Source organism: Bifidobacterium hominis, from assembly GCF_040095915.1.
GTDB classification, from domain to species: Bacteria; Actinomycetota; Actinomycetes; order Actinomycetales; family Bifidobacteriaceae; genus Bifidobacterium; species Bifidobacterium hominis.
Genome location: NZ_JBBMFR010000003.1, coordinates 230,686 through 272,946, shown reverse-complemented (window position 1 = coordinate 272,946; position 42,261 = coordinate 230,686). Strand labels below are relative to the sequence as shown.

31 protein-coding genes and 1 other RNA gene (1 of these 32 only partly in view) are annotated in these 42,261 nt (G+C 57.9%); 9 read left to right on the top strand and 23 right to left on the bottom strand.

Features of this window, described 5'->3' with window-relative positions; genetic code table 11:
* Window positions 1-190 precede the first annotated feature (190 nt).
* Both WMO36_RS03900 and WMO36_RS03895 read right to left on the bottom strand, forming a co-directional pair.
* Entirely contained in the window at window positions 191-1,228 is a 1,038-nt protein-coding gene (locus tag WMO36_RS03900) for a hypothetical protein (RefSeq protein WP_144090185.1), read from the bottom strand.
* A 175-nt stretch (window positions 1,229-1,403) separates the two neighbouring features.
* Entirely contained in the window at window positions 1,404-2,063 is a 660-nt protein-coding gene (locus WMO36_RS03895; RefSeq protein ID WP_250779522.1) for a histidine phosphatase family protein, read from the bottom strand.
* 452 nt (window positions 2,064-2,515) lie between these two features.
* Here WMO36_RS03895 and WMO36_RS03890 point away from each other — a divergent pair, with 452 nt between their 5' ends.
* Complete coding sequence (locus WMO36_RS03890) at window positions 2,516-3,940, top strand: MFS transporter (RefSeq protein ID WP_302146139.1); 1,425 nt, start codon at window positions 2,516-2,518, stop codon at window positions 3,938-3,940.
* Between the two features lie 179 nt (window positions 3,941-4,119).
* Here the strand turns inward: WMO36_RS03890 and WMO36_RS03885 are convergent, their stop codons facing one another.
* The gene (locus tag WMO36_RS03885; RefSeq protein ID WP_302146137.1) at window positions 4,120-4,656 is read right to left on the bottom strand and encodes a GtrA family protein; all 537 of its coding nucleotides are present in this window, start codon (window positions 4,654-4,656) and stop codon (window positions 4,120-4,122) included.
* Window positions 4,657-4,830: 174 nt separating this feature from the next.
* Between WMO36_RS03885 and WMO36_RS03880 the strand changes: the two genes are divergently transcribed.
* Entirely contained in the window at window positions 4,831-5,178 is a 348-nt protein-coding gene (locus tag WMO36_RS03880; protein ID WP_099571070.1) for a phenylpyruvate tautomerase MIF-related protein, read from the top strand.
* A gap of 255 nt (window positions 5,179-5,433) precedes the next feature.
* Here the strand turns inward: WMO36_RS03880 and WMO36_RS03875 are convergent, their stop codons facing one another.
* The 4 genes from WMO36_RS03875 to ptsP form a co-directional block, all read right to left on the bottom strand.
* Complete coding sequence (locus tag WMO36_RS03875; protein WP_294446826.1) at window positions 5,434-6,951, bottom strand: formate--tetrahydrofolate ligase; 1,518 nt, start codon at window positions 6,949-6,951, stop codon at window positions 5,434-5,436.
* A gap of 107 nt (window positions 6,952-7,058) precedes the next feature.
* Complete coding sequence (locus tag WMO36_RS03870; RefSeq protein WP_294446828.1) at window positions 7,059-8,651, bottom strand: C69 family dipeptidase; 1,593 nt, start codon at window positions 8,649-8,651, stop codon at window positions 7,059-7,061.
* An 84-nt stretch (window positions 8,652-8,735) separates the two neighbouring features.
* Window positions 8,736-9,293, bottom strand: a complete 558-nt coding sequence (locus tag WMO36_RS03865; RefSeq protein WP_003836313.1) for a YbhB/YbcL family Raf kinase inhibitor-like protein — start codon at window positions 9,291-9,293, stop codon at window positions 8,736-8,738.
* Window positions 9,294-9,475: 182 nt separating this feature from the next.
* The gene (ptsP, locus tag WMO36_RS03860; protein ID WP_250779518.1) at window positions 9,476-11,125 is read right to left on the bottom strand and encodes a phosphoenolpyruvate--protein phosphotransferase; all 1,650 of its coding nucleotides are present in this window, start codon (window positions 11,123-11,125) and stop codon (window positions 9,476-9,478) included.
* Window positions 11,126-11,452: 327 nt separating this feature from the next.
* Between ptsP and WMO36_RS03855 the strand changes: the two genes are divergently transcribed.
* Both WMO36_RS03855 and WMO36_RS03850 read left to right on the top strand, forming a co-directional pair.
* The gene (locus tag WMO36_RS03855) at window positions 11,453-11,713 is read left to right on the top strand and encodes an HPr family phosphocarrier protein (protein ID WP_144171192.1); all 261 of its coding nucleotides are present in this window, start codon (window positions 11,453-11,455) and stop codon (window positions 11,711-11,713) included.
* Between the two features lie 230 nt (window positions 11,714-11,943).
* Window positions 11,944-12,981 carry a LacI family DNA-binding transcriptional regulator gene (locus WMO36_RS03850; protein WP_302146130.1) on the top strand — a complete coding sequence of 346 codons (1,038 nt, stop codon included), beginning with the start codon at window positions 11,944-11,946 and terminating at the stop codon, window positions 12,979-12,981.
* 453 nt (window positions 12,982-13,434) lie between these two features.
* Here the strand turns inward: WMO36_RS03850 and WMO36_RS03845 are convergent, their stop codons facing one another.
* From WMO36_RS03845 to ffs, 5 genes are all read right to left on the bottom strand, one after another.
* The gene (locus tag WMO36_RS03845) at window positions 13,435-14,589 is read right to left on the bottom strand and encodes a DNA polymerase III subunit delta' (protein WP_065446837.1); all 1,155 of its coding nucleotides are present in this window, start codon (window positions 14,587-14,589) and stop codon (window positions 13,435-13,437) included.
* On the bottom strand, window positions 14,586-15,224 hold the full coding sequence (tmk, locus tag WMO36_RS03840) for a dTMP kinase (RefSeq protein ID WP_271724482.1): 639 nt from the start codon (window positions 15,222-15,224) through the stop codon (window positions 14,586-14,588). The genes WMO36_RS03845 and tmk overlap by 4 nt, the downstream gene beginning before the upstream one ends.
* A gap of 163 nt (window positions 15,225-15,387) precedes the next feature.
* On the bottom strand, window positions 15,388-18,429 hold the full coding sequence (gene topA / locus WMO36_RS03835; protein WP_349076862.1) for a type I DNA topoisomerase: 3,042 nt from the start codon (window positions 18,427-18,429) through the stop codon (window positions 15,388-15,390).
* A gap of 125 nt (window positions 18,430-18,554) precedes the next feature.
* Entirely contained in the window at window positions 18,555-19,793 is a 1,239-nt protein-coding gene (locus tag WMO36_RS03830) for a phosphatase PAP2 family protein (protein ID WP_144164523.1), read from the bottom strand.
* Between the two features lie 53 nt (window positions 19,794-19,846).
* An RNA gene (gene ffs / locus WMO36_RS03825) (signal recognition particle sRNA small type) lies at window positions 19,847-19,943 on the bottom strand.
* 200 nt (window positions 19,944-20,143) lie between these two features.
* On the opposite strand from ffs, the gene glf reads away from it, so the two are divergent.
* A complete protein-coding gene (glf, locus tag WMO36_RS03820) occupies window positions 20,144-21,322 on the top strand; it encodes a UDP-galactopyranose mutase (RefSeq protein WP_250779516.1) in 1,179 nt (392 codons plus the stop codon).
* A gap of 87 nt (window positions 21,323-21,409) precedes the next feature.
* Here the strand turns inward: glf and WMO36_RS03815 are convergent, their stop codons facing one another.
* Window positions 21,410-22,552 (bottom strand): inositol-3-phosphate synthase, encoded by a 1,143-nt coding sequence (locus tag WMO36_RS03815; RefSeq protein ID WP_144171115.1) that lies wholly within the window; start codon window positions 22,550-22,552, stop codon window positions 21,410-21,412.
* 235 nt (window positions 22,553-22,787) lie between these two features.
* Between WMO36_RS03815 and WMO36_RS03810 the strand changes: the two genes are divergently transcribed.
* Window positions 22,788-25,100 (top strand): transglycosylase domain-containing protein, encoded by a 2,313-nt coding sequence (locus WMO36_RS03810; protein WP_250779515.1) that lies wholly within the window; start codon window positions 22,788-22,790, stop codon window positions 25,098-25,100.
* Window positions 25,101-25,277: 177 nt separating this feature from the next.
* On the opposite strand, the gene WMO36_RS03805 is transcribed toward WMO36_RS03810, so the two are convergent.
* From WMO36_RS03805 to WMO36_RS03770, 8 genes are all read right to left on the bottom strand, one after another.
* On the bottom strand, window positions 25,278-26,333 hold the full coding sequence (locus WMO36_RS03805) for a glycoside hydrolase family 43 protein (protein WP_349076860.1): 1,056 nt from the start codon (window positions 26,331-26,333) through the stop codon (window positions 25,278-25,280).
* Window positions 26,334-26,462: 129 nt separating this feature from the next.
* The gene (locus WMO36_RS03800) at window positions 26,463-26,936 is read right to left on the bottom strand and encodes a hypothetical protein (protein ID WP_349076859.1); all 474 of its coding nucleotides are present in this window, start codon (window positions 26,934-26,936) and stop codon (window positions 26,463-26,465) included.
* Between the two features lie 118 nt (window positions 26,937-27,054).
* Window positions 27,055-27,951, bottom strand: coding sequence for a carbohydrate ABC transporter permease (locus tag WMO36_RS03795; RefSeq protein ID WP_003807524.1), 897 nt, complete (start codon window positions 27,949-27,951; stop codon window positions 27,055-27,057).
* A gap of 3 nt (window positions 27,952-27,954) precedes the next feature.
* Complete coding sequence (locus tag WMO36_RS03790; protein WP_349076857.1) at window positions 27,955-28,869, bottom strand: carbohydrate ABC transporter permease; 915 nt, start codon at window positions 28,867-28,869, stop codon at window positions 27,955-27,957.
* Window positions 28,869-30,140 carry an ABC transporter substrate-binding protein gene (locus WMO36_RS03785; RefSeq protein ID WP_349076855.1) on the bottom strand — a complete coding sequence of 424 codons (1,272 nt, stop codon included), beginning with the start codon at window positions 30,138-30,140 and terminating at the stop codon, window positions 28,869-28,871. Before WMO36_RS03785 ends, WMO36_RS03790 begins: the two co-directional genes overlap by 1 nt.
* A gap of 205 nt (window positions 30,141-30,345) precedes the next feature.
* Window positions 30,346-31,365, bottom strand: coding sequence for a glycoside hydrolase family 43 protein (locus WMO36_RS03780; RefSeq protein WP_349076854.1), 1,020 nt, complete (start codon window positions 31,363-31,365; stop codon window positions 30,346-30,348).
* Between the two features lie 267 nt (window positions 31,366-31,632).
* Window positions 31,633-32,709: a LacI family DNA-binding transcriptional regulator gene (locus WMO36_RS03775; protein ID WP_144165845.1), complete on the bottom strand. Its 1,077-nt coding sequence runs from the start codon at window positions 32,707-32,709 to the stop codon at window positions 31,633-31,635.
* Window positions 32,710-32,792: 83 nt separating this feature from the next.
* On the bottom strand, window positions 32,793-34,922 hold the full coding sequence (locus tag WMO36_RS03770; RefSeq protein WP_349076853.1) for a family 43 glycosylhydrolase: 2,130 nt from the start codon (window positions 34,920-34,922) through the stop codon (window positions 32,793-32,795).
* 100 nt (window positions 34,923-35,022) lie between these two features.
* Here WMO36_RS03770 and WMO36_RS03765 point away from each other — a divergent pair, with 100 nt between their 5' ends.
* On the top strand, window positions 35,023-36,618 hold the full coding sequence (locus WMO36_RS03765; protein ID WP_302146709.1) for a glycoside hydrolase family 43 protein: 1,596 nt from the start codon (window positions 35,023-35,025) through the stop codon (window positions 36,616-36,618).
* A complete protein-coding gene (locus WMO36_RS03760; RefSeq protein WP_349076850.1) occupies window positions 36,600-38,288 on the top strand; it encodes a glycoside hydrolase family 43 protein in 1,689 nt (562 codons plus the stop codon). The genes WMO36_RS03765 and WMO36_RS03760 overlap by 19 nt, the downstream gene beginning before the upstream one ends.
* Before the next feature lie 142 nt (window positions 38,289-38,430).
* On the opposite strand, the gene leuA is transcribed toward WMO36_RS03760, so the two are convergent.
* Window positions 38,431-40,341: a 2-isopropylmalate synthase gene (gene leuA / locus WMO36_RS03755; RefSeq protein ID WP_271724471.1), complete on the bottom strand. Its 1,911-nt coding sequence runs from the start codon at window positions 40,339-40,341 to the stop codon at window positions 38,431-38,433.
* A 197-nt stretch (window positions 40,342-40,538) separates the two neighbouring features.
* Between leuA and WMO36_RS03750 the strand changes: the two genes are divergently transcribed.
* Entirely contained in the window at window positions 40,539-42,134 is a 1,596-nt protein-coding gene (locus tag WMO36_RS03750; RefSeq protein WP_337509618.1) for a metallophosphoesterase family protein, read from the top strand.
* Window positions 42,135-42,234: 100 nt separating this feature from the next.
* Here the strand turns inward: WMO36_RS03750 and WMO36_RS03745 are convergent, their stop codons facing one another.
* Window positions 42,235-42,261 carry the final stretch of a DUF5701 family protein gene (locus WMO36_RS03745; RefSeq protein ID WP_039196760.1) on the bottom strand. 594 nt of this gene lie beyond the right edge of the window, so 27 of the gene's 621 nt are visible here — the last part of the coding sequence; the start codon falls outside the window, past its right edge; it ends in the stop codon at window positions 42,235-42,237.

The following is a 42,261-nucleotide window of genomic DNA, read 5'->3' as shown; positions in this document are numbered from 1 at the left end:
CCTCACGCATACGAAAGAACCGCACCTCCGATCATCGAATCTGAATTTCTTCAGTCCAACAATCGGGGTGCGGTTCACAGTCACAAGTGCCGGGATTTTTATATTGTCACGTCAATACCATCATTCGATGTCATGACAGGATTTCATATTCCAAATTTATTTTCAGAATACCCGTTTTGCAGTATTTTGATTATTGCGAATCGCGCTCCGAGGTGCCACCTTCCGTATCTTCGGCTTCCGCAGCATCCGAGGCTTCGCTCGAATCAGACGAATCATCCTTCTTCGACTTGAACTTTTCGGCAAGCGCCTCCCTGCTCTTACGCTCGTCTTCATCCTTGGCTTCCCGCTCGGCCTTCTTCGGATCCCAGCGCAGGCAATCCGCATGATACGACCATTCCAAGCCCGCCTGCGGAATCATCATGTTTGCGGTTATGAGGAAGGTCCGCTCGCAGAAGGAATTGACCTCGACCGGAACGATTCCATCCATGTGGCGTATGGAATCGCGCATCTCAACCAGTTGCAGCAGGGCCGCATCGCCCATGCAGGTCGGCGGAATGGCCATCTGCTCGCACAGCTCGTTGGCGTACAGCAATACCGGCAGCACACGTATGACCTGCTCGCCCAAATCGTCAATGCCGTCGCACATGAGATTCATCAGTCCGTCGCACACCGCAACAGATGCAAGGTAGCGGCCGGTGAGCTGCAACGGATCGACTGTGGTGGCGTAGCAGAAGCTGACGTTCTTCGACACTTCGCCGTCGAATTCGAATCCGGAGCTACCGCGAATGAGGTGAGTGACGCTTTTCATCACACTGCGGATGCTCTTTTCGACGTGGGCGTCGATGGAGATGCCCAGAATGTCGGCCGCTTTAAAGAACAGGTCGGCATTGTTGGTTTCGGAATAATCGCGCATCACATCATACGCCTGATTGGCTTTCTTCAGGGCCTGCACCACTGCTGGATCGCAGCCCGGAATCTCATCCATTCCCTCATATACGGCTTCCGCCACGGATATGTCGACTTCATCCGGCAAGCGCAGCAACGCCCTTGCCATCATGCAGGAAAACCCTACCTGCAGATCTTCCATATACTTGGCGTCGTTCTCCATCTCCTGCGCGGTTTGCAGCGGCCACAACTCCACCACTTTGACGCAATATTCGATAGCCAACTGCGTATGAGGCATATTGTAGAGCGGGTAAAGCGCTTCGTTGTTGATCTTAAAAGGCATTCGTGCTCCTTTGCAGCCTCGACGTCCATATCTTCGCTAAGCCCATCAGGAGACCCAGCCCTTCAATAATGACATGGAATCCCCTTCCTTTCAACAACCGACGCACGTTACCTGCCGCATATCAGCCATCACAACCATCCGCCGCGCGTTTCACGCGTTTCACGCGTTTCACGCATTATTCCACGCCGGCAGCGGGGTCGACATACGTGATCGACAAAACTTTTCGCGTATCGCAATCGTAGGTAATGGAGGTAATGGAGGCGAGCGCCGTGTGGCGTAGCAGCATATTATGTTCCGGGTGCCCGGTTTCCAGCATGTGCCTGTAGCTCCAGATGGGCGATTCGTGGCTGACTACAATGATTTGCTCACCCGGATGCTCCCCCACTTTTTCAAGGGCGAACGCTTGCACACGATGCGCGATCGACTGGTAGCTTTCGCCCCAGCTTGGCTTCCACAGGTTACGCACCAGTCTCCAATTGCCGTTTTTCCAGAGCGCGCCTTCGCCGTAGCCGATGCGCGTGCCGCGGAATTCGTTGCGTGCTTCGATGATGCGCTCGTCGGTGGTGAGTTCCAGCGGCTCCTCGCCACGGGCTTCGCGCACTTCGTTGAGTGCGGTGAGGATTTCGCCGGCCGTTTCGCGCGTGCGTTCCAGCGGCGACGAGTAGATGGCGGAAACAGTGTTGAGTTGCGGACTGACGGCAATGTAGTGCGCGGTCGCCTGCGCCATGCGCACACCCACTTCCGACAGGTGGAATCCGGGCAGTCGTTCGTAGAGCAAATGCCCCGGATTTTCGACTTTGCCGTGACGTACGAAATGGATGGTTGTTGCGGGCATCCCTACCGCCTTTCCGTAAGATGCTGCCGGACTGCTGACGTTGACTGATGGAACGAAAATCCTGCAATCGCAAGCTCTGGAAGCGTTGCGCAACCATTTTGCGACAACCGTCTTTCGCCCGCCGAACATCTTTTCGTCCACCAAATGAACGTGTAGTGAGTACTTACAAAATAACCAATCGAATTATGTCTGCCAACCTCAATGTACCGCGTGTTGCGACAGCACCTCCGCATAAAGTTGTCTAAGTCAAGAAAATGACACACAACCAATCTCCACCCCCCTATGCAACACGCCGAAGCGTCAATCGATTGACGTTCAAGCAAGGTTGAAGAGAGAGACTAGGGCTGGAAAGAAAAACAGTCAAGGCAGAACAAGGGTATATCAAGCGGTCTGAGGCAACGCAAAGCGGCGGACGCAAGCACCAACCGTGAGCAGAAAGGAGCAGCAAAAACATGACCAATTCAGTCCTCGCCGGCGCCAAAAGCATCGGCCAACGTCTTTTCGGAGGGTATGCGGAGCTTCTTCGCATACCGCACACCGCCCGATTTTCGGTCGGCTCAGTAATCGCATGCATGCCGTTCCCGATGGTCGGTATGACAATCACGATTTCCGTGCAGCATTATTACGGCAATTACTCGCTGGCAGGCGCACTGACGGCCGTGCAGGCGATCGCGCTGGCCGTTGCAAGCCCAGTGCTCGGCAAGTTGGTTGATAAGTTCGGCCAGCGCCAGGTGTCGATTCCGACGATCATTGTGTGGATGATCGCAGCGACCGCGCTGGTTTCCTGCATCACCGCGCGAGTGCCCTCATGGATTCTGTTCTGCATTGTGCCGTTCATGGCGGCGATTCCGCCGTGGGGCGCGATGAGCCGTCAGCGTTGGACGACACTGCTTAAAGGCGATACGGAGAAAACGAACCGTGCGCTTTCGCTTTCCGGCGTGTTCGACGAATGCATGTGGGTGATCGGCAATCCGCTCGCCTCCACGCTGGCCGTGATTTCCGGCCTGTTGGCGTTCTCGTTCACCGGCGTGTGCGTGGTGGTCGGCGCGCTCATGTTCCTCACTGAGCTTTCCACCGAGCCGAAATCGCAGACGCAACTGGCTCGCGAAGCGGGCATGACCCGCAAGGAATACCGCGAGCGCGAAGCTGCCCGTTCCAAGGCGTTACAGGCTGAATCGGCAATCGAATACGCTCGCGATCGCGCACGTTCCGAAGGCAAAACGGCTGCGGAAGTGCAGGCCGCTATGGATCAGGCCGCCGCGGATGTGAATGCCGGGCGCAAGGAGTCGATCTGGGGGCCGGGACTGATTGCCGTGTGCGTGACATGGTTTGGCTTGGGTGCGTTCCAGTCGGCTGCCGGCATTTCAATCGTCGCGTTCGCTACGGAAGCGAATATGAAGCAGTACACGGGTTTCGTGTTCGCCTGCTTCTCGTTCAGCTCGCTGATTGGCGCACTCGTGTATGGTGCGAAGAATTGGACGATTCCGCTGTGGAAGCGTTTCTACTTCTGCCTTGCCGTGGTCGATCTGGGCATCGGCTCGTTCATGTTCGCCAAACATCTGTGGGTGATCATGATCATTTACCTGTTCATCGGCGTGTGCCAGGCACCAACGTGGGTGAACGGCAACCAGCTGATGCTGCACTTGGTGCCGCCCACACGCTTCACCGAAGGCATGGCCTGGATGGGTGCGATGAATTCGATCGGCGGTTCCGTCGGTTCGGCGATTGCCGGCCAGTTCATCGACCGTATGGGATCGCACGGTGGTTTCATTGTGGTGACGGCTTTGGCGCTCACCTCGCTGGTGATCGCCCTGTTCGGCTTCAAGCAGATCAAGGATTCCACCGAGCAGCCCATGCTCACCACTGTAAGCGTGTGACCTTTCGCGCTTAAAGCATGCAAAGCATATGAAAAGGCGGTGTCTCATACCTTTGTATAGGTGTGAGGCACCGCCTTTTCATATTCAGGACTGCCCGGACGTCTGCACAATTCGGAAATCGGGGCAGATTTATCAGGGTAGATTTCCGGGTTGTGCAGACAGATTTTTCGAATTCAGGACTACTTTGGCCAGCCGTTGGGAGTGTGCTCCAGCGACCATATACCAAGCTTGTGCGAGAAGCTGTTCTGCCACTTGGCTTCCAACTCCTCCGGAGTCAGACGGTTGTCGGCTTTGCGTAGACGGTTCATGGCGTTGGTATGCGTATCGTCGAGCAGCCATTTGCGCGTCAGGAAGTTCCACACCATCACTACGGCGGTTGCGATGAGCTTGCCGACGTTGGTGCGGATCAGATATTCCGTGCTCTGTGACACGTATGCATCATGGTTCATGCCATACGTGGAGATCCAAATAATGGCGTCGTTCATGAACAGTCCGATCAGCGCGCCAACCACGAAAATAAGGATTTCCATCCAGCGAGCCATGTCGTCACGGTGCTTGAACACCAGTTTCATGCTGGCGACATAGTTGAAAATCAGGGAAATAATGAACGAGATGGTTGCGGCGAGCACGTTGTGCATGCGGAATACGCCGACGAGAAGATTCAGAATGCCCCAGTCGATAATGAAGGCGATTACACCAACGAGGCCAAATTTCATAAGCTGTTCAATCAGTTTTCTCACAAAGAATATTTAACACGCGCACGCAGACCACCTTGGAAGCCATTCAGACAAAGCCCAAAATTTCTCACGCAGCCACCCCGACTGCGCCGTTCGACGCCTAGACTGGAGGTGAACCGCAAAGGCTGATTTCAACAATTCAAGGAGAGCATCATGCCAGTCATTCATACCCATGTTTCCGTGTCCACCACCGCCGAACAGCGCGAGGCGCTGAAGTCCGCATACGGCAAGGCGATCACCGCCGTTCCCGGCAAGTCCGAAGGCTGGCTGATGTGCCCATTTGAAGATAATATGCCGATTTATTTCGGCGGCGACGATTCCAAGCCAGCCGCATACGTCGAAGTGAACGTGTTCGGTCGTTCCGTGCCCGGTTCCGCCTGGGAGAAGCTGACCGAGCAGATCATGGCCGCGTTGGAGAAGGAACTGGGCATTCCGTCCGACCGCACGTACATCCGTTACACCGCCACCACCGACTGGGGCTGGAACGGTGGCAACTTCTGACGAAGTTACCACCGTTCCTGCGAGGTTCGCCCATATTGCGAACCTCTCACCTCACCTACGGGAAACACACCGTGTTTCCCGCCTCACGGTTCGGGGCGACAACTTCTGACGAAGTTACCACCGTTCCTGCGAGGTCATGGCGTTGCGACGTTCGCTAGAAACCGCCAAAAATATGATGCAAAAAGGGCGGCCACCTACGCATATACGTAAGTGGCCGCCCTAAAACGTTGCGATCAGAACGATACGACTCGTTTATCACACGATCTTCGGCATCGGCGTGGTCAGGGACGTGGTGAGGTTCACGTGCACCAGGCCGGCACCGGAATGCACTTCGACCTTCTTTAGCGTCACCGTACGCTCGGCTTCCGGAGCGCGGTCATTGTCGGTCATGGTGGCCGGGGACTTCACAGCGACCAAAGCAAGCGAACCGAAATCGATGCCCGCGCTGGCGCATAGGTTCTGAGCGGCGGCCAGCGATTCGGCGAAACCGTCCTTCAAAATCACGCGGTCAGATGGAACGCCATACGCGTTCTCGGCGACCCAACGCACGTTCTCCACCAGAGCCATGCCCTTGTGGCTGTGCGGTTCGGCCGGCATGGAACCGTTCGTCACGGCATCGACGAACGCATCGAGCTGCGGGGCGAGCGCGTCGCCACCGTCGCGGTACAGGTTGCCGATGATCGGGTCGCGGAATTCCAGTTCCTTGGCAGTGTCCTTGAGCGCCGGAATCTGATCATCCTCGCCATCCCACAGGTTGATAAGCGGGAAGGTAGGAATATCAAGACCTTCGAGGCGCTGGACGTGGAACGGGTAGCGCCATGCCAGATCCGGATCGTCGCGCCATGTGGAAGCGCGGGTCACGACGATGGCTGCGGACGGCCACTGCGCGCCGTATTCGCGGCAGGCTATGTCAAGCCACTTCTGCGCGCCTGCGTCGGTACCATAACCGGCTTCGACGATGACCACGTCATGCAATGCGCAGGCCATTTCCACGGAAACCAGCGTCGGAATGCCGATGGACACGTTGGCGAACGGGCCGCCGTGCACGTACACCGGAGAGCCGTTCACGGTCTCTGTCTTGGCTGGCTTCACGGCGTCACCGAGGATGCCGGTGATACGCCACAGATCAACGAATTCACCGAAGGTCACGGCCTTTCCATCCTTCGTGCCGGCGACCATCTTGGCAACGCGCTCGGAAATCTCATCCATGGAACGCGACAGCACAACGATCTGCATAAGCTCGCAGGTCGGAGTGAGCACCACGCGCTCAGCCACGTCGCCCTTGCCACGGTCCACTGCGATCTGGCGCAGGGAACGGGACGGCACTTCGGAGACGCGCGGCACGAGAATGGTGTCCAGCTTGCCGTCGTCAACAGCCTTTTCTGCAAAGGAGACCAACAGGTTCTGGGCAGCCTCGATGGCTCCCATTTCACCGCACAGGCCCCAGTCGATCAGCTCAGGGTGAGTCAGGGAAGCCTTGCCGCCACCCGAAGCACCACCCTTGGAACCGGCAGCGGTAATGCCCATGCTCGGCTGACGCAGCACAGCGGCCGCATCGATGCCACGCTCACGCAGCGCATCGATCAACGCGATCGTAGTGGTGGTCTTGCCCTCGCCGCGAGACGCCTTCAGCGGAGTATCGGCGGTGACGAGCACGACCTTGCCATGCTTGCGTGGAGCATCCGGATTATTCTTCAAATAATCGAGATAGCCAAACGCATCAATCTTCTGCACCAAGCCGTACTGGCTGGTGAAATCCTCAATGCTGGTCACTGGGGTTTTCCTTTCTTCGATTTGGAATGACGTCATTCTAACGATGTTGTATTGCAGGAAAAAAATCGGCTCCCGCAACGTGGTCATAGGAGCCGAATAGTGAGATATTAGAAGTCCGACATGTGGAAGCCGTTCTTCATGTTCATGCTGGCGGTATACAGCACGGAATCAAGAAGCTTGTCGGTTTCCTCCTTGAGTTGCGCGGCCATGTTCTCGTTGGCTGCGGCAAGGATTTCGCGGGCGTCGTCGTTGCGCACGGCTTCGATGATTTCATCCGGTTCCATCGGCTGCACATCGCCGATTTCGTCTTCCGCATCGAATTCGTCGGTAACGTCACCCACCAAGCGTTCAATCTGCTCGTCGGTAGTGGCAACCATGCGGTGGCCCATCGCACCGGTCTTCTCCTGATAGCGTTCCACAGCGTTGGCGGTGTCGGCGAAGCTGGAATCGCACAGGGCCGCAATAATGCGGTTCTCCCAATAGAAGTTTTCGGACGTGACGCGCGTGGTGGTGTCTTCCAAATACTTCGGCGTGGAGTTGACGTTCGGGAAGAACGGCACGAGTGTGTTGAACGGGTTGGAACCGTAGGCGATCCACTGGATCGCGCGGCTCACCTGCGGGCGGTACGGGCGGATCTGCATTACCGCAAGCTGGCTCTGACGGTTGATGCCGATCGGGCGGAACATATGGCGGGTGCGCTGGTCGCCAAGCTTTCCATACGGATCGTACGGGGTGCCCTGATAGTGGGAGCTCAGCACATACTTCACATCTTCGATGGTAATTTTGCGTTCTGGTTGGCGAGCCCACGGAATATCGTCGGAAACCGGCCTGTGGTCGGCATCCTGACCATCCCACTGCTCGTCGTACGGGTTGAGGAAACGCTGCATGTACCAAGCACGAGGAGTGTTGTACACGTGATCGGAATCGGAGTGGGAGCCAAACGCGTCACGCGGGTTGAACGGCGTGGTGCTCTCCACCGACAGGTCAAGATGGTTGCGTTCGATGAACTCGGCCAGATCGGCGGAGCACATGTGGCCCTCCTGCTCGCCAAACGCATCTTCAAGATCAAATTCGTCAATGCCCAGCTGGTTCGGCATGGTCACATACGCTTCGTCCGGCACACGCTTGGCGATCCAATGATGGCCGCCAACGGTTTCCAGCCACCAAATCTCGTCAACGTCGGAGAAGGCAACGCCGTTCATCTCATAGGTGCCAAATTCCTCAAGCAGCGCGCCCAAACGTTCCACACCCTCGCGGGCGGTGGTGACGTACGGAAGCACAAGGGTGAGGAAATCCTCTTCGCCAATACCACCGGCGACTTCCGGCTCAAAGCCTTCTTCGCCTTCCTTGCCCTTGGCAGGCTTGAGTTCCACGAACGGATCGGCGCCAAGCACACGCTCGTTGGTGGTGAGCGTTTCGGTGGCACTCATGGCAACGTTCGCCTCGTTCACACCAGCTTCGCCCCAAATGCCTTCCTTCAGATCGGCATTCGGCACAGCCGTATACTGCAGCGGATTGTCAGGAAGGTCGATTTCAACATGCGAAAGCACGCTCTTGTACTTGCGCGGCTGATCTTCAGGCTTGACTACGATGAAGCGCTTCGGGCAAAATTCACCATTTGCACTATCTTCATTACGGGCGATGATGGTCGATCCGTCATAACTTGCGTCTTTGCCAACCAAAATCGTGGTACACGCCATAATTATTCAGCAATCCTTTCAATTATTGTCAATACGTTTTCGTCGGGTATATTTCTGATCTTACTTCAGATTGTCTTTCAAAAATCAGGCTTTTCCAGTGAGGAAAATAGCGCCCTGATCAACGATTGTGCCGGAAGTACGCAGCGCACGTTCCATTTCGTTGAGCCAGAATCCCTGATTGAGGCCGGCGAGCGGAGCCGTGGTGCCCCACACATGCAGGTAGTAGTCGTGATCCTGATCCGGCGGATATGGACCGTTGTAACGCATCGTCACTGCGGGATCGTTGCTGCGGCCTTGCAGCAACGGCGAGGCGGCGGACGTGCGTCCCTGAATCGTTTCAGGAATCATCGCGGAAACCGTGCGCGAGAAATCAGCCGGAATCGCGAGCGCGTGAGAATCGTTGAAATCGTACATCAGCGCGTCCACGGGCAGGTTCGCCAGAGACCAATGATTCCACTGGAAACCGCATACCGGAATCGAATCCGGATCAACGAATTCCCAATGCAGGAACTGCACTGCGGGATCAAGCGCATCAATGTAGAAGGGGAAGGAAACAATCGGTGTACCGTCGATGCAGTTCTCAGGCGGCGCCGCCTTGGCAAACGCGTCGGGAATGACGGTGAAATCTGCGGAAATCTTCATGCACCCAGTATCCCTCAAGCGCCTGACTCATACAAGGTTTCAATTGACGGCATAACGAAACGACCCCTGCGAGCGAGTCATGGAGGCACGCGGGCAGGGGTCGTTCCGGGAAACAGGGCCTATCAGACCTCACATCACTTGAAAAACAGGACGTTACAGGCAATAGGCACAGCTAGTACGGCTCAGTTGGCCGGGTGGTAGAAGTCGCCGTTAAGGGCGGCTTCGGCACGGGCCTGAGCCTCTTCGAAAGTGACTTCGGCAAGGGAGGCACGCACGTCGTCGAGTGCCACCGGAGTCATGGACAGAGAGTTCACGCCAAGACCGGCCAGCACTACGGCCAAGTCCGGATCGGCAGCGGCCTCGCCGCACACGCCCACCGGCATGCCCTTGGCGTTGCCCGCGTCGCAAATCATCTTGATGGCACGCAGCACCGCCGGATGCCAGGCGGTCTGATAGTTGGCAACGGAACCGAGCGTACGGTCGGCGGCCAGAGTGTACTGGGTCAGATCATTGGTGCCGATCGACACGAAGTCAGCCACGTCAGCCACCTTGTCAGCCATAAGCGCAATCGACGGCACTTCGGCCATCGCACCCACGAACTTCAGACCGAAGCTCTTGCCAAGCTTCACGAAATAGTCAGCCTCATGCTGGTCGGCAACCATCGGAGCCATAACCCACAGGTTCGCATCGGTGGCGGCATCGGCTGCGGCGAGCGCCTTGAGCTGGCCTTCGAGCACGTCCATGTGGGCGCGCAGGGTGCGCAGACCGCGCAGGCCGAGGGCCGGATTCGGCTCGTCTTCCGGAGTGAGGAACGGCAGCGGCTTGTCGGCGCCGGCGTCGAGCATACGAATCACGACCTTCTTGCCTGGGAACTGGCTCAGCAACTCGGTGTAAGCGCGGGTCTGCTCTTCGACGGTCGGCGGCTCGGAGTTGCCGATGAACAGGAATTCGGTACGGAACAGGCCAACGCCTTCAGCGCCATATTCCAGCGCCTTGGCCGCATCGGCCGGCTTGCCCACGTTGGCGAGCAGCGGAATCAGATGACCATCCTTGGTGGAGCCCGGATTGCCGCGCAGTTCCTTGGCTGCGGCCGCGCGGGACTTGGCGGCTTCGGCAACGGCGATCTCCTCTTCGGTCGGGTCAACGACAAGTTCACCCTTGGCCGCGTTCACGACCACGGTAGTGCCGTCGGTCAGGTTTTCGGCTTCGGCTGCGGAAACAACCGCCACAATGCCACGAGCGCGAGCCAGAATGGCGGTGTGCGAGGTCGGGCCGCCCTGCGAGGTGACAATGGCGAGGGTCTTGCTCATGTCGAGCGCCGCGGTATCAGCGGGGGAAAGATCTTCGGCGACGAGCACGAACGGGGTTTCGCTCTGCGGCAAGCCCGGAGCGGGAGCGCCCATAAGGTCGGCGATCACGCGCTGTCCGACATCATGCAGATCGGCGGCACGCTCAGCCTGATAGCCACCGATGGCACGGAACATGTCTTCCACTGCGGCGAAGCCTTCGAGCACCGCACGTTCGGCGGTCTTACCCTGCTGAATCAGACCCTTGATGGATTCAGCCAGCGACGGATCGGAAGCGAACATGGAGATGGCCTGCAGAATCGGAGCGGCCTGCTTGGCACCTTCGTCACCATTGGCGGCCTCTTCGGCACGACGGTTCAGGTCGGCGTTCACCAGTGCGAGGGACTTGTCAACGCGGGCGATTTCGCTTTCGGCAGCAATGCCTTCCGCACGCGGAGCGTCCGACGGTTCCGGCAGTGGCTGCGCCATACGGATGACCGGGCCGACTGCAACACCGCGACCAATGCCAACACCTTTGATAATCATGTGAACTCCTTTGACCTGTTTCCTTGTTTTGTTGTTTGCCCGCGAAAGGAACGCGAACCGAACGTTTGTTGTTGTGATTTCCGCGCTTGCTTTGCGCGTCGAGTTACTGCATGATTCCCACCGTCTTTGCCGGTAAATCATTTTCAGCCTGCACACAGTATACACACTTTAAGCCGCAACACACAAACGGTAAACGTTTTCTGCGTTTCGTGAAAAAAGGTGCTATAGTAATTATTAGCGGCGCACCGAGGCATTTCGCTCGGCAAGCAGCACGACTTTCAAATAACACAACCAAAAATCAACACACGACTCAAAGGAGTGTCCATCATGGCAACCCGCACCACCGTCATCAACGATCCCGTCGGCATCCACGCCCGTCCGGCCGCACAGTTCACCCAGGCCGTCACCGCCTCCGGCTGCACCGTCACCATCGCCAAGGAAGGCGGCAACCCGGTTTCGGCTAACTCCATCCTGTCCGTCATGGGCCTGGGCATCAAGCAGGGCGAGTCCGTGGTCATCGACGTGCAGGGCGCCGATGACGAAACCGTGGCAGACAACCTGCTGAACATCCTCGTCAACGCCGAGTGATCTTCCTTTTGCTGAAGATTTCAGAATTTCGCACGATATTCAACAATCTTCAGTTATTGCATCGCAATTATGAAGTCGCAATGCAACATGCATGATTGCGATACTTGCTTCCAGCCACCTGCCGCTTTCGACGGGTGGCTGTTTTATTCTTGAATACGCGATTGAGATACGGCAGTAATTCGAATAATCCGAGTTTTTCGAGCATTTCGAATATTTGTGGTGAGGAGAGCATGGCACGTACAACCGACAACGCTTCGGCTTCGGCAACTTCGGCGAACAGTTCGATCACGAACGTCGCAGCGCTAGCCAACGTCTCCATCGCCACCGTCTCCCGCGTCCTCTCCGGCAAACGCACCAAAGACGACGACATCGCACGCCGCGTGCGAGCGGCCGCGGCACACCTCAACTATTCGGTCAATTATGCGGCGAGCGCGTTGCGCAGCACCGTCACCAACACCATCGGCCTGGTGATTCCGACCGCCAACGACCCGTTCTGTGCGCAGCTGCTTGACGAAATCGAACCCGTCATCGACGTGGATTCGCAGCAACTGCTGCTGGGCATCGGCGGTGATCAGGCCACGCAGATTCAACGCATCGAGTCGTTGGTAGACCGCCATGTTGACGGTCTGATCGTGCTGCCCGCCTGGGAGGCCTACCTTTCCGCGGAGCTTGAACATTACGCCTCCACACTGCCGATCGTGCAGGTGGGCGGCCGCCAATGCTCGTTCCGCACATCCATGGTGAGCGTCGACGAAAACGCAGCCATGGAAATCGTGATCGGGCATTTGGCTGAACGTGGCATCGCATCCGTGGCATACATGGCCGGCAAGGAAATCTCCTTCGAATCGGCGGAACTATTCACCATGTTCCACACTCAGATGCGAGCGCACCATCTTGCCACCGAAACCGAATGGAACAGGTTCGGAGACCGTAGCGTGCAGCGCGGATTCAACTGCGCCATGCGACTGTTTTCCGAGCCGCTCGTGCAACCGGAGGCCGTGGTGTGTGCCGACGATGCGATCGCGTTCGGCGTGATGGTGGCGTTGCACTCGCTTGGGCTTCGCGTGCCTGAAGATGTGCTGGTGGTTGGCTACAACGATTCGCCAATCGCACGCACCACCATGCCGCCGCTGACCAGTGTGCGCCCGCCGTTCAAACAAATCGTCTCCGAAGCGCTACGCCTACTCAACGACGGCCCCGACAGCCCCGCACATATCTCACTTGCACCACAACTGATCGTGCGCGAATCCACCAACTACCAGCGCTGAATCGCAATTTTTGCAATTTTGTCGGCAGTTATCGCACGATAGCAAGTTTCTGATCGCACGGTTCGAAATAATCGCGAAAAAACGAAATTACGCGGCAGCAAGCCAAAATCATGCAGCCAAACAACCATTTCCCCCACTCACTGGAGGAATCAGGACCCTAAAAGCCCCACCAGCGGGAGAATTGTTCCAGTGAGTGGAGGAAAACGGACCTTCAGAGGCCAATCAGCGGGAAGATTCATCCAGTGAGTGGAAGAAATAGGACGCTAAGAAACCAATCAGCGGGGCAATTCCTCCACTCACTGGAAGAATACGGACGCCAAAAGCCCTGTCAGCGGCAAGATTCCTCCAGTAACTGGAAGAATTAGGACGCTAAGACGCCCACTAGCGGGGCAATACCTCCAGCGACTGGAAGAATCTGCCCTCGGAAAACAGTATGTGCCAACGCCGCTAGCCCTAGCTGGCGATGAGGGAGCAGAAGAGAGCTTCAAAGACCAGTACGGGATTGCCATTGCCGGCCAGACGGCGACGCGCAACGGCAATATCCTCCAGCCGCCGCACCGCTCCCCCACGCGTAAGCCGCACCGACAGTTCGGTGATCGACGAACGATTCTCCAAATTAATCAGCCCCACCGAATCCTCGGCATTGTTCTGCAACACAGCCACATCACGGTAAATACTGGCAATCGAGTTCAACGCACGGTCAAGCACATCACGCGTAAGTCGCGTAGTCTGGCGCTTCAGCTCGTCTTTTTTGGCAATCGCATTGTACGCGCCACGCAGCTTCGGAGGAATACGATCCTTTGCCCCAAGCCCATTGACTCTGCGAAAATCAGCTTCCGCCTCTGCCGCTTTGACCTTCACCTCCGCTTCGGCCTGCGCCTTCGCATTGTCGATAAGATTGCCGGCAAGCAGCACCGCATCCGACGCGCGACGCAATCCAAGCACGCCCACAATCAGCTCGTCGCGGTCAGACATCACCTGCTCATTCTTCGCATACAAGCGCGCGATGCCGATATGCCCTTCCGCAAGACGTGCGGCACGCACCGCGATTTTCGGCTCGAATCCGCCATTTTGCTCCAGAAATGCAGCCACCGCCTGCGTGGAGGGCACGGCAAGATTGACGATGCGAGTGCGCGAGCGAATCGTCGGCAACACGTCCTGCGCACTCGGCGCACACAAGAGCCAAATCGTATGCTCACTCGGCTCCTCAATCTCCTTGAGCAACACGTTGGTGGTGCGTTCCAGCATGCGATCGACATCTTCGATAATGATGATGCGCCACGGCGCAGTGCTTGGCATCTGCTCGGAAGTGGTGATGATGTTTCGCACCTCGTCGATGCCGATGGTCACTTTGTTGGTGGCCAGCACGGTCACGTCGGGGTGAGTGCCGGCAAGCACCTGCTGCGCGGCTTTGGTCGGCTCGTCGCCAAGACCATGATCGGGGCTCTCCAACGCCGCAGCAAACGCGCGCGCCACATTGGAACGACCCGATCCCGGAGGACCGCAAATTAACCAGGATTGCGCAATGGCTTTCGGATCGCCACTTGCGATGGCTTTGAGTTGTTCGACAACCTGCTGCTGGCCGACAATCGAATCCCACACGCTCACTGGGCGGCCTCCAATTGGTCGATTCCCGCAAAATCGGATTGGATATGAGCCCATACTTCTTCAATGGATTGGCTGGCATCAATCACGCGGAAACGTTGCGATTCCGCCTTTGCCAAGTCAAGAAACGCCTGTCGTGTACGACGTTGGAAATCGTTTCCTGCAGATTCCATGCGATCTTCATCATGCTGCAGTCGTGCATGCGATTGCACAGGGTCAAGATCCAGCAGATATGTGCGATTCGGCAACAAACCGTTGGTTGCCCACATACTTAAGTTACGGATTTCATCTGCCGTCAATTCGCGGCCGCCAGCTTGGTATGCAAGAGAAGAATCAAGGTACCGATCGGTAATCACCACGGCACCGCGTTCCAGTGCAGGGCGAATCACCTCGGCAACATGCTGGGCACGATCAGCGGCGAACAGCAACGCCTCAGCACGCGGAGCAATATCCACGTCGGAACCTTCCACGCCGCCAAGCAGCAGCTTACGAATCGCCACGCCAAGCACGGTACCGCCTGGCTCGCGCGTGACCACGCATTCGCGCCCCTGCGCCTCAACATACGCACGCAACCGTTCGACCTGCGTGGTTTTGCCGACACCGTCGATGCCTTCAAAGGAGATGAATATGCCTTGCATATTCATCACTGTACCCTGCGGCGTTCGCAACGCTATCGCTGCTCACTGCTACGAACAGCCCACCGGCATCGTTCATGCGACGCTCGTCAGCTATCGCTACTCGCTGCTACGTACAGTCCACAGGACTGTACGTCAAAGGAGATGAATATACCTTGCATATTCATCACCGGGCGGGAACTACGGCGGGACGGGCATATCCTTCGTTGGCGGCAAGCCATTCCACATCGGCCTTCACCGTGGTCGGCGTGGAACCGATCTCCTTGGCGATACGGGTGTTGGCCCAACCCTTATCAGCTAACTCGCGCACCTTGGCACGGCGATCGGCACGAACTTGATCAGCAGAAGCCTTAGCACCCTTAGCAGCAGTCTTCTTAGCAGCACCCTTGCGACCGCGCCTCTTCGACGGACCCTGCGCACGCTTCTCCGCCAACAGACGGAACGCCTCAGCCGGCTCGATCGACTCGGGAGCATACTGCTTCGGCAACGTACGGTTCGTTTCACCATCGGTGATATACGCGCCGTAGAAACCTTCCTTGATGGTCACCTGCTTCTGCGTTTCCGGATCGACGCCCAGTTCACGCAGCGGCGGCTTGGCAGCGCCACGACCGCGCCCACGACCATACTTCGGCTGGGCGAACAGTTCCTTCGCCTTGTCCAAATCAACCGTGAAAATCTCATCTTCCGAAGCGAGCGAGCGCGTATCCGACTTGCCATCGGCACCGGTCTTCGTCAAATACGGGCCGTAACGACCATTATTGGCTTGCACAGCAACCGTTTGCACTTCACCGGTCTGAGAGTCCGCTTCCTCATAAGAACCAACTTCACGAGGCAAACTCAGCAAACGCAACGCATCATCCAACGTCAACGATTCCGGGCTCATCGTCTTGAACAACGACGCCATCTTCGGGCGATCGGCAGCCTTCTTAGCGCTCTTGCCCTTCTTCGGCTTGCCATCACCAGCCACGTCACCGTCAGCACCAGCATCCGCAGAAGGCATCACCAACGCAACATACGGGCCAAAACGACCATTACGCACTTCAACAGTGCCCCCGGAAACCGGATCAACACCAAGTGCACGCGGACCGCCGGAATGATTCTCAATCAAATCATGACCGACTTCCACCGTCAGCTCATCCGGAGCGAGAGTATCCGGCAGCGACGCACGCTTCGGATTGCCTTCATCATCCAGATGGTTCACATCCTCCAAATACGGGCCATACCTGCCGACGCGCACATGCAAACCGTCGCCGATCTCAATCGTATTGATCTCGCGAGCGTCGATTTCACCCAGCTGCGCGACCTGCTGCTGCAAACCGGCATGCGCCTCGTCCGCGGATTGCGCAGCACCCTCACCGGAACCGAAATAGAAGCGGGTCAGCCAATTCCTACCGGTCTCCTGACCGCTCGCGATCTGGTCAAGACCGCTTTCCATATCAGCCGTGAACTCGTAATCCACGTACCGCGGAAACTTCGTTTCCAGCAATTTGACCACGGAGAACGCGAGCCACGACGGAATCAACGCACGACCACGCTCATACACGTACCCACGATCGATAATCGTGGAAATAATGCTCGCATACGTGGACGGGCGGCCGATTTCCTTCTGTTCCAACGTTTTCACGAGCGACGCTTCGGTGTAACGCGCCGGAGGCTGAGTTTCGTGTCCGTCGGCGTCAACCGCCACCGCGGCGAGCGCATCGCCCGGATTCATCGGCGGCAGCGACACATTGTCATCCGACTTCTTATTCGCTTTGCTGGATTTGCCGGATTGCGCAGCCTGTTCAACGCTTTCAGCAGCATCACTCTTCTTCGATTCGGCGGACGCGCGGCGGCCTTCACCGGTCGCCTTCATAAAGCCGGGGAATTCGATGACAGTGCCGGAAGCCTGGAACATGGCTTCCCCATTCGATTCGGTCGGCGCAGACAGTCGCACGGTCGCCGTGGAACCGGTTGCGTCGGCCATCTGGCAGGCAAGCGTGCGCTGCCAGATCAGCGTGTACAGCTTGAGCTGGTCGGCCGGCACTTTGCTTGCGATTTCCGCAGGGTCACGGAATTTCGCACCCGCTGGCCTAATGCATTCGTGGGCTTCCTGCGCACCCGCGGTTTTTGTGGCATATTGTTTCGGCGCATCCGACAGATAGTTTTCGCCGAAATGCTTGACGACCGCTTCACGCGCAGCTGCGATCGCTTCCTGCGACAGCGTCACCGAATCGGTACGCATGTAGGTAATATAACCGTTTTCATACAATCCTTGCGCCGCACGCATGGTCTGACGTGAGCTCATGCCGAGACGATTGCCGGCGGTCTGCTGCAATGTAGACGTAGTAAACGGTGGAACCGGACGGCGACGGTACGGCTTCGTTTCCATCGACGCGACGGTAAACGTTGCAAATTCCAACGCCTGCGCAATCGCGGAAGCCTGCGCCTCATCCAACTGCGTGACCTGATCCTTCGCATCGGTCGCAGTCAGCTTGCCATCGGCGCCGAAATCCTTGGAACCCGCCAAACGACGCCCACCAAGCGACACCATACGAGAATCAAACGCAACATTGTTGCCATCGGCATCCGGCGCTTCCAACGTTGCGGTGACATCCCAATACGAAGCACGCACGAACGCCATACGCTCGCGTTCGCGCTCCACGATCAAACGCGTGGCAACGGACTGCACACGCCCCGCGGAAAGACCCGGACCAACCTTGCGCCACAGCACCGGAGAAAGCTCATAGCCGTACAGGCGGTCCAAAATACGGCGGGTTTCCTGAGCGTCGACCATGTCGTCGTCAACGTCGCGAGTATTGTCAAGCGACGCTTTGATGGCTTCCTTCGTGATTTCGTGGAACACCATGCGCTTGACCGGCACTTTCGGCTTGAGCGTCTGTACCAAATGCCAGGCGATGGCCTCCCCCTCGCGATCCTCATCGGTTGCGAGGTACAGGGTGTCGGCTTTTTTCAACGCGCTTTTCAGCTCGGACACGGTTTTCTTCTTGTTGCCGTCGACGATGTAGTACGGCTTGAATCCGTCTTCCACGTCAACTCCGAACTTGCCGAATTTGGTTTTGTCGGCGGCTGGCACCTGGCTTGGCTGCGCAAGATCTCGAATATGGCCGACCGAGGCCATCACCGTATATTCGGAGCCCAAATACCCACCGATTTTCTTGGCCTTGGTGGGAGACTCCACAATCACGAGCTTGCTGCCGGTAGCCATAGCCACTCCTTATTACTAGCGTTTGCAACGCAATAATACTCACTGATCGTATGCAGTTGGCAAACCGCCCGTGTGGCGCGAGCGGCCTTCACCGTAAAATTTCGGTGCACTCGCAGGTATGGACGTCAGCGTTTCGGCGGTGCCGGAGGAGCCCCCACCAGCCCAAGTTTCGTCAGTGGCGAGGCGGTTAGCTGACGCATAGCCAGCACCAGGCCGAACACCAGCGACGCGATGGAAGCAGTCAAAATCACCGTGGAAAGATGCGCACCGGAATTCGTCCATTCCGCACTCATCGCAAGTCCCGGCTGAATCTGCCAAATAATGTACGCGCCATACAGGGTTCCAAGCACGCCGAACGTCAGCAACACGCTGCCGACAATCTGCACGGAAGGCGACGACGCACGCGATCCGGGCTCATCCATACCGTTCGCAAACGTTGCGGCGAGCATGAGCATGCCCACTCCGCCGACGATCAGCAGTGCCATGATCACGTCAGTCGGGCGGTGCCACTGCCCCGCGATCACAGACAATCCGACAAGCACCGCGTACGCCCAACCAATCACCGCAACCAATGCACGGCACATGCGAGGCACGGCGCACAACAGGATCGCCCCCGCCGTCGCAGCGAGTATGACATGCCCGGAAGGCGCGGAATTATTGGGATTTGATTCCAGATTAATCAGGTACGGACGTGGCAGCAGCGGCTTCAGCAACTCCGCCGCGGCAAAGCAGATTCCGCCGAATGCCGCCAGTTGCGCGATCAACAGCCATCGTTTTCTTACGATGAGCACGACGAGGGCGATTATCGACATAATCACGCTTGTTGCGACTACAACGGTGGAAATGGTGAAGACATGCACGACCGGTTCCAGCCATCCCGGCAGGGCCGCGTCGAATTTCGACCAGACCATATCCTCATAGCTTTGGCCTTCCATCGTGCGCACGCCCAACCACCAGACGCCCGCTGCGGCGGCAAGCAGCAGCAGACCGAACGCCACGCTGAGCACGATGCTCGATACGCGCGGGCGACGGGTCAGCGGATCGACTTTGGCGAGTCCTGCGTTCACTTCACGTGGGGAAAGCACCTGTTCGATCGGATCGACTTGGCCGGCTTGCGCAATCGGCGAGACCGGTGCGGCTGATGCAACCTGCGCAGTGTCGGAAAATTCCAGTTTTTGCCAAGACTGCGAGGATTGTTGATCCGACGCGGGTTGCGCGGGAATCGGCGCGGACTGCGGCGATGATTGTTGGGAAGCTGTCTGCGACGATGGCGGCTGCGGTGCAGGAACGGGCGCGACCGGCTGCTCCAACATATTCGCGGACTTATGCGGGTCTCGGATGATTGGCTTGAATTCGTCGGTCATAATCATTGAGAATACGACATCGGCTCTACGGTATGCAGGAATGGCAAGAAGATATAAGAAAACCTCCACGCACCCGGAAGAGGCCACTTACCCTTGCTGCATTCCTGCCCTGGGGGAGTTGGGTGACGTACCGCCACGCGGAGGCAAAGACCAGTGTACACCATGCCCGGACCGAACCGCGCCGGAAACCCACGTAGGCCATGCCACAGGTCGCCATGCAGGCATCGCCATACGAAAAAATCGAACGTCAAAAATGCTGCACCCCATGTTGAGGAGGATGGACGGGTATGCTTGATGAGGAATCGCACACGAATATTGTGTGTTTGTTTTAAGTTCGGAAGGTTGTTCTTATGACTGAAGCGGTGGAGTATCCCGATCTGGTGGTCGTGGGCGCGGGCCTGTTCGGCCTGACCGTGGCCCAGCAGGCCGTGGAAAGGCTCGGCGTGCGCGTGGAGATCATCGACGTGCGCGACCACATCGGCGGCAACGCGTACAGCTACATGGACGAGGAGACCGGCGCGGAGATCCACAAGTACGGCGCCCACCTGTTCCACACGTCCAATCAGCGCGTGTGGGACTATGTGAACAGGTTCACCTCGTTCACCGACTACGTGCACCGCGTGTATGCCACGCACGACGGCGAGGTCTACCCCCTGCCGATCAACCTGGGCACCATCAACCAGTTCTTCCGCGCGCACTACACGCCCGCCGAAGCCAAGGCGCTCGTGGCCGAGCAGGCCGGCGAGCTGGCCGGCAAGGACCCTCAGAACCTCAACGACAAGGGCATCTCGCTGATCGGCCGCCCCCTGTACGAGGCGTTCATCAAGAACTACACGGGCAAGCAGTGGCAGACCGACCCGAAGGACCTGCCCGCGGGCATCATCAACCGCCTGCCGGTGCGCTTCAACTACGACAACCGCTATTTCAAGGACACGTGGGAGGGCCTGCCGGCCGACGGCTACACCGCCTGGATGGAGCGCATGATCGACGATCCGCGCATCCACGTGACCCTGGAGACCGATTTCTTCGACGAGTCCCAGCCGTACAACAAGAAGGCTTTGGCCGCGGCCGGCGTGCCGGTGGTGTACACGGGTCCGGTCGACCGCTACTTCGACTACTCGCTGGGCGAGCTCAAGTGGCGCACGGTCGACTTCAAGGAGGTCCGCTACGACGAGGGCGACCATTTCGGCTGCCCGGTGATGAACTTCTCCGACGCGGACGTGCCGTACACGCGCGCGATCGAGTTCAAGAACTTCAATCCGGAACGCGCCGCCTCGCAGAATCCCGACAGGACCGTGGTGTGGGAGGAATACAGCCGTTTCGCCGAGCGCGGCGACGAGCCGTACTATCCGATCAACACCGAGGCCGACAAGGCGCTGTACGCGAGGTACGAGGAGCTCGCGAAGGCCGAGCCGAAGACGGTGTTCGGCGGCCGTTTGGGCACGTACAAGTACTACGACATGCACAACGTGATCGACACCGCGTTGACCGCGTACGAGGAACAGGTCGAACCACTCCTCAAGAAGTGACAATACGCATCGTTTCCAAATCGTAATTAAAAATCCCCAATCCACCGACGGTAGATTGGGGATTCCTCATATCAGGCGAACCAAAAATCAGGCACGCCACACATCCTTACCAGCTGCCTTGGCGGCGGCGACATCGGCGTCAAGCTGCTCTTCGCTGCCTTCAACCTCGCCCTTGATGAACTCCTCCACCAAGCGGCGGGCCTCGCCATCCTCATGCTGCACGGCCGGCGACTTCATGAAATAGGAGCTCGGAGCCAGAATCGGGCCGGCCAGATGACGGTCGAGCGCGATCTTGGCGGCACGCACGGCATCGATCACAATACCGGCGGAATTCGGGGAATCCCACACCTGCAGCTTGTATTCCAAGCTCAGAGGCACATCGCCGAACGTGGTACCCTCAAGACGCACGAACGCGAACTTGCGGTCGTCCAGCCATGCCACGTAATCGGACGGACCGATATGCACATTGTGCGGGTCCATATCGTGCGGCACCACGGAAGTGACGGCGCGAGTCTTGGAAATCTTCTTGGATTCCAGGCGCGAACGCTGCAGCATGTTCATGAAGTCCATGTTGCCGCCCACATTAAGCTGGTACGTGCGGTCCAGGCGCACGCCACGATCTTCGAACAGGCGGGCGAGCACGCGATGCGTGATCGTGGCGCCGACCTGGGACTTGATGTCGTCACCGACGATCGGCACGCCGGCATCACGGAACTTCTGAGCCCACTCCGGATCGGAGGCGATGAACACCGGCAGACAGTTCACGAACGCGCATCCGGCATCCATGGCGGCCTGGGCGTACGCCTTGTCGGCCCGCTCGGAACCGACCGGCAAGTAAGAAACAAGCACATCTACCTTCTTGTCGCGCAGCACCTGGGCCACGTCAACCGGCTCGGCGTCAGACTCTTCGATCATCTGACGGTAGTACTCGCCCAAACCATCGTTGGTCGGGCCGCGCAGCACCTCAACGCCTAGGTTCGGCACGTCGGCAAACTTGATCGTGTTGTTCTGCGACGCCTCGATGGCTTCGGACAAGTCCTTGCCGACCTTCAGCGCATCCACGTCGAACGCGGTGACGAATTCAATGTCACGCACGCGGTATCCGCCGAAATTGTTGTGCATCAGACCGGGAATCTTATCCTCGTCCTTCGTGTCTTTGTAGTATTCAACGCCCTGCACCAGCGACGAAGCGCAATTGCCAACGCCGGCGATAGCCACACGAATGCTCATCTGTAAACGACTCCTCTGTATATGTGTATGCGTTACAGGTACCAATTCTCAAGCATACCTGCGAAACAGCGAAAAGGCACCTGAAAAACTGACAAAACCCTGAAAATCAGCCGATATTGAGGCAACATCCTGCAAACTGTCGATTTGTAAAAGAGCTGCGCAAAAAATGCCCCCGCCAAGGCAAACGCACCTATTTCCACCTGATTTCTCAAGTCAATCAGCTACGGTGGAAGCTATGGTTTCACACACACGAAGCGTAAGCTCACGCTCAAGAAGCGCCCGCAACGGCGGCGCCAGCAGCAATCGCAGCAACGCATTCCATAGCGCGCCCAAGCCGCAGAACCATGGATCGCACCGCGCCAACGGACCTAAGAAAAAGCAGAACAAACGCAAGCATCTCGTACTGAAGTGGGTACTCGGCATCTTCGCGGCACTGCTCGCGGCAGGAATCGGCCTGTTCGCCTACATGTATATCACCACGGAAATCCCCGAACCGGAGAAGTTTGCCCTCGCCGAAAAAACAACCGTCTACTATGCCGACGGCACTACGGAAATCGGCAGCTACGCGGAGCAAAACCGCGAAATCATCGACTGCGCGGTACTGCCTGATTACGTGGGCAACGCGATCGTCGCATCGGAAGACCGATCCTTCTACACCAACAAGGGCATCGACCTGTATGGCATCGCGCGAGCACTGTATACGAACTTGACCACCGGCAGCAGGCAAGGTGGTTCGACCATCACCCAACAGTATGCGGAACGCTACTATTTGGGCGAGACCACGTCGTATTCCGGCAAGCTGAGAGAAGCGTTCCTGGCCATCAAGATCGCGCAGGCACAAGATAAAAGCCAGGTGCTGTGCAATTACATGAACACGATTTACCTTGGTCGTGGCGCGTATGGCATTCAGGCGGCGGCGAAGGCGTATTTCAACAAGAACGCCAGCGATCTGACCTTGTCGGAATCCGCCATGTTGGCCGGTATCATTCCGGCGCCGAGCTCATGGGATCCGGCCGTCAACCCTAAGCAGGCTGAAAAACGATATGACCGCGTGCTCAACATCATGAAGGAAGATGGCTACATCACCGCCAAGGAAAAGACGGAAGCGCAGTTCCCCGCCGTGTCGGAAATCCAGCAGAACAACCAGATGGCGGGCGCCAATGGGTATCTGCTGACCACAGTGAAGAACGAACTGGTCAATTCCAAAGCGTTCACCGCCGATGATTTGGAAACCGGCGGCTACAAGATTGTCACCACGCTTGACAAGGGCATGCAGGACGAGATCCAACAGGTCGGCGACACCCGGCCGGAAGGCATGCCGGAAAGCATCCAGGTGGGCGGCATTGCGGTCGATCCGAAAACCGGTTCCGTCAAGGCCATGTATGCAGGCAACGATTACCTCACCAAGCAGCTCAACAACGCCACACAGGCCACATTCGAGCCGGGTTCCACGATGAAGCCGTTCGGTTTGCTGGGAGCCGCTCAGGAGGGTGTGAATTTCAACACGTTGTTCAACGGTAATTCCGGCCTGACGTTTGAGACGACTCCGGGAACCACCGCGCAGGTGCCGAACGCACTGAACACCAACTGGGGGTATATCAACCTCTATCAGGCGACCGCGAATTCGGTGAACACCGTGTTCATGGATGTCAACAGGCATCTCGGCGCCGCGAATCTCGCCAAAATAGCGCATCAGGCGGGCATTGAGGGAGACATTGCCGAAGACACCACCTACAACATTCTGGGCATCAACGGCATTACCGTATGGGATCTGGCTCAGGGCCACTCCACCATTGCCAACGATGGTGTGAAAAACACGTTGCACATCGTCGACAAGGTGCTCACGTCCGACGGTTCGAAGGAACTGTACAAGACGACGCAGGAGAACCAGCAGGTATTCGACGCAAACGATTGCCACTTGGTGCAGAAGGCCATGCAGGGCACCACCACGTACGGCACCGCGGCCGGTGTTTCGGCACGTCTCGGACGCCAGGTGGCCGGCAAGTCCGGCACCGCAAACGATGAGAAGGCCGCCTCATTCGTAGGCTATACGCCGCAACTGCTCAATGTGTGGGCCATTTGGAATCCTGCGGAAGACGGCAGCGCGCAGGAAGTGCCACCGTTCGCAGGCTATGGCGTTTCCTCCACCGGCTATCCGTCGCATCTGTTCGAGGAGTTCATGTCACTCGCCCTGCAGAATCAGGAGGTGATGACCTTCACCGAGCCAACCGACAACGGCAAAATCGGCGGCCCGGACGGCACATGGGGCACCGGCGCGCAGAAGACCGAGACACGGCAGAATCAGGAGACGCCGAAGGTCGAGGAGAACACCGAGCAGACCACGCCTGATCCGACGCAGAACAGCGATCAGAACAGCGGCGGTAACGGAGACGGAGACAATTCCGGAACCGGCGGAACCGTCAGCAACGGCAGCAACAGCGGAGACGGTAGCGGAGACAATTCCGGCGGAGCCGGCGGCGATACTAGCGGCGGAGGCTCCACCAGCGAATCCAACGGCCAGACCGGAACCAACGGAAATACGCAGTAGATTTCGGCTGAGTTCCGAGTCCCAGTCCTAAAGTCTGAAAACCGTAATCCCCGTACTGCTATTCCATTTTCGTGGCCCGAAAAAGGGCGAAAATGGAAGCAGTACGGGGATTGCGTGTCTAGGGACCATCAAGCGTTAAAACCGCGTGGTTTTAACGAATTAGAGGGGCTTTACGAATCAGAGAACTTGGATGAGACGCTCGTATTCCTCGCGAGTCAGCGAGGCGACGCCGCCATGCTTGGTGTGCGGCGAGAGGAAATAATCCGCGGCGTTTAGCGGATGCCAGCCGGCGTCAAGATCCTTCGTGCTCATGGGCTTGTAGCCGATTGACGGTATGACGTCCACGAACAGATACCATTCGTCGTCCGGCCCACCGTTGTTGTGATGGTTAGCGAATACCGCGGGACCTTCCACACCGCCGGGATTGCCGTCTTCCACATAATTCGCACCGATATGACGTTGCATGACATGCCATTGCGTGTCGGATTCCCACCAGCGCCGCGCATCGGTGTAGTCCATCCAAATGCCGTTGCCGAAGGAATTGTCTTTGGTGATGCGATACGTGCGCAGTCCGCCGTCCGGCAATGGACGCTGCACCATGGTGGTGTCGATGGAATCGCCACCGGTGTCGATCAGCACGCCGCCGAATTCGAACGTATCCTGTGTGAAGTCGGTGGTCGCGCCCCACAGCACGGAACTGGTCACAGAATTATCATCATGCGCCGTATCCGCATCGTCGAATACGGTGCTGGACCAGTACATTACGAATGCGCCGCAATCGCCTTCATATTCCTCCGGATAATAGTCCGGCACCCACAGGCATTCGCAGGCCCATGCCATGCCAAGTTGCATATGCGTGCCGTCGGCGCGCTGGGAGACGTCCAGCATGCGAGGGCCTTCCCAATGCAGCAGATCTGGCGATTGCCAGACGATCAGATTCGTGCTCGCATGATGAGACCATTCGTACCATCCGCCGTTGTCACCACCGAATACGCGCAAATCGGTCGCGATGATATACCACATGCCGGTTTGCGGATTGCGGATGATATGCGGATCGCGCACACCGGTAGTACCGATATCCGATGTCAGTACCGGTCGCCCGCCGTTGAGCGGAATCCAACGATGGGGATTGTCGCCGTCGGATATATCCATGTAAATCTTCTCAGCATAGCCGTCCGAATCCTCGATGAAGTGGACGAGCAGGTAGCCGTAGTCGTCGGTTGAGTCGGTCATGGTCTCACCTTGTGGTTGTGGATGAATGGATTGGATGAGTGATTGTGTTCGATGATGTGCCGCGTCAGGATGCGCGGATACGAAAAAGCCGCCGCCACGAGAGCGACAGCTTTGTTCGGGAAGGAGGAATCAGCCCTGATGCGTGCGGGCCCATGCGCGGATCGCATCCTGTTGCGCCGCGATAGCCTTGTTGCGGGCCAGATAGATGACCAGGGTGATGGAGTACAGCGCGAGTCCGATGAGGTCCATCGTGCCCAGGGAGAAGACCACCACGATCGCCAGCCAGATGATCACCCACCGGCTGGTGGTGCCAGGAGCGAAGCACCGCATGGACATGATGAAACTGACGATGCCGACGATCAGCACCAACAGCGCATAAATGCCTACCACCGTCGAGGCGTTGTCCACCGCGGAATAGTCCGTTTTCAGCAGGCCGTTACGTTCCAGCAGATCGTAGGCCTGGCCTTTGAACCAGCTGGTGAACATGAACAGCGTGATGGACGCCATGATCACGTTATAGGCGGCGGCAATGGTCATCAGCACCCGTTCCGCCTTGCGAGCCAGTGGTGCCGGCGACTGCATGGTGTTGCTTTGCGGATTCATATCGGTCCTTTCCGTGGTGTGGCCTCATCCAATGCGCGATACGTAGCTCGGGAAAGATAAGGATCAAAGACCCGCCCCATTGCGGGACGGGCCTTTGAATTATCTCATTCAGCCGGTATCAGCCCTTAAGGCCGGAGGTGATGTTCAGGGACTGCAGGAAGTACTTCTGCGCGAACAGGAAGAGCAGCAGGGTCGGAATGATGGCCATGCAGGTGGCCGCCATCAGAGAGCCCATCTGGTTGTACTGGCCCATCTGGTTGCTCAGCAGCTGCAGACCAGCGGTGACCGGCATCTTATTGATGTCGTTGAACACCAAGGTCGGCCACAGGAAGTCGTTCCAAGCGCCGGTGAAGCTGAACAGGAAGATGACGATCAGAATCGGGCGGATGGCCGGCAGCATGATGCGGGTGAAGATCTGGAAATCGGTGGCACCATCGATTTCGGCAGCCTCATCCAGTTCCTTCGGAATGCCCTTCATGAAGTTGCGCACCAGGAAGATGTTCGCCACGTTGCCCAAGCCAGGGATAATGCAGGCCCAGTAGGTATTGACCCAGCCCAGCGAGGCAATGATGCGGTACTGCGGGATCATGTTGACCACGGCAGGGAACATCGAGATGAGCAGCAGAACGAAGAACAGCGTATCGCGGTACTTGAAGTTCAGACGGGAATAGCCGAAGCCTGCAAGCGCGACGATGCACACGGACAGCACCGCGAACACGGTCGAGATGATCAGCGAGTTGCCCAGCCAGTTCAGGACCGGGTAGCTGGCGGATGCCTCGATCAGCGTCATGTAGTTGTCAAGCACCCACTTCGCGGGCAGGAAGTTGAACGCGTTGGAGGTGAATTCGGCCACCGACTTGAACGAGGTCGTCACGGTGTAGATCACAGGGAGCAGCCAGACGACCGCCAGCACGACGAGCACCACGTAGACGGCGATCAGCGATGGGGAGACCTTCTTGGTTTTGTTTTCAGGAATTGCCGCGCTTGCGACATTGACTGTAGTTGCAGCGGACATCTTTTAGTCCTCCTTATTCATGAAGATCAGCTGGATTGCGGCGATGGCCATCAGGATGATGCCCAGCAGCAATGCCATTGCGGAAGCCATGCCGGCAGCCGCAGGGCCGGCGGGGAACGCGAGGTTCCTGATATCCATCAGCAGTACCTGGGTCTGGTAGTTCGGTCCGCCGTTGGTCAGCATGACCGGCTGGCCCCACACGTTGAAGGCGCCCGTGGTGGTCATGATGGTGGTGTAGAACAACGGCAGCTTGATTTCCGGCAGGGTAATGGAGAAGAAGATCCTGACCGGACCGGCTCCGTCGACCTTCGCGGCTTCGTAGAGACTTTCATCCACGCCGGAAAGCGCGGAACGGTAGATGACGAGGTTGCCGCCGATGCCGGCCCATAGCACGAGCACGAAGATGGTGATCCATGCGTACGGATTCTTGCCAAGCCAGTTGATGTCGGTGTGGAAGGTGGTGTTCAGCAGACCGAACTGGGAGTTGAAGACCATGCGCCAAACAAGTGCGCCGGCGGCGATGGAGATCAGGCCCGGGATGTAGAAGATCGCCTGGAACAGGCCGGCGCCCTTGAGTCCCTTCTTGCTGAGTGCCACGGCGAGCAGCAGCGGCACGATGATGGTCAGCGGAACGCTGATCACCACGAAGAGCAGGGTGTGGCCGAGGTCGCGCCAGAAGATCGAGTAGAAGTAGGTGCTGGGGTCGAAGATCTTCGCGAAGTTCTGCAGACCGACGAACTTCGGCGAACCGACCATGTTCCAGCGGGTGAACGCCAGTCCGATGCCAAAAACAATCGGGATGATGCCGAAGACGGCGAAGATGATGAAATGCGGAGCGATGTACGGCAGTGCGTGCCAGATGGAGTTTCTGCGCTTCATGGATGATTTTGCGGATCCGATCGTAGATGTCTTGCTCATCACGATTCCTCCTGAATCTCGATTTGGCCTTGGGCCATGAGGTCGAGGGTCTTCAGACCTTCTTCAAGACCAACATTGCCGTAGACGATGTCGTTGTATGTGCCCCAACCAGCGGTCGCGTAGCCTCCGTAGAGGTAGTTGGAGGTCTTGATGTAGTCGCGTTCCTTCTTGCTGTTGGTGAAGGACGCCTGGATCAGCTTCTGGTACTTCGGATTGTTCAGGTCACGGTACGCCGGCGAGATGGAGCCAACTTCCGACCAATCCATCCAGTGCTCGTACACGTACTTGACGAAATCGGCGGCCGCCGCGGACTTCGCCGCGGAGCGGTGCGGATCCTTCAACTGCATCCAGTTGCACTGATAGAAGAAGTTCACCGGATTGTCGGCGCTGTACTGCAAAGTGTTGGCTTCCGCGATCTTGTCGGCGCCCAAGGTGTTGGACATGTTACCCTGCGCCCAAGTGCCGAGCTGTGCGAACACGGCCTTGCCGGAACCGAATGCCTGCTCGCCGTCGACATCCATCGGGGCGATCACACCGGCGTCGTACGCTTCCTTGAGCTTCTCCATGGGCTTGCGCCACACGTCCTTGGTCAGGTCGTCCATATCGTTCTCAAGCGTGCCGCCCGCGCCGTACAGCAGAGACATGAAGGCCCACGGAAGGTTGCCGTAGGTCAGGGCGTAGGTGCCTTCAGGCAGCTTGCCTTTGAGGTCCTTGATCTCGTCGATGGTGACGAATCCATCGTCGAGGATGTACTGCAGGTTGCACTTCTTGACCAAATCCTTGTTGTAGTAGATGGCCATCTGGTACAGGTACAGCGGGATGCCATAGGCCTTGCCATTGACGGTGACGCCCTTCCAAGTGGCGGGCAGGAAGCTGCTCTCCTTGAGGTCCGGAGCGACCTTCTGCCAATCGTCCATGGTGTTGAGCAGACCTTGGGACTGCAGGACGGCAGTCTGGAACTGATCGCCGATAATGATGTCGGGGATGTTCTTGCCGGTCTGCATCACAGAATAGATCTTCGTGGTCAGATCGCCGCCGTTCATCGGCTGGAAGACGACCTTGTAATCGCTCTGTGCGTTGTATTCCTTGACGATGCGCTGCATCGCAGGACCGTCATCTCCCACCAGGTTGTTCCAGAAGTAAATGGTCTTGCTTTCGCCCGAAGAGGCACCGCAGCCTCCGGCGGCAAGCACAAGTCCAAGTGACGCACACACGGCTACGGCAGCCTTAGCGAAGCGCCGCAACCCGGTAAGATGCCTGGATATAGACATTGTGTTTCCTTCCTTTTCCTCAACAGCCCATCACTGGACCGCTCCTCGTTGCAATTCGAATGGGAAGAATCCTTCTCGATTGAGCCTCCCTGCTCATTTGCAACGTTGTGATTTTGATTATATATCTTTTTCCATCGTTGTACAAACGATAACACGCCAACGAAGGCGGCATGCCTACGTTGGAGCCACCCCTCCGACCGCTCTTTCAGCGGGTCGCGGCCGGGGTTCCCGCAAGAGCGCCGCCATCGGCCGGCAACACGTCCGTGGTGGTCGGGGTCCACAGATTGTCGGGTTCCGGCACGCCGAAGTCGGGACCGTTCTCCGTCCACTTGACCACGCCGACGCGGGCGTGACGATTCGGGTCGAACAGCGGATCGCCCTTGATTTTCGTATAGTTGCGGCAATGGTAGATCATCAGATCCTCAGAATCGTCCTCAGACTTGGTGAACGAGTTGTGGCCGGGGCCATACTGACCGTTTTCGGCGCAGGTCTTGAACACCGGTACCGGGCTCTTGGTCCAGGAATCCTTGTTCAGCAGGTCGCTGCCGCGCTCGGCGGTGAGCAGGCCAACGGCATACGGCACACCGGTTCCGGAGGCGGAATACGTGATGTAGATCTTGTTCTCGTGGAACAGGAAGGCCGGGCCTTCGTTGACGAGGAAGTCGATGCATTCCCAGTCGTATTCCGGCTTGGTGAGCATGACCGGCTCGCTTTCCAGCGTCCACGGGTTGGCCATCTTGGCGATATACAGGTTGGAATTGCCTTCGATCGCGGGATCTTTCTGAGCCCACACCAGGTACTGCACGCCGTCGATCACCTCGGTGGTGGCGTCGAGCGCGAAGGAGTCGATCGGAGTGACGATCTGGCCCTTCTCCACCCAGTTGTCGGTGGTGGGGTCGTCATCGGTGTTCTCCAGCACAAACATACGATGCGTCGGCAGTCCGGAAGCCTCGAAATCCGTTGCGGCGCCTGCGAAGTAGATGTACCAAGCGCCGTTGATGCGGTGCAGTTCCGGAGCCCAGATGTAGATGCTCGCAGGGCCGGATTCATGCTTGCGCCACACCACCGTTTCAGGGGCCTTCTGCAGGTCGTTGATATTCGATGCGTGACGAATGGCGATGCAGTTGTATTCCGGGTCGGAGCCAGTGAAGTAGTACTCGCCGTCAACTTTGAGGACCCAAGGATCTGCGCGCTGAAGCACGATCGGATTGTTGTAAACAGCCATGTCTAGTCCTTTTCAATCCGTTGTTCCAGTAATTTACAACGTTGAATATATCACTATTACAACGTTGTAACAAATCGGAGGAACGCACCGCGTGTTTCTCGCATCCGACTCCTCGGAAGAATCGAATCGCAGTACCCGGCAACAGGCAATCGTCAGAAAGGGAAAACAAAAACCTCGGCACCGGCAATCCGTAAAAAACTGGACGCAAGCGCCGAGGCACCAATCACTTCCTTCCTTCCAAAAGAAGAAGAAAAGAAGGAAGAAAAATCACACCACCAAGGAATTCGTAGGCAGCTTGGTGGACTGACGCACCACCAACGACGACGAAACCTTGCGGAACACCTTCTGCTCCGGCTTGAGATCCTTCGACGGCGAAACCCCGTCGATACGATCCTTCAGCAATTTCACCGACAGACGCGCCACCGCCTCAAGACCGGGAGCAATCGACGTCAACGCAGGAGACAAATACTGCGAATCGTCGGAATTATCGAAACCGATCACCGAAATATCTTCGGGAATGCGCAGATTGTGCATCTGGATCGCATGCATCACACCGGAGGCGAGCATGTCGTTCAGCGCGACGACGCCGTCGGGAACCACGCCGGAATCGAGCAGCGCGTTCATCACGCGCACACCATCGCTACGATGCCACATGCCCGATTCGACCACCAGACGCTCGTCGAACTCGACGCCGGCCTCTTCCAACGCCTCAAGATAACCCTGATAACGCAGCGCGGCGGAACCGACCTTCTCGCCCGGATGCACGCCGACCACGGCCACGCGCTTGCAGCCGGTCTGCAGCAGATACGACGTGGCACGCTTGGCGCCCTCCACGTTTTCCGTGGCAATATGGTCCACCTTGTCGGTGAAGATGCGTTCGCCCACAAGCACCAGCGGGTAGTCCACGTCCAGCTGGTCGACGTCGTCCTGGTCAAGCTCCAGCGGGCTGTAGATCAGTCCGTCGATCATCGTCTGCTGGGAGCCGTGCAGCGCCTCGATCTCACCTTCGCGCGAGTATTGCGTCGGCTCCACGATCACACGCATGCCCAGCTTCTTGGCCTCTTCGATGACCAGCGACGAAAGCTGTGCGAAATATGGCATCTGCAGATCGGGAATAGCGAGGCCGATGATGCCAGTCTGCCCCCTGCGCAGATTGCGCGCGGACACGTTCAACGTGTAGCCAAGCTCGTCGATGGCCTTGTTGACCTTGTCTCGCGTGGCCTGCGACACGAACTCGTAGTCGTTGACCACATTGGACACCGTTTTGATCGATACGCCGGCCGCCTTCGCGACCTCGCGCATGGTCACCACGTGCTCGCCGTTGGCGCCATTCTGCTTCGGCATGTCAACCCCTTTTCACCAAAAACGTCTCATACATTCGGCCCCAACACCGGCTTTCGCCCCTTGCGGCGCTGAAGCCAACGAAGTCAGCCTTCATTGCCGGAAACCACGATTTTCATCGTTATATCAGCATAGTCCGGATTGAGCTCTTCCGCCGCCTGCATGTCCAGTATCGGCATACCCTCCTTGGACCAGTGCACGCGGCGCACCTGGGCGTCGCGGCCGCCATACCGTCCATTCTCGTATTCCGCATTGTGAAATACATAGATGAGATTGCCGTCCTCGTCGTTGGACCACATGCCATGGCCGGTGCCGAGCTGCCATTGCCCGTTGTATACTCCGGATTTCTGCAGCGGATAGTCGAGCTTCGTCCACACGTTCGGATCGGTCAGATCGGCGTCCTGCCCGGCCGGAGCGGTGACCAGACCGGTGGTGTAGTCAATACCGACCAGCGAGCCGGAATAAATCAGGTAGATCGTGCCATCATGCACGATGGCGTTCGGACCTTCGGCGATCATATTGTCCCACGCGAATTCCGGCACAACGACCTGCTTCGGCTCGCAGGTAAGCCGTTCCGGACGGGCCGGATCGAAGCTGGCGATCCAAATGCTGCCGACCTGCTGCCAAGCGTAATACCAGCGGCCGGAATCGCTGATGACGGTCATGTCGAGCGAGATACGTTGGATGGGATTGAGCACGCCGCCGGTCAGTGTGAGAATCGGCTTCGGCACCGTCCAGTTTTCGGGTTCGCGCGGATCGAAATCCGTGCCGTCGGAATGCTGCTTGAGCTGCATGATATGGCAGCTGCCCGTCCACATGTCTGGCTTGCCCGCGCGATCGTTGGGCGTGCCGTCTGGATTGGTGGCCGGCCCATCGAAGCATGGCATGAAGAGCACCGACAGTTTTCCATCGATGACATGCAGTTCCGGCGCCCAGAAGCAGCCGGTCATGGCGCGTCCTTCAGCGTTGTAATCACCGCATTTGAGCAGATCGATTTCCTTGGCACGGCCGCCCGCCGCGTCGGAAAGCGCTTCGATGGAGTCGGCGATGCGCAACGGCATATGCGTGGCGCCATCGTTCGGATCGACGCAGTTGCCGTCGGTATCGTCGGTGGCGATGAACATGAACATCGGCTTGCCGTTGAAATTCCAAGCGAACACCGACGGGTCCGCACGCTCCACGGCAAATGGCACCGGGTATACGGTTTGGCGGATGCGGCCGCTCACCGTGCGCGTGTCGCCCGGCTGGAGCTTGCCTTCGGCGGCGTCCTGCGCAATCGCCTCAAGTTCGTCTTTGTTCCAATCCACGACACGGGTGGCGCCGGAACCGTCGCTGTAGACGAGATCGGCGCGGACCTTGGCGAGTGCCTGCACGGCTTCACGGGCCGCTTCCCTACTTGCCGCCATGTCGATATGCTGCGTCGCCACCGATGTTTCAACGTTGTAAATACGACCGAATCGTTCGATCAGTTTCGACGCTTCTTCTTCAGTGACGGCAATCACGTTGCCAGGAACGGCATTGGGAATATTGCAATCGCAGGAAAGGTTGCCAGAATGACAGGATTTCGCCGATACCGCAGCTTCCACAACATCGATCGGCTCGCCGGACTCGGCCGCGGCGACAATATCGACAACGCTTGCGGAACGCGCATCGCCATCATCCGAAATCCAGGAAATCACATAACGGGAGGCATCCGCGTCGAATGCGACAGACGGACGATTGACGCCGCCGCCGGTACGCAGCATCACCAATCCAAGCTGCGCGAAAGCCGTCAGATCGTCGCTGAGCGCCAACAGAAACGCCGACCGCTCGGACCCGTCCGGCGCTCCCCCACGCGCGGTACGGGTGGCCGCGAGAGCGAATCGTCCGTCCGCGAGGCGGAACAGATACGGATCCTTCAAGGATTTGAGCGTGATGTCGATTCCCGGCATCACAGCGCCGTACGCGACGGCATCGGTGGCCGGACGGGCCTCGTCGAACGGATCGGCGACGAAATGCGCCGCGGCGACGCAGGCGCGGCGAGATTCGGCGGATGCGGCCTGGATAGGCACACCGGCGGCGAAGAAAACGCCGTAATTCTCGTTGAGCGGCTCCCACTCGGTGGCCCCGTCGGCACGCAACGCAAGGTGCATGCTGTAGGCAATATCCTCGTTATTCGCCTCTTCGCGACCGGTGGCTTCGCGCGTGTAGCACAGCAATTCGTAGGAACTCGACATCGAGAAACCCCTTATGATTCGACTTTTCTTTACAACGTTGTACACTATACAAGAAATTACATCGTTGTACAAATCGCATCATCCGCAAGGAGGGGGAAAAATGAAACTCCGTACAACTGTGAAACAGGTCGCAGCAGGCCTGATCGCAGCAGCCGTGCTCGTCGGAACGCTAGCAGGCTGCTCCAGCACATCATCCGACCAATCATCGGCGTCATCAAAGTCCGAAACCAGCGAAACCAGCACCGCCAGCATCAAGCGCGGCGAATCCCACGACCCCTCCATCGTCAAGGCCAACGGCAAATACTATATTTTCGGCTCGCACCGCGCCTGGCTCAAAAGCGACGATCTGATCAACTGGAGCACCTTCACCAACAATCTGAGCACCGACTACGAGAAGGTCTTCAAAGACATTTGGGAAGGCTGGGCGAAGCAGTCCACGAATCCGGACGTCAAAGGCAATATGTGGGCCCCCGACGTGGTCTGGAACGAAACGATGGGCAAGTGGTGCATGTACATGTCCATCAACGGCGATAATTACCGCTCCGTAATCGTGCTGCTCACCGCCGACGACATCGAAGGCGATTGGACGTACGTTGGCCCGGTGGTCTATTCCGGCTTCGAACGCGTGAACGTGAAGAAGACCGACGTGCCGCAGGTGCTTGGCGAGGATGCCGACATCACCCGTTACACCTCGCAGACCGACACCGGCATCAACGCCATCGACCCGTGCGTGAAAACCGATGACAACGGCGACATGTGGATGACCTTCGGCTCCTGGTTCGGCGGCATGTGGATGTTCAAGCTCGACCCGACGACCGGCCTGCGCGACTACAACTCCACCTACCCCACCGAAGCGAACAAGTCCGACGCCTACTATGGCGTGAAGCTCGGCGGCGGCTTCGGCAACTCCGGCGAAGGCTCCTACCTGCTGCACGACAACGGCTACTGGTATCTATTCGCCTCCTACGGCGCGCTGCAGCAGACCGGTGGCTACCAGATCCGCATGTTCCGATCCAAGGACATCACCGGCCCGTACGTTGACGAAGCCGGCAACACCGCGATTTCCACCAAGGCCATCGGCAACAACTGGCAAAGCGACATCGGCGAGCGCCTGATGAGCTCGATCCAGTGGAGCGGCAACGACAACGCGAACATCGAGGTCTCCCAGGGCCACAATTCCGCGTTCGTTGACGACGACGGCACCGCTTACCTCGTGTACCATACCCGTTTCTCCGGTTCCGGCGAAAAGCATGAGGTGCGCGTGCACGAGCTGCTGCCGACCGCCGACGGATGGCTGGTGGCAGCACCGTACGAATACACGGGCACCAAGGCCGACAAGAAGGGCTACAAGACCGCCGACATCGCCGGCGATTACGAGATGGTGACGCACGACAAGTCCAGCTATTTCAAGGGCCCGAAGAAGGTCACCGATAAGACGAGCACCGACTATCGCGGTGTGAACAAGCCCATCAACATCACCCTGAAGGAAGACGGCACCGTGACCGGCGACCAGACAGGCACTTGGGAGGCCGTGGAAGGCACCAACCAGATGACGCTTAAGCTCACCGGCGACGAAGGCGAAGTCACCTACTCCGGCGCGTTCGACAAGCTTCCGCGAGACAAGGACCGCAAGGAAGTCATGACCTTCAGCGCCCTGGGCACGAACAATCTGTGCATTTGGGGGTCTCAGAAGTGAGCAAAAACGGCGCAACAACCGTGCATTCCACAGCCGACGCAACCGGCGCAGTCAACGCAAGCAATGCAGGCCCCGCATCGCAGGCCATCTCACCCAACGGCATCGAGCATACGCTTGATGCCGGGCGGGTGGCCGTGCACGATCCCGCAATCGTCGAGGAAAACGGTGTCTACTATCTGTTCGGCACGCATCGTCGGTGCGCGCGCAGCACGGATATGGTGCATTGGGAGCGGTTCGATAACAATCTGAGCCGCGACCCGTACGCGCTGCTCGGCGATATTTGGCAGGCATGGCCGAAACAGGATTCCAATCCCGACCTGCTCGGCAACACGTGGGCGCCCGACGTGATCTGGAACGAGACCATGGGCAAGTGGTGCATGTACCTGTCGGTGAACGGCGACCAGTTCCGCTCGGTGATCGTGCTGTTGACCGCCGACCATGTGGACGGCGACTGGACGTACGTGGGGCCGGTGGTATATTCCGGTTTCGACGAGAGCAACCTGTGGAACACCGACGTGCCGAAAGTGCTGGAACTTGAGCCCAAAACCGATGGCACCGTCGGCTATGACCTGACCCGCTACCTGTCGCTCAAAGACACGCGCATCAACGCCATCGACGCGGCGCCCGCATTGTGCGAGCACGGCGAAATGTGGATGAGTTTCGGTTCATGGTTCGGCGGCATCTGGATGTTCAAGCTCGATCCGAAAACCGGCTTGCGCGATTATTCCGTGCGATACCCGCTGGTCAAGGATTCCTCCGATCCTTATTACGGCGTGAAAGTGGCCGGAGGCTACTGGAATTCCGGCGAAGGATCGTACTTCATTCGTGAAAACGGATGGTGGTATCTGTTCATGTCGTACGGCTGGCTTGGGCGCACCGGCGGATATCAGATTCGTCTGTTCCGTTCAAAATCGCTGCTTGGCCCGTACGTGGACCAGAACGGCAATCCCGCGATTTCGTACGGTGAGATTCCCGACAATCAGGAGCGCGGCACCGGCATTCGATTGACGTCTTCCGTACAGTGGGATGGCGGTCCGGCAGAACTTTCCGATGTCGAAGTCTCGCAGGGGCATAATTCCGCCATTCGTCGGTCGGAGGACGGTCGCATGTTCCTCGTCTACCACACCCGTTTCGCGGAACGCTTTAGCGAGGGCGATGATGAAGATTACGAATCTCACGTACGCGAATTACTGCCAACTTCCGACGGCTGGCTGGTTGCGGCACCGTACGAATACCGCGGTTCCGTTGCCGTCGCGCCGACCGGCATTGCCGATATCACAGGCGATTACAACGTTGTACTGCATGATCAGCATACGTTCTTCAACGGCAAGCAAGAGGATGATGGCACGTACGTTGGCATCAATCGTCCGACACGATATACGTTCCATGAGGACGGGCGGATCACCCGGGGTGAAATCGTAAGTTTCTTCGATACTCCCGACGCGAATCTGCCGAGGTCGACGGACGGGCCGATCACCTGCGGATCGTGGAAACCGCTTTCCGGCGCCGTGAACGGATTCAACTGTTGCGCAAGCGACGCGGAAATCCGATTGGACGACGTGACCTACATTGCACGGTTCGCAACACTCCCCCGCGAGATCGACGGCAAGCCGGTCATGACGTTCTCCGCAATCGGCAACAATGTCTGCATTTGGGGATCGCAATCCTGAATTTCCGAGTTTCCGAATAATCCGGAAAAACTGGAAAATCCGGAAACTCGGGAATCCTATGAAATCAAAAAGCAAAGGGCTTGTGACGTACTCGCAAGTACATCACAAGCCCTTCAGCTACAAGAACCGAAACCCGCGGAAATCAGCGCTCGGAACGGTTGATGGCCGAAATAATGGCCTTCAGCGAGCTGGTGACGATGGACGTGTCAATGCCGACGCCCCACACGATCCGCGGATCCTCTTCCTCACCGATCTGGCATTCCACGTAGGAGGCGGCCATGGCGTCGGTGCCAACGGACATGGTGTGCTCCACGTAATCCATCACGGAAGCCTCGATGCCGAAGTTGCTCAGCGCGTTCAGGAAAGCGGCAAGCGGGCCGTTGCCCATGCCGGAAACCTCACGCTCCACCGGCTCATCAACGCCGACGTTCACGCCACGGTCAAGAATCCTGGCCTTCAGCACGGTATCGGAACCATCTTCACCGGAAGACACCGACACCTTCAGCAGCTTCAGACGGCCCCACTGCTCGAGGGAGTCGTCCTTGCTGTCGCCGACCACGGCACCAGCCGCAGTAGCGCCGGACTCTTCGACCGGCAGATACTCGTCCTTGAACAGACGCCAAATATCCTCGTCCTTGACTTCCTTCTTGGTCTCATCGGCGTACGCCTGCACAACCTTGTCGAACTCGACCTGCAGACGCTTCGGCAGATCAAGATTGTGGTTGGTCTTCAGCAGGTAGGCCATGCCGCCCTTGCCGGACTGGGAATTCACGCGGATGATGGCCTCGTACGTGCGGCCGATATCCTTCGGATCGATCGGCAGGTACGGCACCAGCCACACGAAGCTGTCCAAATCGGCACCGGCACGATCGGCGGCCACCTGACGAGCCTCAAGACCCTTCTTGATGGCATCCTGATGAGAGCCGGAGAAGGCGGTGAACACGAAATTGCCGGCATACGGGTGACGCTCGGAAATCTTCAGCTGGTTGCAGTACTCAACAGTCTTGCGAATCTCAGGAACGTTGGAATAATCGATCTGCGGATCGATGCCCTGCGTGAGGAAGTTCAAACCAAGCGTAACCAAATCGACGTTGCCGGTGCGCTCGCCGTTGCCCAGCAGGCAACCCTCAACGCGGTCGGCGCCGGCAAGCACGGCCAGCTCGGTGGCGGCCACGCCCATGCCTTCATCGTTGTGCGGGTGCAGCGACAGCACCACGGCGTCGCGCGGCACCAGATTGTTCGACATGTATTCCACTTGGTCGGCAAACACGTTCGGCGTTGTCATTTCCACCGTTGCCGGCAGATTGATGATCATCGGATGCTCAGGAGTCGGCTTGATCACGTCGATCACCGCATTGCACACCTCGACGGCGTACTCCGGTTCGGTGCCGGTGAAGGATTCCGGAGAATACTCGTAATACAGGTCGATGCCCTCGGCCTCGCCCTCAAGCTCCTTGCACAGGGTGGCCGCGTCGGTGGCAAGCTTCTTGATGCCGGCCTTATCCTTACGGAACACGACCTCGCGCTGTAGCACGGACACGGAGTTATAGAAGTGCACGACGGCACGCTTGGCACCCTTCAGGCACTCGTAAGTCTTGCGAATCAGGTGCTCGCGAGCCTGCGTCAGCACCACGATCGTAACGTCATCAGGAATGAGCTCACGCTCGATCAGCATACGGATGAAATCGTAATCGGTTTCGGAAGCCGACGGGAAGCCGACCTCGATCTCCTTGAAGCCCAACGACACCAGCAGATTCCAGAAACGCAACTTGCGCTCGGAATCCATCGGGTTGACGAGGGCCTGATTGCCGTCACGAAGATCGACGGAACACCAACGCGGTGCACGCTGCAGTCGCTTACCCGGCCACGTACGCTCCGGGTAATCAAATGGCACCTGCTTATCGTATGCGACGTACTTGTTGTACGGCATCTTGCTGGGCTTTTGCGGAGCTCCAATATAACGCGCCGGAGGCAGCAGCGGGTCGTTGTTCCCTCCGTTGGACGCCGCGGCGACTGCCGCGAGATCAAACACTGAAGATTGATCCTGACCCATCACTCCTCCTTATCTGTGAAGTTGTCGACGATCTGCCGACCCATTTATTACATGCATGTTACTTTTCATGTACCGCCGTCCATCCTAGCGTCAGCTAGCTCCATATTTTGCTGACATTCCGCGATGCGGCTGCCATTTTAGAGCGCTTCCGACACTTTTCACCCCATATCCAGATTTGCCGCATTACAGTGAGCATCATGACCTTGCGATTCAACAGCGACGGCACCTTCCGCGTGCTGCAGATGGCCGATATTCAGGACGGACCGAACGTGCGCGAAGACACAATCCGTCTCATCGAAGCCGCCATCAAAAAAACGCATCCCGATCTAATCGTCTTCACCGGCGATCAGATTCGCGGATACGACCCCGCGTACATCGACACATTTCTGCGCAGACGCGGCGAACGGCCGGGCACGCGCGTGCGCATCGTCACTAAAATCGAAGCGAAACTGCGCGGCATCAAACGACACCCTCTCGCCAAAGCATTGCGCGAATATCCCCCTACCGACGACAGTTGGATGATTGACGGCATCGGCACCGACTCGCCGAAACTCGTGAAACGCAACAAGCGCGACGGTCTCAACGGATCCGCCAACAAGCTTGAATCATGGGCACAATCCATCAATCGCGCGACCGCCGCGACCATACTCGATGACACACGGCAGAAAGTACGAGACACGTTCGCAGCATTCCTTGGACCTGCATTGGAAGCGCGAATCCCCTTTGCCGCAACCTACGGCAACCACGATTTCCAGTGCGGCATTCTCGCCGACGAACAGGATGACATCTACCGAGAGTTTTCCGGTTGCATGAATCCCGTTGCCGGGTCGTCTCCTTTGGCGCTCGAACCAGGCACGTTTGCGATTCCGATCGAAGCTTCCGATGGTTCAAAGCGCATTGCGATGAGCGTGATGATGGTGAATTCCGGCGATTATGCGGATAATGCGTTTGACGGCGATTGCAGCATTTCTGACGGTTGCGAGCGTGTTGGAGATACTGATAAATCCGGCAATACTGTTGGCAATACTGCCGGCGGACGAGAATCGCTGACATCCTACGCAAAATATGCGTCGAATTCACGCGGCTGGGATTTGGCCGATTCCGACGGCTACGGCACACCTTCGCCGGAAGCGATCGAATGGCTGAAGCAAGTGCAACGCGAGCTGGGACGGCGCAACGGCGATGGTCGCGCGGTTCCGGCTATCGCATTCCAGCATATTCCGCCGCAGGAATTCTACGACTGCCTGCGCGAAGTGCCCGCATACACGCCGAATGCGGTGGAGGGTGCGCGAACGTTCGCAGGGCATTGCTATGTGTTGGATCGTGACGTGTGCAGACCTGGCTCGAGGCTTGGCGAGGCGATCGGCTGTGCGGATGAGAACGTTGGCGAAGTGCAGGCATTGCGCGATGCGGGCGGCTATTTCGCGCTGTTCTGCGGGCATGACCATAAGAACGCGTTCGTCGGACACGTGCACGACATCGATCTTGGGTACGCGCCGACCTGCGGCTTCGAATGCTATGGGCCGAAATCGCGACTGCGCGGCATTCGTCTGTTCGAATTCCGCGAAAACAATCCGGTCAGCTACGTGACGTGCATGCTCACGTGGGGCGATTTGGTCGGACGTTATTCCAGCAACGAACTGCGCGTGTTCTTCGAAGACCATTGCGTGACCGATCTGGTCGGCATCCGCAACGAACTGCGCCGTCCACAGGTCACGGCCACACTGCTGGGCGTCGGATCGGTGATGTGCGCCGCAGCCGGCCACGCCATCGCCAAACTGTTCAAGCGCTAGGCGCGACCGCCGCAAGGCATGGCCGTCGCAACAGTCGGACAATCGACAATCTGTGGAATGCAGAAAATCTGTGGAAAATCTGCGAAATATCAGCGGAACATCAATGGAACAGACTGACGCCGCGACG

Bases quoted from the DNA above. Each gene is read 5' to 3' on its own strand.
- WMO36_RS03900 (WP_144090185.1), bottom strand. From the start codon at position 1,228: ATGCCTTTTAAGATCAACAACGAAGCGCTTTACCCGCTCTACAATATG.
- WMO36_RS03895 (WP_250779522.1), bottom strand. From the start codon at position 2,063: ATGCCCGCAACAACCATCCATTTCGTACGTCACGGCAAAGTCGAAAAT.
- WMO36_RS03890 (WP_302146139.1), top strand. From the start codon at position 2,516: ATGACCAATTCAGTCCTCGCCGGCGCCAAAAGCATCGGCCAACGTCTT.
- WMO36_RS03885 (WP_302146137.1), bottom strand. From the start codon at position 4,656: ATGAAATTTGGCCTCGTTGGTGTAATCGCCTTCATTATCGACTGGGGC.
- WMO36_RS03880 (WP_099571070.1), top strand. From the start codon at position 4,831: ATGCCAGTCATTCATACCCATGTTTCCGTGTCCACCACCGCCGAACAG.
- WMO36_RS03870 (WP_294446828.1), bottom strand. From the start codon at position 8,651: ATGGCGTGTACCACGATTTTGGTTGGCAAAGACGCAAGTTATGACGGA.
- WMO36_RS03865 (WP_003836313.1), bottom strand. From the start codon at position 9,293: ATGAAGATTTCCGCAGATTTCACCGTCATTCCCGACGCGTTTGCCAAG.
- ptsP (WP_250779518.1), bottom strand. From the start codon at position 11,125: ATGATTATCAAAGGTGTTGGCATTGGTCGCGGTGTTGCAGTCGGCCCG.
- WMO36_RS03855 (WP_144171192.1), top strand. From the start codon at position 11,453: ATGGCAACCCGCACCACCGTCATCAACGATCCCGTCGGCATCCACGCC.
- WMO36_RS03850 (WP_302146130.1), top strand. From the start codon at position 11,944: ATGGCACGTACAACCGACAACGCTTCGGCTTCGGCAACTTCGGCGAAC.
- tmk (WP_271724482.1), bottom strand. From the start codon at position 15,224: ATGCAAGGCATATTCATCTCCTTTGAAGGCATCGACGGTGTCGGCAAA.
- topA (WP_349076862.1), bottom strand. From the start codon at position 18,429: ATGGCTACCGGCAGCAAGCTCGTGATTGTGGAGTCTCCCACCAAGGCC.
- WMO36_RS03830 (WP_144164523.1), bottom strand. From the start codon at position 19,793: ATGACCGACGAATTCAAGCCAATCATCCGAGACCCGCATAAGTCCGCG.
- glf (WP_250779516.1), top strand. From the start codon at position 20,144: ATGACTGAAGCGGTGGAGTATCCCGATCTGGTGGTCGTGGGCGCGGGC.
- WMO36_RS03815 (WP_144171115.1), bottom strand. From the start codon at position 22,552: ATGAGCATTCGTGTGGCTATCGCCGGCGTTGGCAATTGCGCTTCGTCG.
- WMO36_RS03810 (WP_250779515.1), top strand. From the start codon at position 22,788: ATGGTTTCACACACACGAAGCGTAAGCTCACGCTCAAGAAGCGCCCGC.
- WMO36_RS03805 (WP_349076860.1), bottom strand. From the start codon at position 26,333: ATGACCGACTCAACCGACGACTACGGCTACCTGCTCGTCCACTTCATC.
- WMO36_RS03800 (WP_349076859.1), bottom strand. From the start codon at position 26,936: ATGAATCCGCAAAGCAACACCATGCAGTCGCCGGCACCACTGGCTCGC.
- WMO36_RS03795 (WP_003807524.1), bottom strand. From the start codon at position 27,951: ATGTCCGCTGCAACTACAGTCAATGTCGCAAGCGCGGCAATTCCTGAA.
- WMO36_RS03790 (WP_349076857.1), bottom strand. From the start codon at position 28,869: ATGAGCAAGACATCTACGATCGGATCCGCAAAATCATCCATGAAGCGC.
- WMO36_RS03785 (WP_349076855.1), bottom strand. From the start codon at position 30,140: ATGTCTATATCCAGGCATCTTACCGGGTTGCGGCGCTTCGCTAAGGCT.
- WMO36_RS03780 (WP_349076854.1), bottom strand. From the start codon at position 31,365: ATGGCTGTTTACAACAATCCGATCGTGCTTCAGCGCGCAGATCCTTGG.
- WMO36_RS03775 (WP_144165845.1), bottom strand. From the start codon at position 32,709: ATGCCGAAGCAGAATGGCGCCAACGGCGAGCACGTGGTGACCATGCGC.
- WMO36_RS03770 (WP_349076853.1), bottom strand. From the start codon at position 34,922: ATGTCGAGTTCCTACGAATTGCTGTGCTACACGCGCGAAGCCACCGGT.
- WMO36_RS03765 (WP_302146709.1), top strand. From the start codon at position 35,023: ATGAAACTCCGTACAACTGTGAAACAGGTCGCAGCAGGCCTGATCGCA.
- leuA (WP_271724471.1), bottom strand. From the start codon at position 40,341: ATGGGTCAGGATCAATCTTCAGTGTTTGATCTCGCGGCAGTCGCCGCG.
- WMO36_RS03750 (WP_337509618.1), top strand. From the start codon at position 40,539: ATGACCTTGCGATTCAACAGCGACGGCACCTTCCGCGTGCTGCAGATG.